This window comes from Chitinophaga japonensis (genome assembly GCF_007830125.1).
GTDB classification, from domain to species: domain Bacteria; phylum Bacteroidota; class Bacteroidia; order Chitinophagales; family Chitinophagaceae; genus Chitinophaga; species Chitinophaga japonensis.
In genome coordinates this window covers 369,999-427,669 of record NZ_VLLG01000002.1, presented here as the reverse complement: position 1 = coordinate 427,669, position 57,671 = coordinate 369,999, and the positions used below count along the sequence as shown (strand labels likewise).

General features: G+C 54.7%; 42 protein-coding genes (1 of these 42 only partly in view). 30 read left to right on the top strand and 12 right to left on the bottom strand.

Features of this window, described 5'->3' with window-relative positions:
* Positions 1–85: 85 nt before the first annotated feature.
* Positions 86–8,995, top strand: coding sequence for an Ig-like domain-containing protein (locus LX66_RS01630; RefSeq protein ID WP_158642501.1), 8,910 nt, complete (start codon positions 86–88; stop codon positions 8,993–8,995).
* An 18-nt stretch (positions 8,996–9,013) separates the two neighbouring features.
* Entirely contained in the window at positions 9,014–11,815 is a 2,802-nt protein-coding gene (locus LX66_RS01625) for a PKD domain-containing protein (protein WP_145710149.1), read from the top strand.
* Positions 11,816–12,460: 645 nt separating this feature from the next.
* Here the strand turns inward: LX66_RS01625 and LX66_RS01620 are convergent.
* Genes LX66_RS01620 through LX66_RS01610 form a run of 3 tightly spaced genes read right to left on the bottom strand, consistent with a single transcriptional unit; the run spans position 12,461 to position 17,376 of the window.
* Positions 12,461–13,027, bottom strand: coding sequence for a hypothetical protein (locus tag LX66_RS01620; protein WP_145710148.1), 567 nt, complete (start codon positions 13,025–13,027; stop codon positions 12,461–12,463).
* A gap of 5 nt (positions 13,028–13,032) precedes the next feature.
* Positions 13,033–15,594 (bottom strand): right-handed parallel beta-helix repeat-containing protein, encoded by a 2,562-nt coding sequence (locus tag LX66_RS01615; protein ID WP_145710147.1) that lies wholly within the window; start codon positions 15,592–15,594, stop codon positions 13,033–13,035.
* Positions 15,595–15,654: 60 nt separating this feature from the next.
* The gene (locus LX66_RS01610; RefSeq protein ID WP_145710146.1) at positions 15,655–17,376 is read right to left on the bottom strand and encodes a T9SS type A sorting domain-containing protein; all 1,722 of its coding nucleotides are present in this window, start codon (positions 17,374–17,376) and stop codon (positions 15,655–15,657) included.
* Between the two features lie 368 nt (positions 17,377–17,744).
* On the opposite strand from LX66_RS01610, the gene LX66_RS01605 reads away from it, so the two are divergent.
* Positions 17,745–18,311, top strand: coding sequence for a dihydrofolate reductase family protein (locus LX66_RS01605; RefSeq protein ID WP_145710145.1), 567 nt, complete (start codon positions 17,745–17,747; stop codon positions 18,309–18,311).
* Positions 18,312–18,313: 2 nt separating this feature from the next.
* On the opposite strand, the gene LX66_RS01600 is transcribed toward LX66_RS01605, so the two are convergent.
* Entirely contained in the window at positions 18,314–19,810 is a 1,497-nt protein-coding gene (locus tag LX66_RS01600) for an MFS transporter (protein WP_145710144.1), read from the bottom strand.
* 122 nt (positions 19,811–19,932) lie between these two features.
* On the opposite strand from LX66_RS01600, the gene LX66_RS01595 reads away from it, so the two are divergent.
* Genes LX66_RS01595 through LX66_RS01575 form a run of 5 tightly spaced genes read left to right on the top strand, consistent with a single transcriptional unit; the run spans position 19,933 to position 24,644 of the window.
* The gene (locus LX66_RS01595; RefSeq protein ID WP_145710143.1) at positions 19,933–21,000 is read left to right on the top strand and encodes a respiratory nitrate reductase subunit gamma; all 1,068 of its coding nucleotides are present in this window, start codon (positions 19,933–19,935) and stop codon (positions 20,998–21,000) included.
* Positions 21,001–21,023: 23 nt separating this feature from the next.
* Positions 21,024–23,237, top strand: coding sequence for a molybdopterin oxidoreductase family protein (locus LX66_RS01590; protein WP_145710142.1), 2,214 nt, complete (start codon positions 21,024–21,026; stop codon positions 23,235–23,237).
* A 27-nt stretch (positions 23,238–23,264) separates the two neighbouring features.
* On the top strand, positions 23,265–23,840 hold the full coding sequence (locus tag LX66_RS01585) for a 4Fe-4S dicluster domain-containing protein (protein ID WP_145710141.1): 576 nt from the start codon (positions 23,265–23,267) through the stop codon (positions 23,838–23,840).
* Positions 23,841–23,855: 15 nt separating this feature from the next.
* Positions 23,856–24,368 (top strand): Rieske (2Fe-2S) protein, encoded by a 513-nt coding sequence (locus LX66_RS01580; RefSeq protein WP_145710140.1) that lies wholly within the window; start codon positions 23,856–23,858, stop codon positions 24,366–24,368.
* A gap of 12 nt (positions 24,369–24,380) precedes the next feature.
* Entirely contained in the window at positions 24,381–24,644 is a 264-nt protein-coding gene (locus LX66_RS01575; protein ID WP_145710139.1) for a DUF6755 family protein, read from the top strand.
* Between the two features lie 6 nt (positions 24,645–24,650).
* Here LX66_RS01575 and LX66_RS01570 read toward each other — a convergent pair whose 3' ends face one another.
* From LX66_RS01570 to LX66_RS01555, 4 genes are all read right to left on the bottom strand, one after another.
* Positions 24,651–25,622, bottom strand: a complete 972-nt coding sequence (locus LX66_RS01570) for an aldo/keto reductase (RefSeq protein ID WP_145710138.1) — start codon at positions 25,620–25,622, stop codon at positions 24,651–24,653.
* 26 nt (positions 25,623–25,648) lie between these two features.
* Positions 25,649–26,059: a hypothetical protein gene (locus tag LX66_RS01565; protein ID WP_145710137.1), complete on the bottom strand. Its 411-nt coding sequence runs from the start codon at positions 26,057–26,059 to the stop codon at positions 25,649–25,651.
* A gap of 131 nt (positions 26,060–26,190) precedes the next feature.
* Complete coding sequence (locus LX66_RS01560) at positions 26,191–27,312, bottom strand: GNAT family N-acetyltransferase (protein WP_145710136.1); 1,122 nt, start codon at positions 27,310–27,312, stop codon at positions 26,191–26,193.
* A 95-nt stretch (positions 27,313–27,407) separates the two neighbouring features.
* Entirely contained in the window at positions 27,408–28,172 is a 765-nt protein-coding gene (locus LX66_RS01555) for a DeoR/GlpR family DNA-binding transcription regulator (RefSeq protein WP_145710135.1), read from the bottom strand.
* Between the two features lie 405 nt (positions 28,173–28,577).
* Between LX66_RS01555 and LX66_RS01550 the strand changes: the two genes are divergently transcribed.
* From LX66_RS01550 to LX66_RS01510, 9 genes are all read left to right on the top strand, one after another.
* Positions 28,578–31,808 (top strand): SusC/RagA family TonB-linked outer membrane protein, encoded by a 3,231-nt coding sequence (locus LX66_RS01550; protein WP_145710134.1) that lies wholly within the window; start codon positions 28,578–28,580, stop codon positions 31,806–31,808.
* Positions 31,809–31,816: 8 nt separating this feature from the next.
* The gene (locus LX66_RS01545; protein WP_145710133.1) at positions 31,817–33,559 is read left to right on the top strand and encodes a RagB/SusD family nutrient uptake outer membrane protein; all 1,743 of its coding nucleotides are present in this window, start codon (positions 31,817–31,819) and stop codon (positions 33,557–33,559) included.
* Between the two features lie 107 nt (positions 33,560–33,666).
* Positions 33,667–34,956 carry an MFS transporter gene (locus tag LX66_RS01540; protein WP_211365927.1) on the top strand — a complete coding sequence of 430 codons (1,290 nt, stop codon included), beginning with the start codon at positions 33,667–33,669 and terminating at the stop codon, positions 34,954–34,956.
* Positions 34,957–35,053: 97 nt separating this feature from the next.
* A complete protein-coding gene (locus LX66_RS01535; protein ID WP_145710132.1) occupies positions 35,054–36,058 on the top strand; it encodes an NAD(P)-dependent oxidoreductase in 1,005 nt (334 codons plus the stop codon).
* Positions 36,055–37,500, top strand: coding sequence for an FGGY-family carbohydrate kinase (locus LX66_RS01530; protein WP_145710131.1), 1,446 nt, complete (start codon positions 36,055–36,057; stop codon positions 37,498–37,500). Before LX66_RS01535 ends, LX66_RS01530 begins: the two co-directional genes overlap by 4 nt.
* Positions 37,501–37,519: 19 nt before the next feature.
* Positions 37,520–38,983: an FGGY-family carbohydrate kinase gene (locus tag LX66_RS01525; protein WP_145710130.1), complete on the top strand. Its 1,464-nt coding sequence runs from the start codon at positions 37,520–37,522 to the stop codon at positions 38,981–38,983.
* Positions 38,976–39,572, top strand: coding sequence for a histidine phosphatase family protein (locus tag LX66_RS01520; protein WP_145710129.1), 597 nt, complete (start codon positions 38,976–38,978; stop codon positions 39,570–39,572). The genes LX66_RS01525 and LX66_RS01520 overlap by 8 nt, the downstream gene beginning before the upstream one ends.
* Before the next feature lies 1 nt (position 39,573).
* Entirely contained in the window at positions 39,574–40,500 is a 927-nt protein-coding gene (locus tag LX66_RS01515) for a glycerophosphodiester phosphodiesterase family protein (RefSeq protein ID WP_145710128.1), read from the top strand.
* 59 nt (positions 40,501–40,559) lie between these two features.
* Positions 40,560–41,129 carry an RNA polymerase sigma factor gene (locus LX66_RS01510; protein WP_145710127.1) on the top strand — a complete coding sequence of 190 codons (570 nt, stop codon included), beginning with the start codon at positions 40,560–40,562 and terminating at the stop codon, positions 41,127–41,129.
* Between the two features lie 99 nt (positions 41,130–41,228).
* Here the strand turns inward: LX66_RS01510 and LX66_RS01505 are convergent, their stop codons facing one another.
* The 4 genes from LX66_RS01505 to LX66_RS01490 are packed head-to-tail and all read right to left on the bottom strand — an operon-like array spanning position 41,229 to position 42,926.
* Positions 41,229–41,612, bottom strand: coding sequence for a type II toxin-antitoxin system VapC family toxin (locus tag LX66_RS01505; protein WP_145710126.1), 384 nt, complete (start codon positions 41,610–41,612; stop codon positions 41,229–41,231).
* Complete coding sequence (locus LX66_RS01500; RefSeq protein WP_145710125.1) at positions 41,594–41,830, bottom strand: hypothetical protein; 237 nt, start codon at positions 41,828–41,830, stop codon at positions 41,594–41,596. Before LX66_RS01500 ends, LX66_RS01505 begins: the two co-directional genes overlap by 19 nt.
* A 58-nt stretch (positions 41,831–41,888) precedes the next feature.
* Entirely contained in the window at positions 41,889–42,293 is a 405-nt protein-coding gene (locus tag LX66_RS01495) for a VOC family protein (protein WP_145710124.1), read from the bottom strand.
* Positions 42,294–42,326: 33 nt separating this feature from the next.
* Entirely contained in the window at positions 42,327–42,926 is a 600-nt protein-coding gene (locus LX66_RS01490; protein ID WP_145710123.1) for a class I SAM-dependent methyltransferase, read from the bottom strand.
* A 200-nt stretch (positions 42,927–43,126) separates the two neighbouring features.
* Here LX66_RS01490 and LX66_RS01485 point away from each other — a divergent pair, with 200 nt between their 5' ends.
* From LX66_RS01485 to LX66_RS01425, 13 genes are all read left to right on the top strand, one after another.
* A complete protein-coding gene (locus LX66_RS01485; protein ID WP_145710122.1) occupies positions 43,127–44,101 on the top strand; it encodes a FecR family protein in 975 nt (324 codons plus the stop codon).
* 191 nt (positions 44,102–44,292) lie between these two features.
* Positions 44,293–47,763: a SusC/RagA family TonB-linked outer membrane protein gene (locus LX66_RS01480; protein WP_211365923.1), complete on the top strand. Its 3,471-nt coding sequence runs from the start codon at positions 44,293–44,295 to the stop codon at positions 47,761–47,763.
* Between the two features lie 11 nt (positions 47,764–47,774).
* Complete coding sequence (locus tag LX66_RS01475) at positions 47,775–49,310, top strand: SusD/RagB family nutrient-binding outer membrane lipoprotein (RefSeq protein WP_145710121.1); 1,536 nt, start codon at positions 47,775–47,777, stop codon at positions 49,308–49,310.
* Positions 49,311–49,328: 18 nt separating this feature from the next.
* Entirely contained in the window at positions 49,329–50,849 is a 1,521-nt protein-coding gene (locus LX66_RS01470) for a DUF5689 domain-containing protein (protein ID WP_145710120.1), read from the top strand.
* A gap of 10 nt (positions 50,850–50,859) precedes the next feature.
* Complete coding sequence (locus tag LX66_RS01465) at positions 50,860–52,353, top strand: calcineurin-like phosphoesterase C-terminal domain-containing protein (RefSeq protein WP_145710119.1); 1,494 nt, start codon at positions 50,860–50,862, stop codon at positions 52,351–52,353.
* A 157-nt stretch (positions 52,354–52,510) separates the two neighbouring features.
* Positions 52,511–52,990 (top strand): DoxX family protein, encoded by a 480-nt coding sequence (locus LX66_RS01460; RefSeq protein WP_145710118.1) that lies wholly within the window; start codon positions 52,511–52,513, stop codon positions 52,988–52,990.
* A gap of 125 nt (positions 52,991–53,115) precedes the next feature.
* Positions 53,116–53,640, top strand: coding sequence for a hypothetical protein (locus tag LX66_RS01455; protein ID WP_145710117.1), 525 nt, complete (start codon positions 53,116–53,118; stop codon positions 53,638–53,640).
* A 53-nt stretch (positions 53,641–53,693) separates the two neighbouring features.
* Positions 53,694–54,032, top strand: coding sequence for a hypothetical protein (locus LX66_RS01450; protein ID WP_145710116.1), 339 nt, complete (start codon positions 53,694–53,696; stop codon positions 54,030–54,032).
* A gap of 14 nt (positions 54,033–54,046) precedes the next feature.
* Positions 54,047–54,898, top strand: coding sequence for a hypothetical protein (locus LX66_RS01445; protein ID WP_145710115.1), 852 nt, complete (start codon positions 54,047–54,049; stop codon positions 54,896–54,898).
* Positions 54,899–54,902: 4 nt separating this feature from the next.
* Positions 54,903–55,580 (top strand): response regulator transcription factor, encoded by a 678-nt coding sequence (locus tag LX66_RS01440; protein WP_145710114.1) that lies wholly within the window; start codon positions 54,903–54,905, stop codon positions 55,578–55,580.
* 2 nt (positions 55,581–55,582) lie between these two features.
* Entirely contained in the window at positions 55,583–56,989 is a 1,407-nt protein-coding gene (locus LX66_RS01435; protein ID WP_145710113.1) for a sensor histidine kinase, read from the top strand.
* A 129-nt stretch (positions 56,990–57,118) separates the two neighbouring features.
* Complete coding sequence (locus tag LX66_RS01430) at positions 57,119–57,505, top strand: SPW repeat domain-containing protein (protein WP_145710112.1); 387 nt, start codon at positions 57,119–57,121, stop codon at positions 57,503–57,505.
* Between the two features lie 108 nt (positions 57,506–57,613).
* Positions 57,614–57,671, top strand: partial view of a spore photoproduct lyase family protein gene (locus LX66_RS01425; RefSeq protein ID WP_145710111.1) — the 5' portion only. Its footprint extends 1,019 nt past the window's final position; 58 of the gene's 1,077 nt are visible here — the first part of the coding sequence; its start codon is at positions 57,614–57,616; the stop codon falls past the right edge of the window.

The following is a 57,671-nucleotide window of genomic DNA, read 5'->3' as shown; positions in this document are numbered from 1 at the left end:
GCTAATTTCACCGAGTTATTTAACAGATGAAACACGGTTGCTTATGCCTCATTTTTACCGCCACTTTTCCTTTAATTGTATTGTATTGCTAACACTGTTGCTGTCAGCTAACACCTATGCCCAAACGGACATTGCCATAGGTAACGGCGCCACCGGCAATACAGACTGGGTATATCCCTGCCCGTTGGCAGACAGCTATGATGCTACCCGCATGCAGTTCCTGTACCTGGCCTCCGAACTGGCAACTGCCGGCATGGCGGCAGGCAATATCAACGCCATCCGGTTCAGGGTAACGGACCTGGGCATGTATGTAGGCGCCAATTCAGCGGTGGACAATATGACCGTCAAAATAGGCACTACCGCTTCCGGTTCGCTCAATGCTACTTCCTGGGAGCCGGGCGCCACAGTGGTGTACGGCCCCGCCAATCATTTGCCGGTGATGGGCAATAACTCCTTTCCTTTCGCCATCCCCTTTTTCTGGAACGGAACAGATAACATTGTGATCGAGATATGCACGGACGCGGGCGCTACAGACAGCCGCATGGCCAATCCCTACGTGACCTGGACCACCGGCCTGTCCTTCAACGGCTCCCATACCATCGGTGAGAATTTTAACGGTAATCTTTGTGATGCGGCCAGTGGCAGCAGCCAGGGCGACCCAACCACCCGGCCGGATATTATTTTTAACTGGACGGCGGCAGGCCCTTGTAACAGCACCACCCTTACGGCCGGCACGGCGGTAGCCAGCGTGCCCCGGGCCTGTGGCGCGGAGTCTTTCATGCTCACGCTGAGCGGCGCATCGCTGGCTACCGGGCTGAGTTATCAATGGCAGTCCTCTACGGATAATGTGAGCTGGAGCAATATTCCCGGTGCTACCGCAGCGGCGCATAAAGCCAGCCAGGCCGCCAGCACCTATTACCGGGCGATAGTGACCTGCGCTTCCGGCGGCAGCGCTACTTCCACAGCCGTGCAGGTGACCACCCCGCTGCCGGTGTCCGGTACATTTACCATTGACAAGACCCAGCCCGCGGGCAGCGGCAATTTTCAAAGTTTCAATGATGCCTGGAACTATGTTAGATGCGGCGTTAATGGCCCGGTGGTGTTCAATGTAGCCGCCAGCAGCGGTACCTATAATGAACAGCTTGTCCTGTACCAGGTGCCCGGCAGCTCTGCCACCAATACCATCACCTTCAATGGCGCGGCCGGTGCGGGCATTACCTATACGGCTACCGGCACCAACGACCGGGCCGTTATCAAGCTGGACGGCGGGGATCACTACATTTTTAATGACCTGGCCGTTACCGCCGCAGGTAACGGTTCTTCCCAATATGGTTACGGGTTTCATTTGCTGAATAATGCCGATTCCAACAGGATCAGTCATTGTAATATCAGTACGGCCACCGTACTGTCCGGCGATAAATATGCGGGTATCGTGGTGAGCAGCTCGCACAGCTCCGCCATTAGTGAAGGTGTAGCGGAATGCGATGCCAATGTATTTGCCGACAACATCATTACCGGCGGCCGGTACGGCATTACGCTGGCGGGCAGCAGCGCTGTTGCCAACGGCAACAACCGCATTACCGGCAATACCCTGCTGGACTTTTCGGAAACAGGTATTTACATTGCCTGCTCTTTCAATACGGTAGTGGATAGCAACTACCTGTCACGCCCTGCTGCGCCACCCGCAGCGGGAACAGTGAACGGCATTTACGTGACCAACCTGAACTCCCGGCTCACGCTTTCGCGGAACACCATCACCAATATGTTCGGCGGAGCAGTTTCCTCCGCTACCTTTTACGGTATCTGTTTTATGTCCGCAGCAGGACTGGGTGGCGGCCTGGAAAACAAAGTGTACAACAACCTGTTGTATAACATCAACGGCGGCGCTAATGTGTATGGCCTGTACAACAGCGCTTCCCACAACACGCTCTACTACCACAATACCATTTCCCTGGACGGTACTGGCAGCGGCACCACGGCAGATCATTTTGCCAGGGGTTTTTACCAGGAGGACGCTACCGGCATCCGCCTGCAGAATAATAACATCGTGGTGAGCCGCAGCGGCCCCGGGGAGCATACCGCTATCTGGTTCAATACCTACAGCAGCGATATTGTATCCGACCATAATAACCTGTATGTGCCGGCGGGTGTTGGTATCCGGCAAACCGGGTATATCCATGATACCGGGCGCACATCCCTGTACGACTGGCAAACGGCCGCCGGCCTGGATGCGGCTTCCGCATCTGCCAATCCCTTGTTTGTGGACCTCGCCGGGGGCGACCTGCATCCGCAGGACGCGGCGCTGGACAATACCGGCGCAAATGCAGGTATTGCCACAGACATTACCGGTGCGGCGCGCAGCGCGGCCACGCCGGATATAGGCGCCTATGAATTTGCCGCGCCTCCCTGCGTAGTGCCGCCGCTGGGTGGCAGCGCCACCCTGAGCCAGAGCGATGTATGTATAGGCGCTTCCGTTACCCTGTCGCTGAGCGGGCACTCCTCCGGCGCAGGACAAACGTACCAGTTGGAATCCTCCACTGCGCAAACCGGGCCATTCCAGCCGGTGGGCGCTGCCACGGTTTCGCCTGAATTCGGCTTTACCGCCAATACCACCCTGTATTACCGGGTAACGGTGAGCTGCGGCGGCAGCAGCGCTAGCTCCGGTGCGGTGCTGCTCACCGTCCACCAGGCTTTCCCCTCCGGTACTTATACCATCAACAAAAATGCGCCTTCCGGCAGCGGCAACTTTACCAGTTTCAACGCCGCTTATGGCGCGCTGTCCTGCGGTATTGACGGGCCGGTGGTGTTCAACGTGGTACCGGGCAGCGGCCCCTATAACGAGCAATTGATCATGAAAGCCGTGCGCGGCGCATCCGGGGTGAACACCATTACGTTTAACGGCAACGGCAATGTGTTGCAGTACAGCGGGGATGATACCGATCAGCGGGCGGTGATCAAACTGGATGGCGGCGGTCATTTCATTATTGACAGCCTGATCATTGACGCTACCGGCTCCGGTAACTACGGTTACGGCGTGCAATTGCTGAACAATGCGGACAGTAATATTGTGAAGAGCTGTGTAATAAAAAGCAGCATGGCTCCTGCTTCCACCAACGCTTTTGCCGGTATTGTGATCAGCGCAGCCCATGATGATCCCACCGCCACCGGCGATACCTGGTGCGACGACAACCTGTTTGAAAGCAACACCATCACCGGTGGGCATTACGGCATTGCCATTGCCGGCGACCCGGTATATTTTGCCTGGTCCTCCAACTTCATCAAAGGCAACCGGGTGATCAATAATACCGTCTCCGACTTTTATGAAAGAGGCATTTACGTGATCGGCACGGAAGCTACTTTGATCGAACAGAATATCATTAGCCGCCCGTCGCGCGCCGGGGTGGGGGATTTTTACGGAATGTACCTGGACCAGACCAATGCGGCGCTATCCGTCCGCCGCAACCGGATCACTAACCCCTTTGGTGGTGATCCTGCTTCCACGGCCAGTTTTTACGGGATGTACCTGGACTACTCCGGGCATGAAATCCCGGCCAATATCATCAATAACCTGGTATATAACATTAACGGTGCGGGTGAGGAATACGGCATCTATTCCAATGGCGGCCGCTTCCTGAATATTTTGCATAATACCATTTCCCTGGACAATACGCAATTAGCCGGCAATAATACCGCCGCTACCAACGGCTTTTACATTTCCTTCGCCGGCGACAGCGTAGTGTTCCGCAACAATATTGTGACCATCACCCGCGGCGGCAGCGGCATGAAGCATGGTTTTAACGTAGCCATTGGCGATGTGATACCGCTGGTGCTGGACAAGAACGATTACTATATCAACGGCGCGGGTGGCAACAACTACATCGGCTACCGTAATGCGTCCCGGGCCACCCTGGATGAATGGCGGCTGATCACCAAACGCGACCTGCATTCCATCAGCGAAGACCCCGTGTACGCGGACGAGCCTTCCGGCGACCTGACGCCCACCGTGGCGCCCCTGGATAATACCGGCGATCCGCTGGGCGTTTTGGGCGATATCCTGGGTGCAGACCGGAGCACGACCACGCCGGACATTGGCGCGTATGAATTTTCACCCGCACCTTGCATAAGCGGTGTTATTGCCGGTACAGCCGCCGCCACGCCGGACTCCGGCATGTGTATGGGCAGTATCATCACCCTTTCCCTGACCGGTAATACAGTGAGCGGTTACCAGACCTATCGCTGGCAGCGTGCCGCTACGCTCAGCGGTCCCTGGGAAGATATCAGCGATACCTTGTATGTACCTACATTCAAGACCGAAGCGTTAGCCAACGGCTATTACCGTTGTGTGGTGAGCTGCACGGGCATCAGCGATACGTCCGCTACCGCGCAGGTGCAGTTGAACGCGCCTTTGCCCGGCGGTGTATACACTATCAATCCCGATGGCAGCGGAGATTACCCCTCTTTCAATGCAGCGGTGGCTGCCATGGCCTGCGGCATTGGCGGTGCGGTAACCTTTGATGTAGCGCCCGGCACCTATACGGAACAGGTATACATGCGCCGCATAGCCGGCGCATCGGATACCAGCCGCGTGACCTTCCGCGCGGCCAATGGCGACGCTACCGCTGTAACGCTTACTGCGGACGGCACCACTGCCGCCAACTATGTATTGAAGCTGGACAGCGCCAGCTATATTACCTGTAAAAACATATCCATCACCGCTACCTCCGGCGTATATGGCCGCGTAGTGGAACTGGCCGGAACATCGTCTTATGACAGCCTGCTGAACAACATCATTACCACCGGCGCTACCACTGCTACAGGCACTGCCAGGGCGGCCATTTACGGCGCGCCGCTGAAGGGCAAGGGGGTAGTGATCCAGGGCAATACCATCAGCAACGGCTCCAGCGGCATTTACATAGCCGGTACCTCCATTAACCGCAGCAACAACCTGCGCATTACATCCAACACTTTGAGCGGGTTTTACCAATACGGCATTTATGCCGCGCAAAGCAACGGCACTGCCATTACCGACAATGCCATTACCATGGCCGCACCGCTCAGCAACACGGCCTACGGCATCTATACCGCCGATGGCGACAGCGCTTACCAGGTAAGCGGCAACCTGCTGGGCATCAGCAATGCCACTACTACGGTATACGGCATTTCCGTGCAGCGCAGCCAGGCATTCCAGGCAGATCCCGGTAATATAAGGGGCAACAGGATAGCCGCCATTGACGCCAACGCCGGCAACCTCTACGGCCTGCATGTATCCGGCACTGCCAATGCGCGCATCATCAACAACGTGATTAGCATCGGCACCAGCGGCAATAATTCCTATGGATTATACGGCACCAGCAATATCAACGCCGCCTGTTACAACAACACGGTGTACAGTACCGCTACATCCGCTAACAACAATATCGCCGCCTACTTTACGGATGGCTATGACGATCAGCATTACGTGGACATCCGTAACAATATCTTTGCACATGAAGGCGGCGGCAAGGCGCTGTACCTGGGCAATCTCCAGCGCTTCTACAGCGACTATAATCTCCTGTATACCACCGGCGGCACCCTGGTGCAGCAAGGCTTTTCAGATGAATATGCCACGCTGGCGGACTGGCGTGCCGGCGGCGACCTGGATGTGCATTCCATCGTGTACCAGCCGGCCTTTGTGAACAATATTAACCTGGAGCCGGCAATCAGCAGCCCGGACGTATGGGCGATGCACGGCCGCGGTATACAGTTGAACGGCAATGATGAGGACATTCACCACCAACCCCGCCCGGCAACGCTGAAAGCCGGCGTACCGGACCTGGGCGCTTATGAATTTGTGCCTACGTCCGTACCGGTGGCATCCGTGCCTGTGCCGTCCGCCCCCGCGCCCAATACCACCCAGCACTTTATGCTGGGCACGGATACCGTATATACGATACAGTGGGGCGCTACCGTGCCATCCAGCATAACAGTAAGAAGGTACTCCGGCGTAATGCCGCCGGGGCTGGCCCCCGGTACGGACTACATGTACTTTTACGTGGATACGGATGTAACGCCCGTGGCGCCGCTCCATTATACCGTGCGCCAGCATTACCTGGACCCCTGGCGGGGATTTATTGACAGCGAAGCCCGCATCCGTCTCGGCAGAACGGACGATGCCGGCGCCTGGACCGTGGATACGGCCAGCAGCGTAAATACTACGGAAAACATAATCACCCGGGCGAACCTGGACTATATCGATAAATTAACCGGCCTCACAAATCCCGGTATAGCATACCCGCCCACCGACAGCAGCGCGGCAGATACCTCCAACCTGGGCACCCGCTTCTGGGTAGGATACGGACATAATAACAATGTGACCAGCCTCGTTGTAAAAGTGGGCGGCGGCGACCACGATGCCAATGTAACCGTGAAGGTGAACGGTACCTCCTGGGTACGGCAATACCATGTGCCGGCCCATACCTTTGTGACCAGCGATCCTATTCCCCGCACCGGCGTATCCGGCGCGGTACTGCTTACAGAAGGCCTGTCGGACCGGGGCATTCTAATAGAGAGCGATGAACCGGTAGCAGCTTATGCACAGGCGGACGGCATCCTGGCGGTGACAGGTTCCACGCAACTATTGCCGGTTGGCGCTTATGGATATGAGTATTATGCACTCACCTGGGAACAGCGCAACTATGATATCAATGTGCATTCCTGGTTCTATGTGATCGCGGATCATGACAGCACGATGGTGGAGATCACGCCTTCCAGTCCTACGCTGGGCGGACGGCAGCCTGGCGAGCCCTTTGTGGTGACGCTGCAAAAGGGTGAAGTGTACCAGGTGCTGGCTGCGGTGAAATCGGAGAATGAAGGCTATGACCTGAGCGGCAGCAAGATCAGGGCCATCAGCAACGCCTCCGGCAAATGCTATCCCATCGCCGTGTTCTCTGGTAACAGCCGCGGGTTCATTGACTGTGCGGAAAGCTTCGTGCCTTTTGGCAATTACCTCATACAACAGAACCTGCCGGCGCAGCAATGGGGTACGGCATTCCTTACCGCCCCCACCTCCAGGGCAGGTACGCCTGAAATACCGCAAACCAACTATTACCGCGTGCTGGTAAAAGACCCCGCTACGGTGGTGACCCTGAATGGTGCGCCTTTAACCGGCCTGGTGAATAATTTCTATCAATACGAAAGCGCCGATGCAGATTATATCGAAGCAGACAAGCCGGTAATGGTGGCGCAATTCATACCTGGCGCCAGTGTAGCCTGTGATTTCGGGCAAACAGCGCCCGAAATGTTTTACCTGCCTGATGTAGGACATGGCATCCGTAGGGCAGATTTCTACCGTTCAGCAGCAGCGACGGGCGATGATAACTACCTGACGCTGGTTATTCCCACGGCCGGCCTTCCCTCCCTGCGCATTGACGGCGGCAATATTTTTGATTCTACCTATTCCCATCCTAACAAGGCGGGATACACCGTGGTAGTAAAGCGGTGGGAACCAGCCAATACTACGGGCACCGTGTACAGCGACTCTGCCTTTACGGCCATTGCTTACGGGTTGGGCGGCAGTAACAGCTACGGTTTTGTACTGGGCCGCTCCATCAGCCAGCTCACCGGCTTGCCGGGCATTACCAACGTATATGATTCCAGTGGTAATTACAGCCGCTTTACCTGCGTGGGCACGCCTTTCCGCTACAGCATACTGTTGCCGGTACAGCCCACCCGCATTGTATGGCAGTTCAGTAAGGCCACCAGCAATATGGTGCCGGATGCGGACAGCATACAGCTAAACCCGGTGCCGGTAGATACCGTGTGGATACACGGCCGGTCCTATTACCGCTTTGAGTTGCAGGCAGAATATGAATTCACTGCCACCGGGCAATATACCGTGCCGGTAGCCTTTACGCACCCGGTGATTGAGAATTGCGCCAGTACGGTGGAAGTGGAGCTGACCGTGAACGTGGTAGGATCGCCGGTAGCGGATTTTGATATCGCTTACTCCGGTTGCATGAATGATGTAGCGCAGTTCACCCCCGATGTATCGGCAGAGAACGGGGATGTGGTGAATCGCTTCTTGTGGAACTTCGGTGACAGCACTACTTCCATTGAGCAGGCGCCCGTAAAGGAATACACCGCACCCGGAAATTACACCGTCACGCTGCGGGCCATTACGCAGGAAGGCTGTGTGGCGGATACCGCCAAACCGCTGGAAGCAAAAGAAGTGGCGGTGTTCAGCTTTGTGCAGGATACGGTGATTGCCTGCCCGGGTACAGGCGTAACGCTGGCCGTAGCTGACCCCGCGACCGGCGTGGTGTACAACTGGTACGACGCCCTTAGCGGCGGCGACCTGGTGCACACCGGAAGCAGCCTGACCATTGCCCCGCTCACGGCTACGCAAACCTATTATGTGTCTGCAGACCTGAACGGGTGTGTTTCCAGGCCCCGTCAGGCGGTTACCGGCCTGCTGGCCCCGGCAATAGCCGTGCCGGTGCTGCGCGTGGATTCGCTGCGCCCTGACAGGGTGCGCTTTGCCTGGGATGCAGTGCCGGGTGCGGACAGCTACCAGGTATCCACCAATAACGGCACTACCTGGATCACGCCCTCCTCCGGGCCGCAGGGCCTGTTCCATATTATTGCCGGTTTGCAGGGCGGCACCGCCGTATCGCTGATGGTGAAGGCCATTGACCCGAATGGCTGCGGGGATGGTATTTCCGAAGCCCTGCTCACGCATACCCTGCCGGGACAGCTATTCATTCCCAATGCCTTTACGCCGAACGGCGACGGTCTTAACGACCTCTTCAAAGTAGAAGGATATGTGCGCAGCGTGCAGTTGCAGGTGTTCAACCAGTGGGGAGAAAAGGTGTTTGAGTCCGCGGACCAGGCCAGGGGATGGGACGACAGCTACAAAGGCACGCTGCAGCCGTCCGGCGTATACATCTATGTATGCAGCATCATCCTGGATGATGGCAGCAAGGTGCTGAAGAAAGGCGCCATTCACCTGATACGCTAGTTACTATTATAGTATTTTATGAAGCCATTCCTACTGATCATATTTTTACTGGCCGCTGCCGCCGCTTCGGCGCAGCAGTTTTCCAACCGGGGAAGGGAGTTCTGGACCGGCTACGGCCTGCACTACTTCATGGAGCCGGGGCAAAACAACAGCCAGGAGATGGTGCTGTACTTCAGTGCAGAGGCGGCGGCGAATGTAACGGTCACTACACGGGGGGCCACGGCCAATACGGTAAAGCAGTATGCGGTGCCGGCCAACAGCGTGATCGCCTCCGACCCCATGCCCAAATCGGGCGCGGAAGACTGCAGGTTATTTGATTATCCAATTTCCTATGGAGGACAGGGCTCGGACAGGCTTTTTGACAGGTCCATACATATAGAAAGTGATGTGCCGATCGTAGCCTATGCCCACATCAGCGGCGCCGGTTCTTCCGGCGCCACTATGCTGATGCCCGTGGAATCCTGGGGATATGATTACCGTTCCGTGAACAGCCAGCAGGTGATACGGGGCGTTACTACCGGGGAAGGTTGTTTTTCCTGGTTGTTCATTGTGGCCCACCAGGATAATACCGTAGTGGAGATCACGCCATCCGTACCCTTACGGAACGGCGCAGCGGCGGGGCTGCCCTTTACCGCCACGCTGCAGCGCGGTCAGGTATACCAGGTAGTAGGCGCCGCCATCAGCAATATTGCCGGGCATGACCTTACCGGCACCAAAGTAAAGTCCATCAGCAATGTGGCCGGGGACTGCTATCCCGTAGCGGTATTTGCCGGCAGCAGTTCTACCGCCATTACCTGCAATGGCACTAACTCCGGGTTTGCCGACAATCTCATCCAGCAGATCTTCCCCGTGCAGGCCTGGGGAAAGACCTACCTCACCGCGCCTTTTTCCGCCAGTGATAATGCCGGCGTGCTGAATACCGGCATTTTCCGCATTGCCGTGAAAGACCCTGCTACGGTGGTCAAACGGAATGGCGCAGTGCTCACAGGGCTGATCAATAATTTTTACTACGAATATCAGAGCGCTACGGCAGACTATATTGAAGCCGACAAACCCATACTGGTCACGCAGTACATGCCCTCCATGAACGATAATATTTCTGACGGCGGCTGTGGCTTTACCGGCCTGGGCGACCCGGAAATGATATATCTCAGCCCGGTGGAGCAATCCATAAAAAGAGTGGGCTTTTACCGCAATACCGCGGCCGTGGTGGAAGTGAATTACCTGACGCTGATCATTCCCACCAACGGCCTGGGCTCCCTGACCATAGACGGCAATAATGCTTTCAGCCATACCTATCCCCATCCTAACCGGCCCGGGTATACGGTGGTGGTGCAGCGCTGGCCGGCGGCCAAAGCCCAGTGCATTGTGCAGAGCGATTCTGCCTTTACCGCCGTCACCTATGGCATGGGTAAGTATGACAGCTACGGTTATAATGCCGGCACCATGATCAACAACCTGAACGGCCTGCTGCACCTGCACAATACGGAAGGGGAAACCGGCGCAGTACATCCCTTTACCTGCCGTAATACGCCGGTGGAGATATCGGTGCTGATGGCCTACCCGCCCAACCGGCTGGTATGGCATTTGAGCCAGTTGCAATACGCCAGTCCCAATACAGACATCACACAAAACAATCCCGTGCCCGTGGATACGGTGCTCCTGGACGGCCGTACTTACTTCAAATACACCGCGCCAGGTATTTACACGTTCAGCGAAGCCGGTAGCTTCCGCTTCGAGATCAGCAGCACGCATCCTTCCATTGAGAACTGCAACAATACAGAAAGGCTGCCGCTGGATATTGAAGTACGGGATATCAGCAATGCCGCTGTAATTGCCTACACGCCCACCGGCTGCTTGCCGGACCTGGTGAAATTCCGCTGGGACGGTACTAACGCCGGCGATTATACTTTCAATCGCTGGCTTTGGACCTTCCCGGACAATACCACCGCCAATACGGATACCACCAGCAAGCTGTTTACCACGCCGGGCAACAAACCCGTGCGCCTGCAGGTGATCTCCGAAGAAGGTTGCATAGACGATACCACGGTGACGGTGCCGGTAGTGGCCGCGCAGCCGGAAGCCCGTTTTGAGATAACGCCTGCCATCATTTGCCAGGGCAGTGAAGTACAGTTCAGGGATCAAAGCATTTCCCCCGGTGGGCCAGTAACAGTATGGAACTGGGATTTTGGGGACGGCACCACAGCCACAGAACAGCATCCTGTAAAACGTTACGATCATCCCGGCAATTATACCGCCCGTCTGAGTGTGGCTACGGTGGCCGGCTGCAGCTCCGCGCCCCTTGAGCAGGAGCTGACAGTATATGTGCAGCCCGTGGTAGATGCCGGTCCAACTGTTTCCGTAGAGCAGGGCACGGCGGTTACCCTGGGCGCTACCGTGAATGATCCTTCCCTGCTGCTGCAATGGGCGCCGGCCGCGGAGTTGAGTGATCCTGCCGCATTAAGGCCGGTATACATCGCTCAGCATGACCAGGTGTTTACCCTGACCGCTACGGACCGTGAGGGGCATTGCTCCGCTACGGACCAGGCGGAAGTGAAAATACTGGTGCCGGTAAAAGTGCCGAACGCTTTTTCCCCTAACGGGGATGGTATTAACGATACCTGGAGCATCACTAATTTGGCAGCTTACCAGCGCAGTTTGGTGGAGGTATTTAACCGTTATGGCAAGCGGGTGTTCTATTCCCGCGGCTATGCTACGCCCTGGGATGGTGGCGGTTTACCGGTGGGTGTATACTACTACGTGATAGACCTGGGGAACGGCTCGGAGAAGATAGCGGGATATGTGACGATATTGAAGTGAGCAGGCGGTATATAATAAAGCTGATGCTTTTTGCTCCCAGGTTTTTTCCATAGTTTCATCCAGTTACATAAGCGTTACATAATAATAATGTTGATAATCAATATTTTGTGAGCGTATAAAATTGATTTGATTAAGTTCAGTTACATAGTACTATAAATACTCGTCCAGTCCGTTATACATCATGTAACAATACGTAACCAGGTATATGCATGTACTAGTGGTTGTTTACAATGGTTTATCCGGTAAAAAATCTCTTGGAGAAGACTTGAAACCCGGAAATTGCTATCTGGGAACAGCAATTTCCTGTTCCGGGCGCCGTCAATGGGGTATAGCAGGAGCAATTTGCTCCTATACAACAGCAATTTGCTGTTCCGAACCCCATTAATGGAGTGTGTTGCCGACAAATTGCTATGCTTCAATAGCAATTTGTCATGTCATTCCCCCAATTTGCTATGCTGATCCCCTTAAATGGGGTAGGACAACAGGAAATTGCGGTTAGGGAACCCCAATTTGCTCATGCGGAACCGCAATTTTCTCCCCGGTAACCGCAATTTCCTATAAAGGAACAGCAAATTGCTGTAACCCTACCCCATTCACGGGGATCGGAACTGCAATTTGCTGTTGCCTCACTACGTGGAGGGGGTGTTAATCCCCGTTCTCCGTGCCCGGAGCCGCTCTTCTGATGCTCCGCCCCGGAAAGCGCTGCTTCAGATCATTCACGATGGTCTGCGTACCCTGTACGCCGGCATCGGCTGCCCGCTTTACGGAGTTGTAAAATACCAGGGCGGCGCTGTAGCCTTCGTGGCCGGCCACCATCATGGTATCATCAATGGCTTCCACCAGGCTTTCCAAAGGCCGCATTACCTCCGTAAGGGCCTTTACCAGCTCCATGTCCTTTTGAAATTCCGCTACCTCCAGGTAAGGAGGTATCAGTTGGGGGTTGGTGGTGGCGTAGCCCAGGGCCTTTTCTACAAAAGGCACGGTTTTGTCCCCCATCCGGGCATACGCCCGCCGTTCATCGGGGCTTAACTTCAGCAGGAACGGCAATTGGGTCTTGATCGTGGAAAGGGCCTGTTGAATGGACTCCATGGCTGCCGGCTCTATGGCAGCAGATAGCAGGTTGTCATTTGGCATGACGTGGTTGGTTTTAAAATAAACAATGGTATTATCAGGATGAAAATAATGGATGTGTTCGGATTGGCGTCTGTTCATTTTGTTCAGTTTACCTTAATTCCCCCATGCCCCACCATACTGATCCCGCCCGGTACAAACAGCATACACCCGTACTTCTCCTGCAGGTAGGCTTCTACCTGGTTGCACTCAGTGGCAGACAGCACCCGGTTGTAAATAATGATCTCCGGCACATCGCCCTGTAAAGTGGCGGCGCTGGTGGCGCCCAGCAGGAAACCCGTCCAGTCCGCAGGGGACTGCGACAGCACGCCCGATGCTACTTCCGTACCATTCTTATACAGCTTTGATGTTGCACCGGTGCCGGGATAGGTATAGGTATACATCTGCGCTTCCGCGTCCGTTAGGGTGCCGGCTGGCGCCGTGAGCCGCCCGGGCACGCCGGTACCGCAATAAATGCTGCCGTTGGCGGAGCCGTGGAACAGGAACTGGCCCCAGCCGCCCAGCGCGCCCAGGCTCTGGTTATAGTCCGCCAGCCCGTTGGGCCGTATCACCATGATGAAGGTAAATGCCGGCCAGCTACCCGCCATGGAGAGAATGTCCATGCGGTCGTCTGCACCGTCAAAGCGCAGCGTGGGCTGCCCGTTCACGGCATTGGCCACATACAGGGGCTGGTATGTCTGTATGGTTTGAATGGCGGTGTTCGTATACCCGGAGCCGTCGCCCCAGGTGTTCACCCGGTTATTGATATCCTTTACGATCACGCCGGCCGGGGCATCCGCCCGCAGCCACAGGCGCAGGCCGCTGCCGGGGATGGGCGGTGTGGGCGGTGTAGGAGGCGGGGGCATGGGATCAGTGAGCTTAATATCCTGGTAGGCCGTTTGAATGCCCGCATTGGCAATAATGCCGGCATCATGGGGAGGATTGGCGCCTAAGGTGTTGTAAGATGCCGTGCCGTTAAAGTTTACCTCCCATTTGGGAATGGTGTTCACCACGCAGTTCTGGTCAATGGTAAAGCCGGCGCTGCCCTGGTCCAGGTAGATGGAAGCCACCGGGTAGGTGGGCGTGTATTGCGTAGTGGCCCATACGCTGCGCACCGTGTTGTGAATATAATTGTATTGTATGGTAGATGCCGGCCCCTGGTTGCTGAGCGTATAAATGCCGCCGCCATCGCAGAGCAGGCGCATCACATTGTAAATATGGTTGTACTCAATATGGTTGTTGCGCATGGCATTGGTGCTGAAGGTCCACCCCCACCCGCTGTTGATGCCGCTGTAAGGCAGGTCCGTTACTTCATTGTGAATAATGCTGGTATTGCGGATGTAGCCGGCCGCTATGCCGTTGGCGCAGTAGTAGTCCGTGCCGCAGGTGTACACGTAGTTGTTGGCCACCACGTGATCCTCGCAGTATTCTTTCACGTTGGACGGGTTGTATACCGTGGCAATGGGCACATCCGGTTCGGAGAATTTCCCGATCTGCATGCCGTTGCCGGAAATGTCGTGGAAAACATTGCCTTCCGTAATAATGTTGTTGGTACTGATGTAAATGTCCAGTCCCGTGGAGCCGCAGTTACGGAACACGTTGCGGGTAAGGCGCATATGGTGGGCGTTGGCAATGTAGAAAGCGGCATCGGGCCGGTCGCTGCGGTCGTTGCCCACGCTGAACTGCTGCGATTGCAGGCCGATGTTGCCCTGTTCGGAAGGGCGCGTCCAGTTGGCATGTTCAAACGTAATGCCTTCAAATATGAGGTGGTGGGCATGATGGTCAAAGTCCGCGCCCTTTACCTGCACCAGCCGGTCAATATTGGGCGCTACCACGGTAGCGGTAGCCATGTTTTCACCCGGGCGCGGTTTATAGTAAAGATAGTGGGGCGATGTGTTGTCATCCAGGTACCACTCGCCGGGCTGGTCCAGGAAATCCAGGCTGTTCTCCAGGTGGTAGGCCTGGTCCGGCGATTTTTGCGGCCAGTCGCGGTTGAACACGATGTTCCGCTCCGTGCTGTGGACCGTAATGTTTTTATAAGCGCCATTGGCCGCTACGGATGCAATGCGCATAATGCTTTCCGCCCAGTACTGCTGCACGATCATTTCCACCTTGCCATTGGACAGGTTCTGCACATTGCCCAGCTCACCGGCGATAATGCTGATGGTCTGCCCGGAAGTATTCCAGGATACCAGCCGGTTAAAAGTGCCGGCATTGGGCGTACGGGCCCGGAGGGCCTTTTTACCGTTCACGTACAACTGCCGGAAGCTCATGGCGCTGCAGGGGGCGCGGTAAATACCATTGCCGTGGGCCTGCCAGCCGGATAGTACAGTACCGCCGCTGATGATGGGCCGCTCCCCGGTATAGGCCTGGTAAGCCACGTAATGGCCGTCTTTCCCGGCATCTGCTTCCGTAAAGGTCAGGGTACTGTTCAGCGTATAGGTGCCGCCGCGCAGCCAGATGTAAATATCGCCGGTCCAGGCGCCTGTTCTGGCGCGTACTACATCCCGTGCCTTTTGGATGCTGCGGAAGGGCTGTGCTTCGGTGCCGGGATTATTGTCATGCCCGGTCGGCGATACGTAATAGCTGGCCATGATCTGCGCCTGCAGGGCGGCGGGCAGCAGGAGTGCAGCGGGCAGCCATACCTTCAGTATATTTTTCAGTAACATGGTTATACGGGTTGAAAGACCTGGCAGGTTTTCAAAAGCCTGCCAGGTCTGCAATAAACATTACTTAACAATGATCCTTTTAGTGGCAATGTATGCATCGCCCTCCGCGATCCTTACCAGGTAAGCGCCGGGCGCCAGGCCATCCAGCGGGATGGTCACCTTGCTGCCGCCTTTTAATTCCTTTACCGGCCTGCCCTGCATATCGTACACCACGAAGCGGTAACCCAGCTTGTTGTGCCTGGGCATCTGCACGGTTACGTAGTCGCCGGCAGGGTTGGGGAATACGGTAATATCGTGTTCCGCGCTTTTCAATGCGCTGGCCGTGGTAATAGGATCTACCTGTATGTTCCTGGTAGCGCCGTTGCCGATACTGGTTTCCACGTACACCACCGTATAGTCGCCAAACTGGTGGCTGTAGGTAGCCAGGTTGGCGTTGGTGGCCAGGTCCGTTGCCTGGTAGGCAGCATGCGCATTGGACAGTTTGAACTTGAGCCTTACAAAGGGCAGGCTGTAGCCGCTGCAGGTAACGGTGGCCTTGCCCTGCGTAAGCGTGGGGCCGTTGGCGGTATAGTTAATATTCAGGTTCAGGTTGTCCGCCAGCATGTGCTGCTGCGTAATGTTGCCATTGCTCACATGCACCAGCGAAAAGCCGGGGTTGCCGCCATGCGCGGTACCGTTGGCGTCGCCGGTGATGAGGTAGGGGATCTGGGAAGGCCCGTCCGTACCGGTAGCGTAAATGTGCTGGTGCCCTACGATCATGTAATCTACATTACCGTTCTGGTACAGGGTGCGCGCATTGGCTACGGTGTTATGATCATTGATGAACATATTGAAGCCGTGGTGCGTCACGGAAATGCGGGCGGCTGCGCCGGAAGCAGCCGCCAGGTCGCTTTGTGAAAAGTTGTAAATAGCCACGCCCACGGAATCGTTATTGTCAAAGCGCAGGTAGCCGTTGGGCGTGCAGCCGCCGAAGTAAGTGCGTGCATTCCAGTTAGGCATGTCGTAATAAAAGCGGTTGACCAGGAAATGGATGCCGCCGCCGGAATAGGTAGGATGCACGGTAAAGCTGTATTCCGTAGGCCCCAGGTATTTGCGCCACAATCTTTCACCCGCGCCGTAGTTGGAATCGTCCAGCGCTACCCATCCGCCGCGGGTAATGTCATGGTTGCCCAGCGCTTCAAATACAGGCGTGGGATAGTTGGTGAACAATTGCAGGTAGTTCTGGAAGATCTGGTCCGTTACTACATCGGGCCGTCCGCCGCCGCCTATGCAGCCGCCGTCGTCGCCATGCTGCACGCAGTCGCCCGCCGCTACGGACAGCACAGGATTAATGAGCGTCGCCTTGGCCAGCAGGCGCTGAAAATCCAGTGGTTTGTGCTGGCTGTCGCCCCAGACAATAAAGTAAAAATCCCAGGGCGTCAGGTACCAGGGATTGATCCACACGGTTTGCGTAGCGCCCGCTGCAATGTTCCAGGTAAAGGTGAGGGAGTTGGCGCCTTTGGCCGTGGTAGTACCTTCGCTCAGCGTTATAAAGTCCGGGTCTACGTTCTTGAGCACCACCGTATAGGTTTTGGCACTGCCGCCGGTATTGGTGGCGCGGATGGAAGCATGCAGGCCCGCCATTCTTACATGCAGCAGGTTGCCGGCATGGTTGGTGCCGTATACTTCGGCGCACTGGTAATAATTAAAGGTCTGCGAAAAGCTGCGGGCGGTTGTAAGCAGGCTGATCGCCATGGTACAAAGCAGTAGCTGTACCAGCCTTGGAGTGGTAAAGGTTTTCATCTGTTAATATTTAAATTGTTCTGGTCAGATGGAACCTCTCCGCCGGTTGACGGATCGGTTTCATAAAATGCTACATTTTTTGACGAGGATGAATAATATAGGTTCGCCGTAAACGCCGTACGCGCACGTGGAATTTAAGAACGCTTACAACGAGCTAGATTAATTGCCTTAAAATGGATTGATTACTGTGATTTTTTCTTTCTAAATTTTACATGGGAAAAAATTTGGCATTTGGATAAATCAATAGCGCGTATGTTTTCTATCTACAGTGTAAAGATGATGGTTACCTGGTACAGGCGTATGCGGTATGATGAACAGAACAGTGTTCCTAAAGTAGTGAAATTTGTATTAACAATCAAATTTAATATATGAGAAAGCTTGTATTATTTATGCACACTTCCCTGGATGGTTTTGTAGCAGGGCCCAACGGGGAAATGGCCTGGATCAACGTAGCAGATGAAATTTTTGATTATGCCGGCGCTCGTACCGATGAGGCGGATACCGCGCTGTACGGGCGCGTTACCTTCCAGATGATGGACAGCTACTGGCCCACCGCTGCAGACCAGCCCTCCGCCAGTAAACATGACATTGAACATTCCAGGTGGTACAACAGCGTGGAGAAAGTAGTGCTGTCCACAACCATGGAGGGGGACCCCGCAAAGAATACCCGCGTGATCGGCAACGATCTGCCCGCGCAGATCAATGCATTGAAACAACAACCGGGCAGGAACATCCTGATGTTTGGCAGCCCCTCCGCCGCGCATGCGCTCATGCAGCACAACCTGATAGATGATTACTGGCTGTTTGTAAACCCGGTGGTGCTGGGGCAGGGCATTCCCCTGTTCCGGGACGTGCCCGGGCCAATGCAGCTAAAGCTGGAGACCAGCGTTACCTTTTCTTCCGGGGTGGTGTGCCTGCATTATGAGCGGCAGTAACCTCACTGATCCGGCCGCTCAAATTTATCTGCCAGGTGCGGCGCGCCCTGCTTCATCATGCGCGTGATCACGCGGTGCATCCACAGCAGGCAAAGCGCGGAAAGCAGGCATACAAAGAACCACGAGCTGGTCCACAGGCCGCTGAGGTTCAGCAGGTAGCCGAAAAGAATGGGGCCTACAAAACCGCCCAGTCCACCGATCAGGCCTACCATGCCGCCAACGATGCCTACCTCCTGCGGGAAGTACACGGGAATATGCTTGAACACCGCTGCCGTGCCAATGCCCCAGGAAATACCGGTGAGCAGGATCAATACCAGGAACACCCAGACGTTGGCCTGAAAATAAATGCGGGTAACGCCCTGCGCCAGCATCTGTTTTTTCTTTACCACGTCGCCGGTTTGTACGGCCGCTTCCTGCCAGCTTTCTTTGGTGGGGAAAATAAGCTGCTGCCGGTCCGTATGCGCGGGGCGCGGTTGCCGGGCTTTTAAGGGATAGGTCTTATCATCCACCGTAATAGCGTCTGCGCTTACCTGCGTAACGGTGCCGGCCTGCGTGGCCATCAGCCCCGCGCCGGGGGAGTATATTTCCATTCTCGGGATCAGCAGCAGGAAGGTGAGTATCACGGAGTTGCCCAGCACCCAGTACATCACCTGCCGCGCCCCGGACCTGTCGGACAGCCAGCCGCCCACGGCGCGGAACAGGCCGGCCGGCAGGCTGAAACAGGCGGCAAACATGCCCGCCATTACCAGCGTGGTATTGTATACATTCAGGAAATAGGATACCAGCCATTGGGAAAAAGTAACAAAGCACCCGAAAACAAGAAAATAGTACAGCCCGAAGCGCCATACCCGGACGCTCTTCAGCGGCCTTAGCATCAGCGCCAGCGATTTGCCGGAGCTGGCGGGCCGCTTGTTGCGGGTGAACAATGCAAACAATACCGCCATCACCACCAGTGCCATGGCGTAAATGACCGGCAGCATTCTCCAGCCTTCGGGATTGGTGCCATCGCCCGTAAGGCGGATCAGCAGGGAAGGAGCCACCATGGTCGTAATGGCCGACCCTACATTGCCCATGCCGAAGATGCCCAGCGCGCGGCCCTGCCACTCCGGCGGGAACCACAGCGAGGTAAAGCCGACGCCTACAGCAAAGCTGGCGCCTAAAAGGCCGAATAAAAAGCTCAGCACAAGAAACAGCGTATAGTGGGTGGTGGTAGACAGCAGGAACAAGGGAATGGCGCAGAGCAGCATGAGCCCGCTGAATACCCAGCGCCCGCCGATCCGGTCCGTCAGCAGGCCCAGCGGCAGGCGCATCACGGAGCCGGTGAGCACCGGTATGCCCAGCAGCCAGCCGGCCTGCACCAGGTTCCAGTTTACAATACCGTTGTCGATCAGGAAGGCCACGAGTACCCCGTTGAGCACCCAGCCGGCAAAACAAACCGTAAAAGCAAGCGTGTTGAAGAATAATATGCGATAAGCAATACCGGAAGGACGTTGCTGCATAACATGGCAGTTTTGGAGTGATGAAATGGGTATGTGCTTTTTATTTATTAAATTACTTAAACATTAGGAAAATAGCGTTGTTAAGCATTTTAATGATAGTATAAACAAGAGAAGCGTATCGTATGTTTAGTTATCATCTTAACAAAAAAGCGTTCTGGATAGCTGCACTGGCTACCTTGTTACTGTTAGCGCTCGTGTTTATCGGCTCCCGTAATCTCCAGAATTTTGATGCCGCCTTAATAGCTTACCTGTTCGGAACCGTGTTTGCCACTTTCGGGATCGTATACCGTTATGCGGTATGGCTGCAGCGGCCGCCTACCTGGCTCTATTTTAAACGTACCTGGCAGATACTGTTCAGCGGGCGCTTCCTCCCTTATCTCTGGTTATTCCTGCGTAAATCCGTGCGCAATATCGGCTTTCAATACTTTATCCGCCCCCGTGGCGGCAGGCGCTGGTGGGGCCATTTCCTGCTGGCTACCGGCTGCATGCTGGCCTTTGCCGTCACCATCCCGCTCACATTGGGATGGATACACTTCACGATGAACCCGGCCACCAGTATGGACCCTGCCGTAAGCAAGCTGTATGAAGCGCACCTGTTCGGGTTCAAGGTGTTCGAGTTCCGGCTGGGCTCCATCATTGCCTCACTGGTGTTCAATGTGCTGAGCTGGAGCTCCTGGCTGGTGATCATCGGCGTGGGGCTGTTCATCTACCGCCGTTTTACCAATGGCGGGCTGATCGCCACGCAGAGCTTTGAAGGCGACTGGCTGCCGCTGGTATTGCTGGTAGCCATTGCCGTTACGGGCCTGGGCCTGTCCTACGATTATGCGTTCCTGGGAGGCACCACCTACGAGTTCATGGCGGTGACCCATGCCGTTACCGTGATCGTGTTCCTGGTATGGATACCCTTCGGGAAATTCTTTCATATTATCCAGCGCCCCGCGCAGATCGGCGTATATCTCTACCATACGGAGGGGAACCGGAAGGGCATGGCCGTATGTCCGCATACCGGTAAGGAATTTACCTCGCAGCAGCATGTGGATGACCTGAAAGCCCTGACACATGAGCTGGGCATTGATTTTACGATAAACGGGCAACGCTCTCACCTGGATTACAGCCCGGAAGGCAAGCGGTCCATGCTGGCGCAGGCGCATTTAAAAGCCAGGCAGGAAAGCGGCCGCTATTTTGGTTAATTGCTACATTCCACAGATACAATATGTCAAAGCTACCAGTAGACCCTCAAACGCTTATCGCGGAATTTGGCCCGCACTTGAACTACCCGCCCAGGGAAGGCTATGCCGGCAGGGATGAACCAGACAAAGTGGTGGAAACGCATTGCTGCTTCTGCGGTATGCAATGCGGCATCAAGCTGCTGGTAAAAGAGAACCAGGTGGTGGGCTTTGAACCCTGGATGGAATTTCCTTTTAATGAAGGCCGGCTCTGCCCCAAAGGCGTGCAGCGCTATTTGCAGAACAATCACCCGGACCGTCTCCTGTCTCCCCTGCAAAGGGTGGAAGGCAAAGGCTTTGCACCGCTAGGCTGGGACAGCGCCCTGGACCGGACGGTAGCGGCTATCCGCAGTATACAGGAGCGGTATGGCAACGATGCTTTTGCCGTGCTCTCCGGCGTATCGCTCACCAACGAGAAATCTTACCTGATGGGCAAGTTTGCCAGGGTGGCCCTCAAAACAAAGAACCTGGATTATAACGGCCGCCTCTGCATGGTAAGCGCGGGGGCCGGCAATAAAAAGGCATTCGGGCTGGACCGCGGATCGAATAATTATTCCGATCTCAAAGGCGCAGAAGTGATCATGATATGCGGCGCCAATGTAAGCGAAACATTTCCCACGCTTACCTACTGGGTATGGCAGGCCCGCGACCTGGGCGCAAAGCTGATCGTGGTAGACCCGCGGCTGATACCGCTGGCCCGCACGGCAGACCTGCACCTGGATATCCGCCCCGGTACCGACTCTGCACTCTATGGAGCCATGCTGAAATACATCGTGGACAATAACCTGGTAGACCACGATTTTATCCGGGAGCATACCAGCGGCTTTGATGCCGCCGTGGAAGCTGTAAAAGATTACACGCTGGAATGGGCCGAAGCGGTGACGGGCATCGACCGGGAAAAGATCAGCCAGGCTGCGCAATGGTGGGGCCAGGCCAATACCAGCTTCCTGCTGCACGCCCGCGGCATTGAGCACCATTCCAAAGGGGTGGACAATGTGCTGGCCTGCATTAACCTGGTGCTGGCCAGCGGCCGTATCGGCAAGCCTTATTGCGGCTATGCCACCATTACCGGCCAGGGCAACGGGCAGGGCGGCCGTGAGCATGGCCATAAATGCGACCAGTTGCCCGGCAACCGCGACATCAATAACCCGGCGCACCGTCAATACATTGCCGGCGTATGGGGCATTGAGGAAGCGGAGCTGCCCGGCCAGGGCTATACGGCGTATGAGCTGATCGAAGCTATCCACCGCGGGGAAGTAAAAGGATTATTGTCCATCTGCTTTAACCCCCTGGTATCCCTGCCCAACAGCAACTATGTAAGGGAGGCCCTGGAAAAGCTGGAGTTCTATGTAGCCATCGATTTTTTCCTGAATGAAACGGCGCGCTATGCGGATATTGTACTGGCAGGCTCCCTGCATGAAGAGGAGGAGGGCACGGTAACCACTGCGGAAGGCCGCGTTACCCGCATCCGGCAGGCCGTTACGCCGCCCGGCGATGCGCGCACGGATACGGCCATTATCCTGGAGCTGGCCGCCCGCCTGGGCGCAAAGGATAAATTCAGCTTCCGGTCCAGCGAGGATATTTTCAACGAGCTGCGCATAGCATCCAAAGGCGGTACGGCAGACTATTACGGCATTACCTACGAAAAGATCGAAAAGCAGATGGGCGTTTTCTGGCCCTGTCCTTCACTGGAGCACCCCGGTACGCCGCGCCTCTGGGAGGACCGCAAGTTTGCTACGCCCGACGGGAAAGCGCATTTCAACCCGGTGCCTTACCGCGAGCCGGGAGAGGTAACGGACGATGCGTATCCCGTGGTGCTCACCACCGGCAGGGTGGTGTCCCAGTACCTCAGCGGTACGCAAACCCGGCGCATCGGCAAGCTGGTGGATCAGTACCCGGAGCCCCTGCTGGAAATACATCCGCAACTGGCGGCAAAATACGGCATTCGCCAAAGGGAAATTGTAAAGGTCTCCACGCGGAGAGGGGACGCGGAGTTCCCGGCCAACATCGTGGAAACTATCCGCAAGGATACGGTGTTCATCCCCTATCACTGGCCGGGCAAAAAATCCGCCAACCAGCTTACACCCGGCACCCTGGACCCGGTATCCAAAATACCGGAGTTCAAGGTATGCGCCTGCCGCCTGGAGCCTTCCGGCCGGATAGCGCCTGCCGGGCCGGCAGCGGCTTATAACAGCATCTGAATCGTTCACCATTCATACCAGTAGCATATGGAAACAGCCAATTACTACAAAACGGACATGGAATTCTTTATTGACATGCAGCGCTGCATCGGCTGCCAGGCCTGCGTGGTGGCCTGCGCAGAGTGTGAGACCAACGGGCATGAGTCCATGATCCATGTGAATTACGTGGACCGTGCGCATACGATCCAGACCACCGTGCAGGTGTGCATGCACTGTGAAGACCCGGTATGCGCCAGGGTATGCCCGGCAGACGCCATCAGCAAGGATGAATTTGGCGTGGTGCATACGGCCAACACGGCGCGCTGCATCGGCTGTTCCAACTGCGTGATGGCCTGCCCCTTTGGCGTGCCTTTCAAGCAGGAGCAGTATGACCTGATGATGAAATGCAACCTTTGCTACGACCGCACCAGCGCAGGCAAGAAGCCAATGTGCGCTACCGTATGTCCCAGCGGCGCGCTGTACTACGGCACCCGCGAGGAAATGCGCCGGATGCGGCCGCAAAGCAGCCCGGTCAATCATTTCCTGTTCGGCAGGGAGGAAGTGACCACCAAAGTGAATGTAATGATGCCCGCAGATGCCACCGTGCTGCGGGTATACGAATAATTAAAAGTTGGGTATATGGCAACCGACCAGGAACAAATGATGCCGGACTGGCAACGCGATTTTCCTTACCGCCAGGACCAGGCCCGGCTGGTGACCCGGCGGGAGTTTTCCCGCATGCTGTGCCTGATCTCTGCCGCCATGGTCACCGGCAGCGCCTACGTAGTGGCAAAAGCCTACTGGCCCCGTACGGGCGTGCCCGCAGGCCGGTACCGGGTGTGTGGCAAAGATGAATTGCCGGCAGGCGGCACGCGCAGCTTCCAGCTGCCGGGCAGCAGCGTGCCCTACATCCTGCTGCACCTGGAAGATGGCACCTTCAAAGCATATGAGCAGAAATGCACGCACCTTTCCTGTGCGGTATTCTATAAAACAGGTACCGGCAAAATTGAATGCCCCTGCCATAACGGCTGGTTTGATGCCGCCACCGGCGAAGTGATCCAGGGGCCGCCGCCCCGGCCTTTGCCCGCCTTACAGGTGGTGGAGGAAGGAAATGATGTTTTTGTAATGGGGCCGGGCACAAAAGCCGGTTAAATCTCTTACGTCATGAGCACTTTCAGGAACGCGCAGGAACAGGCGCATCCCAATAAGAACAGCACGCTTACACTGGCCATTATCGTGGTGCAGTTGCTGCTGGTCAGCATACAAATATGGCTGTTATACAGCGGCCTGAATAATGCGCTGGAGCATAACAAAGGCATCGCCATACCGGCGCTGGTAGCTTCCTTTATTTTATTCCTGGTTTGTTGTAGCCTGCTGTATTTTTTACCCGGCAGGGGCGCCGGCAAAAAATACAACAGGCGTTCCTGAGGGATATCATTGGGACCATTCCGTAGGCTCGCGGTCCCAGCGATGCTGCCTGAGCTGCTGCAGCAGGTCCGCCGGCAGGCCGTTGCCATCGCTGCAGGCCATGTTGGCTTCCACGTTCTTTATTTTCCGCATGCCGGGAATGGTGGTGGAAATATCCCGGTTGCAGAGAATAAAGCGCAGGGCCATTTCCGCCATGGTCATGTCCGCGGGAATAAGGGGTTTCAGCGCATCCGCATGCTCCACGCTGGAGTGCAGGTTTTCCGGCACAAAATAGCTGGCCCGCCAGTCGCCCTTGGGAAAAGTGGTTTCCTTCGTGAAGGTGCCGGTGAGCGTGCCTTCATCAAACGGCACCCTTGCGATCACGCCTATATTTTTTTCACGGCACAGGGGAAAGAGACGGTCTTCCGGCGCCTGGTCAAAGATGTTGTAGATCACCTGCACCGCGTCTATGAGACCGGTCCGGATCGTTTCCAGGCAGTTGTCCGGCTCCCAGCGGTTCACGCTCAGGCCCCAGGCTTTTACCTTGCCCTGCTGCGTTAATTTGGTAGTGGCTGTTTTCCATTCTTCCAGTTGCGCCCAGTTATCTTCCCATACATGGAATTGCTGCAGGTCAATGCTTTCCACGCCCAGGTTTTTCAGGCTCTTTTCCGTGTATTCGATAATGTAATCCGCCGGGAATACATCCTGCAATGCAAAATGCGGTTTGGAAGGCCATTTCCTGTTTTTGGGCGGGATCTTGGTGGCTACGTACAGCTTTTTGCCGGGATGCCGTTTCAGTGTTTTGTTCAGTATCTCTTCGCTCAGCCCGTCGGCATAAGCCCAGGCGGTGTCAAAGAAATTACAGCCCAGCTCAATGGCGCGGTCCAGTGCGGCGTTCACTTCCTTTTCCTCGGAGCCGGTCCAGCCCGCCATGCCCCACATGCCGTACCCTACCTCGCTGATGTTCCACCCGGTTCTTCCAAATGTTCTGTATTGCATACGTTTCGTTTTTTTGGTTGCACAATTTACCCAATAAAAATATCTTCCCGCGTCAGGTCATAGAACAGGTTTTGCAACTGGTGCAGGTGCAGGATGGGCCGCCCGTAGGGCGCCAGTCCGCCGGGCGCCTCTGTCAGCGGCTGAAAGCTGCCGGACATATCCTTTATATAAATGCTGCTGCGGTGGTTGTACTTATAGGAATAGGTATGGATATCCTCGCCATATTCCTTTTCGCCGGGCAGGAAACCGAACTGCAGCAAATGATCCGCTTCCAGGACAATGGGATGCACCTTTTCCAGCGGCAACCTGCTTTTAGGCAGGCCGGAATTGTAGATATAGCCGTCCAGTATCCCTTCCACCCGGAATTCGGTTTCGATCATATTATAATCGTAATACCATACCATATTGCCAATGCGCACGTCGGTTGCCTCTATCATAATTCGAGGGATTATACTGCAAGATTACATAATTATTACGTGTGCTCCGCAGACCCGGCAGGTTCCAAAACCTCGCCTGTTGAAGCAGAACGGGACAACGGAAGATATTTTTGAGGAAACGATGTAATGCATTAAAAAACACACCGGTAGGTCCGGTGTATCTTGTCCTGCCGTGCGCCGGTAGCTTTGTGCAATGCCAGCATTTTATCATTGAAATCGCCTACCCAGGCCAGCTCCACGCCCTTGATCACGTTACGGGGCAGTACTTCGTTCTGCAGGCAACGGATCAGCGCGGATTCAATACCGTGGTGCTGGAATTTTTTCTTGCAGCCCATTACAATGATCCGCAGGCGGTCTATGGTAGTGGTTTTGGAGTACCAGAGGAACTTCAGTTTTCCCCATAGGTTCAGTTGGCCGTTTACATGCTTCAGCAACTGGTTGGCGTCCGGCAGGCACAGCACCACGGCAATCGGCTCGTCATCATGGTAGGCAAACCAGATGATCTTTTCATCCATGATGGCTTTCATCTGCCGGAAAGATTCCCGGATGGTGCTGGTCTCAATAGGCGTAAAATTCTCAAAATCGCTCCAGGCGTCATTATAGATCTCCCGGAAATCTGCTGCAAATTGGTCGAACTGTTTTATGTTGAAATGGCGGAAAGTATAGCCCGGGTTTTTCAGCACCCGGTCGGCAATCCGGGTAAAGCGCTCCGGCAGGGGCACCGTAGCATCCAGGAAATTGGTGAACTGGTCATATAGTTTACGGAAGCCATAGGATTCAAACAGGGCGGCATAGTAGGGCGGGTTGTAGTTCATGCCCAGGCTGGGCGGTTTAAAGCCGTCTATCAGCAGTCCCCAGAACTTGTCGTTCTCGCCAAAGTTCACGGGCCCGTCCATGGCCTGCATGCCTTTTTCCTGCAGCCAGGCTTTGGCGGTATCAAACAGCAAATGCGCCGCCTGCGGGTCGTTGACGCATTCAAAGAAGCCTACCCCACCCGTGGGTTGCGGGTTTTTACCGGCCTTCTCATAGTTAATAAATGCGGCTATCCTTCCTGCAAGTTGGCCTTTGTCATCCCGTAGCAGCCAGCGGGTACATACCCCGTGGGAGAAGAAAGTATTCCGGGATGGGTCAAACACGGCTTCCACATCACTATCAAGCGGGCAGATCCAGTTCGGATCGTTTTTATATAACTGTTTGGGCAGGTCGATGAAATTCCGGGCTTGCTGTCTGTTCGTTATCGCTATCAGGTCCATTTTAAGATCGCTGTCGGTCCGGGGACGAACTTAGGAATAATTCCCAAGTTATGCTCATCCGGGTTGACTTTTTCCGCAATACTTAACATGGACCGCTATTCCGCGATGATCACTTTTACGCCCCGTTCCGTTACCATCCTGACCGTATCCGGCGATACCAGCCTGTCTGTAATAATGTAATCCACCTGCTCCAGGCTGCAGATGCGGCCGATGCCCCGGCGGTCAAATTTGGAGCTGTCCGCCATTACCACCACGGTTTGCGCCAGGTGGATCATTTTCATGATGAGGCTGGCCTCCGCCAGGTTGGTGATGGACAGGCCGAATTCAGGATCAATGCCGTCCACGCCTACAAACATCATCCCGCAGGAAATGTCGTCCAGCAGCCGTTCCGCAAAGGAGCCGGCGGCGGAGGAGGAGCTGGGATGTATGAGCCCGCCTATCTGCAGCACATCCACAAATGGGCGGTTGCACAGCTCCAGCGCTACTTTTAGCGCCGGGGTGATCACGGTGAGGTGCTTGGCCGGGTGAATGAGGTGCGTAAGCTCAAATACGGTGGTGCCGGAGCCGAGGATAATGGAGTCGTTCATCCCGATCAGGTCCACGGCCGCTTTGGCGATCTTCTTTTTCTCCTCTGTTTTGATGAACTCTTTTTCATTGATGGGTTTTTCAATGGTGTACGGGTTCTGGGTAGAGCCGCCGCCCTTGGTGCGGTACAGCAGTTTCTTCTCTTCCAGCAGTTTGAGGTCCTTGCGGATGGTTACCCCGGATACCTGCAGGGCGTCGCTCAGCTCCTGGATGTCCACTTTCCCGTTTTCCTGCAATTGCTGTAAGATGAACTGGTGCCGGTCTGTAATATTCATGAGGACAATGTTCTTATTTATGTTAAAATATCTTTCATCAAATATAAAATTTTACGCGCAGAAAGCGGGCATAATCTGTTCGGTCCTTTTCTGGGCGGGCTTGCGGATACCAGGAAGGGGAAGATGCCACCGGGAAAGGGAGGCTTCCCGGAAAGCGTAAAAAATGTTTAAAAAACTTTATTTTGTGTTTAATAATTCCTTAACTTTAATTTAATTTACTTTAATTAGGTTTAATTTCTACTTTCGCAATGACGCTTTAAAGTAGTTCAAACAGTATACGAATTCCACGACTGATACGCTATCAGCCCGCACACCTGCTGTACACGGGCGCCGACTGATGCTATCATACCTACGAACCAATAATTGATAATTGAACTAAACTAAACAACAACAAACATCACATCTATGAACATGCACAACTGCACTAACATGTGCCTGCGGTACATGCTGGGGATCATGCTGCTTGTACTGCCGGCCGTACTGTACGGTCAAACGCAGCGAAGGGTGCGGGGACTGGTCACCAATGACAGGGGGGAAGCGCTCATTGGCGTGAATGTAAGGGTAAAGGGAGGCCATACCGGCGCTATCACCGGCGAGCATGGACGCTACCAGCTCATGGTGCCCGGCGACGACGCCACCCTCGTATTTTCTTTCGTAGGCTTTGCGCCGCAGGAGGTACCTGTTGGCAACCGTAATACTATAAACATTCAACTGCAATCCACTGCAAAAGACCTGGAAGGGCTGGTAGTAGTGGGATACGGCACCCAGAAAAAGATCAACCTCACCGGCGCGGTAGACCAGGTGGGCAGCGAAGTGTTTGAGAACCGGCCGCTGACCAACGTTACCCGCGGCCTGCAGGGCGTAATACCCAACCTCAACATCCGCATGACGGACGGCAAGCCTACCCGCAGCGCGGACTATAACGTGCGCGGTACTACGTCCATCGGCGCAGGCGGCAGCGCGCTCATATTAATAGATGGCGTGCCCGGTGATCCGAACCTGGTGAACCCGAACGACATTGCCAGCGTAACCGTGCTGAAAGACGCCGCTGCGGCGGCTATCTACGGGGCCAGGGGCACCTTCGGCGTGATCCTCATCACCACCAAAAGCCCGGCAAAGGACAAGACCGTGGTCAACTATACCGGCAATTTCTCCATGAACGAGCGCACCATCAAGCCCAAATTTGTGACCAATGGTTACCAGTGGGCCAAAACCTTTGATGAAGCCTATTCTTCCTGGAACGATTACGCTGCTCACGCGCAGAAGGTAAACTCCGTGTTCCCCTTCTCGTTAGATTACCTGGACGAGCTGAAACGCCGGAACGATGATCCTTCCCTGCCCAAGGTAGACATCAATCCTGCCAACGGCGAATATGTATATTATGGCAACACGGACTGGATGAAAGAGCTGTATGCTGATTTCAATCCATCTATGGAGCACAACCTGAGCGTATCCGGCAGCAGCAAGAATGTAGGCTACTACCTGTCCGGCCGCTATATGTCGCAGAAAGGTATCTTCCGTTACAATCCTGATAACTTTAAAACCTATAACCTCCGGGCGCGCGGTTCCGTACAGGCGTTTCCCTGGTTGAAAATAGAAAATGACCTGAGCTTTACACAAGCCGATTATTTCTATCCCATCCTGAACCATCCCAACAATACGCCGGTATGGAGAAGGGTGTCCGATGAAGCATTTCCCATTGCCATGCTGCGCAACCCGGACGGCACGCTTACACAGAATGCCTCCATCGTGTTCGGCAGCTTTATTTCCGGCAACAACCAGTCAGAGCTGAACCGTATCCAGGTGCGCAACACCTCCCGCTTCCGCGCCAGCCTGCTCCGGAACAAGGTGCACCTGAACGGCGATTTCACCTTCTGGAAGCTCAATGATGTGGAAACCCGCATCTATACCCCGGTGCCTTACAGCAAGCAGCCCGGCGTAATGCTGGAGCGCGGCGAAAGCAAGCTGAATGAGAACGACGACAAGACCACCTACCTGGCCGCCAACCTGTATGCAGAGTATGAGCATACCTACCGCAAACATTTCTTCAAGGCCATGGCCGGTTATAACTATGAGAACTCCCTGCTGAAAAGCAGGTATGTGCAGCGCGACGGTATCATCAATACTGCCCTGCCGGATTTCTCGCTCACTAACGGTTTGAACTATACGTTGCGTGGTGGCGGCAACGAGTGGCGGACCATCGGCGGTTTCTTCCGCCTGAACTATAACTATGATGAACGTTATTTGCTGGAGGTGAACGGCCGTTATGACGGTACCTCCAAGTTCCCGCAAACCCAGCAGTGGGGCTTCTTTCCCTCTGCTTCCGCCGGCTGGCGCGTATCCCGGGAAAAGTTCTGGAACATATCGCCCAAAGCCGTTTCCGACGTGAAGCTGCGCGCCTCCTATGGTACCCTGGGCAACGGGAACGTACAGCCGTACCAGTTCCTGGAGACCATGAGCGTAAACCAGTTGGCCCGCGTGATCAACGGCATACGCCCCGACTATACGCAGCAGCCCAATGTGATCCCCAACGGGCTTACCTGGGAAAAGGCCACCACGCTGAACCTGGGTACGGACCTGGCTTTCCTGGACAACCGGCTCACGGCTACCTTTGACTGGTACATACGCCGCACTAAGGACATGTTTACCGACGGCCTGCCCCTGCCTTCCGTATTCGGCGCTACCGAGCCCAAAGGCAACTACGCCGACCTGGAAACCAAGGGCTGGGAGCTGTCCATCGGCTGGCGCAACCGTGGCAAGGGCCGCAATGCCTTTGGCTATGATGTGCGCCTGGTGCTGTCAGACAACCAGAGCGTGATCACCCGCTTCAATAATCCGCTGGGCCTGATCGATACCTATTATGAAGGTATGAAGGTGGGCGATGTATGGGGCTTTGTGACCGAAGGCTATTATAAAGACCAGCATGAAGTGGATACCCGCGGCATTGACCAGAGCTTTATCCGCGTATCCGCCGCCAACAAGCCGCTGCCCGGCGACATCAAGTTCAAAGACCTGGACGGTGATAAAAAGATCACCGAAGGCGCCGGCTCGCTTTCCGATCCCGGCGACCGTACCGTGATCGGCAACACTACGCCGCGCTACCAGTTTGGCCTGTCCTCCAATATGGACTGGAAAGGCTTCTTCCTGTCAGTGTTCTTCCAGGGTGTAGGCAAGCGGGATTTCTGGCCGGGCACGGACAACTCCCTGTTCTGGGGCCCGTATAACCGTCCCTATAGCTGGCAGCCCGTGGATGTGGTGGAAAATATGTGGTCCGAAGAGAACCCGGACGCCTACTTCCCGCGCCTGCGCGGCTATACGGCGCTGAACTCCCGCGCGGAGCTGCGGGTAGTGCAAAGCAAGTACCTGCAGAACGTGGCATATGTCCGCCTCAAGAACCTGAGCATCGGCTACAACCTGCCGGCTTCGCTTATCTCCCGTGCCGGTATGTCCAATGTGCGCGTGTACCTCACCGGTCAGAACCTGTGGACCTGGACTCCGATGTACAAACACGTAAAAACAATGGACCCGGAAGTGATAGAAGGAGCCGACCCGGAACTGGCCGCCGGTGCGGGTAACGGTATGAGCTACCCGATGCTGAAAACGTACACCTTTGGGATCAATGTCACTTTTAAATAACAATGATCATGCAAAAACATCTTTTATATATACTGGTGGCAATGGTGCTGTTCACGGCCTGTGATCATGACCTGGACCTGAAACCATTCGATAAGCTGTCACCTGAGAACGCCTTCAATACGGAAAAGGACCTGCAACTGTACGCCAACTCCTTTTACCTGATATTGCCCGATGGCAGCGATATTGTACGGGGAGACGCACTGAGCGACTACCTGGTGGGCAGAACGCCTTCCAACTATATTTACGGCAGCTTTGGCCCTACGCAGGCCAGCGGCTGGAGCTGGAGCGACCTGCGCAAGGTGAACTATTTCCTGGAGCATGCCGGGCAGGCGCAGATACCTACGGAAGCCCTGGAGCATTACCTGGGCCTGGGCCGCTTTTTCCGCGCCTGGTTCTATTTTGACAAAGTGAAGCAGTTTGGCGACGTGCCCTGGTACGGCAAAGCGCTGGACGTGAACGACCCGGACCTTTACAAGCCCCGCGACCCGCGCACGCTGGTAATGGACAGCGTGCTGGCCGACCTGGATTATGCCTGCGCCCACCTGCGCGATGCAAAGGACAACAGCGCATCCCAGGTGACCCGCTGGGTGGCCCTGGCCTTTAAGTCACGGGTATGCCTGTTTGAAGGCACCTTCCGTAAATACCAGCCGCAACTGGGCCTGGCCGGTACGGCAAACCAGTGGCTGGATGAGGCCATTGCCGCAGCAGACGAGCTGATACAGGGCAACAAATACCAGTTGCTGACCAGCGGGGATGCCGGTGAGAACTACCGCAACCTGTTCAGGAATGAAACGCCCAACAGCACCGAAGTGTTGCTGGCCGCTGTGAACAGCAAAAGCCTGCGCGTGTTCAACGATGCCAACTGGTACTGGACCAGCGCCACCTATGGCGGGCGTTTCAGCTTTATCAAGAAATTCATCAATACCTACCTGAAAACAGACGGCACGCCCTTTACCGCGCAGGCCGGCTACAACAGCATTCCCTTTGTGGAAGAAGTGAAGGACCGCGACCTGCGCCTGCAGCAGTCCATCCGCATGGGCGACTACACCCGGGATGGCGCCATTGCTCCCCCGGACTTTACGTATACCTATACCGGTTATATGCCCATCAAGCTCACCCTGGACTCCAGGGCGACCGACGGTGTGGCGGAGAACTACAATTCCCTGCCGCTGGTCCGCTATGCGGAAGTGCTGCTGAACTATGCGGAGGCCAAAGCGGAAAGAGGTACTTTCACAACTGCGGACTGGGACGCCACCATTGCCAGGCTGCGCCAGCGGGCCGGTATCAGCAGCGCGCCTTTCCCCGCCACGGCAGATACTTACCTGCAGCAAAATTATTTCCCGGGCATAACAGACCCGGTATTGCTGGAGATCCGCCGGGAGCGCGGCATAGAGCTGGCCCTGGAAGGCTTCCGCTACGACGACCTGAAACGCTGGCGCGCCGGCAAGCTGCTGGAGAACCAGTATGACGGCATGTATGTGCCTGCGCTCAATACGCTGATGGACCTGAACGAGGACGGCAAGATGGATGTATCTTTCGTGGAAAGCATTCCTGCCCAGAAAGTGCCGGGCGTGTATTATTTCCTGGTAGACAATGTGCAGTTCAAGCTCACCGGCGGCAGCAGCGGCAACCTGGTGCTGTTTGACAACCTGCAGCGGAAGTACGAGGACTATAAATATTTTTACCCGATCCCGTACAACGAGATCGTACTGAACGGCAACCTGGAGCAGAATCCCGGCTGGACGAATTAAGGGGAAAGGGAGAAGGGGCAAGGGAGAAAGCTGCGAAATAAGGAATAGGCTCGCTCCCCTTTTCCTTTCTCCCTTGTCCCTTCTCCTTTCACAAAAACAACGCATTTATGACGTTCAACAACCATTCCACGTTACCGCCCTCGCTTTTCGATAAAGCGGGCATTCCACGACAACTGCTATGGGGCTACGTCGGCATCATGATCTTCATGATGGGCGACGGCATTGAACAGGGCTGGCTGAGCCCTTACCTGATAGACCGCGGTATGTCAGTACAGCAATCCGCCACCCTGTTCACTGCCTATGGCATTACCATTGCCATCTCCGCCTGGTTTTCCGGTGTGCTGGCGGAAGGCTACGGCGTAAAGCGCACCATGCTGGCCGGCCTGCTGCTGTACATGGCCGGCACAGTAGGCTTTGTAGGCTACGGCCTGCCGGGGCTCAACTATCCCGCCATGCTGCTTACCTACGCCCTGCGCGGCTTCGGGTACCCGCTTTTTGCCTACTCTTTCCTGGTGTGGATCGCGTACAGCAGTCCCCGCCAGCAACTGGGGCGTGCCGTGGGATGGTTTTGGTTTGTATTTACCGGCGGGCTCAATGTGCTGGGCGCTTATTATTCCAGTTGGGCCATAGAGCGCTTTGGCCACCTCAATACGCTGTGGACCTCCCTGTGCTGGTCTTTGCTGGGCGCTTTCTTTGCCTTGGTGCTCAACAGGGGGCGTATCAGCCGGCAGGCCGGCGGCGAATCCAAAACCAAAGAGCTGGTCAAGGGGCTCACCATTGTAAAAGAAGAACCGAAGGTATTGCTGGGCGGCATTGTGCGTATTATCAACACCACCGCGCAGTTTGCCTTTCCCGTGTTCCTGCCCATGTACATGGCGCGGCACGGCTTTTCCACTACCCAATGGCTGCAGATATGGGGCACCATCTTTACGGCCAATATCGTGTTCAACCTCATCTTCGGGTTTGTAGGCGACCGGCTGGGCTGGCGCAATACCGTGATGTGGTTTGGCGGTATGGGATGCGCCGTGTCCACCCTGTTGTTCTATTACGCGCCGCAGCTATGGGGCGGCAATTTCTGGATGGTGATGGCCGCCGGCGTGCTCTGGGGCGCTTTCCTGGCAGGCTATGTGCCTTTGTCCGCCCTGGTGCCTTCCCTGGTAAAGAAAGATAAGGGAGCCGCCATGGCCATCCTCAATTTAGGCGCGGGGCTGCCCGTGTTTGTAGGCCCCGCCATTGTAGGGTTGTTCATCGGCAGCCTGGGCGAGGCCGGCGTGATCTGGATACTGGCCATCCTATATGTTGTCAGCGCCGTGCTGACCCGGTTCATCACGCTGCCGGATAATGCAAAGACCCTTTTATATGAAGAGGATTTACAATTGCAGAAAGCCGAAAGCTGAAAGCAAAAAGCTGGTTGCCGCGGATATCTGCGAGTTAATCGGCTTTTTGCTTTCAGCTTTTGGCTCAATTAACATAGCCAAAAACAAACGTTAAAAGATGAGAATATTGATCACAGCGCCTTATCATGAAAGCGGCCTGAAAGCATTGGAACAACAATTCGGGGAAGTGGTATACCGGTCCTGGAAGCCTAACGGCAGAGCCTACAATGAAACCGAGATAGGGGAGCTGCTCCTGTCCACCGGGGCGGAAGCGCTGATCACGGAACATGACCATGTAACGGAGCAGGTGATCCGCTCCGTACCTAAATTACAATTCATCGGCGTATGCCGTGGTACGCCCTCCAATGTAGCGGTAGCCACGGCTACGGAGCTGGGCATCCCGGTGTTCTACACTCCCGCCCGCAATGCGCAGGCCGTAGCGGAAATGTTCATTTCCAACGTCACCATGCTGCTGCGCAATACCCTGCCCGGCATAGACTGGCTGAAGGGCCGCCAGTGGCAGGAAGGCGCGCACGATTCCTACCTGCATTTCAAAGGCAACGAGCTGGCCGGCAAAACCATCGGCATGGTAGGCTTTGGCGCTATCGGGCAGTTGATAGCCCGGCTGCTGCAGCCATACCCCTGCCCGGTGCTGTTCTTTGACCCGTATGTGAAGCACTACGATAAGCACTGCCGTTCCTGCAGCCTGGAGGAAGTATTTTCCACGGCTGACATCGTATCCGTGCACCTGCCCGTCACCGCGGAGACCCGCGATATGATAGACGGGCGCCTGTTGAAAATGATGAAAAAAGATGCCATTTTTGTCAACACCGCCCGCGCCGCCGTAGTAAAGCGGCAGGACCTGCTGGAGGTGCTGGAAGCAAAGGCCATCCGCGGCGCCGTGCTGGACGTGTTCGACAACGAGCCGCCGGACGCGCTGGATTACCGGATCATTGATCTCCCCCACGTTATTGCCACACCGCATATTGCCGGCGCTACCTTCGAGGTAGAGGACCATCACGTGGAGATCATGAACAGGGTATTGTTACAGTGGTATGCCGGCGGTAACAAACAGGTAGCTGAGCTGGCCAATAAAGAACTGCTAAAAGTCCATTTCCAATGACCATACAGGGTGCATATATCATTGTAGACATCGGCACAGGCAATGTGCGCGTGGCCGCCGCCTCTCCGGAAGGGAAGGTGCTGGGCGTGGCCCGCGAAGATATACAGTATGAGAAAGATCCGTTGTATCCCGATGCCCTGCAGTTTAACCCGGACCAGCTCTGGCAGCAGGTGCTGCGCCTGGCCGCACAGGTGCTGGAGCAGGTACCGGGAGCCGCGGTAAAGGCCATTACAGCTACGAGCCAGCGTGAAGGCATTGTGCTGCTTTCCGCAGATGGACGCTCGCTGGCCGGCCTGCCGAACATCGACCACCGGGGCCGGGAATGGGAAAGTATGATCCCGGATAAAAGCGAAGTATACCGCATGACCGGGCGCTATCCTACCTCGCTGTTCTCCGCCCTGAAGCTGGTGGGCATCCGCGAACGGAAACCGGGCTTGTGGCAAAATTGTTCCACTTTTCTCAGCATCAGCAACTGGGTAGAATACAAGTTCAGCGGCCTGGCCCGCTACGAGCATTCCCAGGCATCGGAAACACTGCTGTACGATGTAGCGCAGCGGCAATGGTCGCCCGCGCTGTGCCGGGTGTTTGGCCTGGACCCGGCCCTGCTGCCGGAGCTGGCGGCATCGGCCACGGTGCTGGGCAATATACTGCCGGAAGTAGCGCAGCAACTGGGCGTGCCGGCAGGGGTGAAGATAGTGGTGGGCGGCGGCGATACGCAACTGGCCATCAAAAGTACCCGCCCGGCCGTAGAGGATATGGTGATCGTATCCGGCACCACTACGCCCATTGTAAAGCTTACCGGCGATTACACGCTGGATGAGGAGGAACGTACCTGGACCAGCCGCGATATAGAGAACGGTCGTTTCATCTTTGAGGCCAATGCCGGCGTAACGGGCCTGAACTACCAGCGCCTGAAAGAGATCTTTTACCCGAACGAGGACTATGCCGTGATAGAAAAAGAGCTGGCGGAAAATACGCACACCTTCTGCATGGCCTCGCTGGGCTCCCTGCTGGCGGATGAAGAAGTATCGCTCACCCGCGGAGGCTTTATCTTCCCGGCCCCGGTATCGCACCTGCTCACCCGCGGCTCCTTTGTATGGGCCACCATGCTGGACATTGCCTGCTCCATTGTGAAGAACTACCGCATACTGGCGGAAGTGGCCGGCCACCGGCCGGACTATATCTGGGGCTGCGGCGGCGGCTTGCAGAGCAGGACGCTGCGCCAGCTCATCGCCAACCTGACCGGCAAAAAGGTGCAACTGCGCAGCGGCTACCAGCAGTCCTCCGCTATTGGCGGCGCGCTGATCTGCAATGAAGCCCTGCAGGTGGAGGCGCAAATGGACGATCGCATAGAAGCGGTATGCCCGCAGGAAACGGCGCATTACGCCGGCCTGTACGCCGAGTGGGAAAAGACCCGCAGCTATTTCAGGAACATGAATTAGGTATTTACAAATCAAATTTATGCACGACGATCACGCCTGTTTTATAGGGATAGATGTAGGCACGCAGGGCGCGCGGGTGGTATTGGCGGATGCCCGGGGCCAACTGTTGGGCAGCCGGGAGGAAAGTTTCCCGCTCAGCGCGCAGTCGCGGGAAGAGCAGTCGCCGCCGGACTGGTGGGCTGCCTGCCTGCGCTCGCTGCAGCAGCTATTGAAAGATGTGGCCCGGCATACGGACCTCCGGCATATCCGGGCGATGGCCGTTACCTCCACATCCGGCACCATCATTCCCATCGATCACGATCACCAGCCCCTGCATCCCGCTATTATGTACAGCGACGGGCGGCAGGTGGAAGAAGGCCGCATCTGCCGGGAGGCGGCCCTTGCATATAACCCGGAGGGGTATACGGCTTTTAATACTTCCAGCGGTCTGCCGAAAATGTTGTGGTTCATCAACAGGCACCCCGGGCAGGCCGGCCGCCTGTACAAGTTCATCCATGCAGCGGACTTCATTACCGGCAGGCTGTCCGGCCGCTATGATGTAACGGACCTTACCAACGCCCTGAAATCCGGCTATGATGTACAGCGCAAATGCTGGCCGGCTTACATCTGGCAGCAACTGCCTTTGCAGCAGCAATGGCTGCAGCAGGTAGTGCCCTCCGGTACGCCGGTAGGGGCGCTGGACCCGGCCCTGGCCGCCAGCCTGGGCCTCCCGGACGATGTGATGGTAGTGGCCGGCATGACGGATGGCTGCGCCTCGCAGATCGCCTCCGGCGCCGTTAAGCCCGGCGACTGGAACACCACCATTGGCACTACGCTGGTGGTAAAAGGCGTGACCACCGCTTTTATCCACGACCCGTCCGGCAGCCTGTACTGCCACCGCCACCCGGAAGGTTACTGGATGCCCGGCGGCGCCAGCAACACGGGCGCAGACTGGATCAGCCGCCAGTTCAGCGGAAACCTGGCGGCACTGGAAACAGCGGCCGCAGCGCTGATCCCCAGCGGGCATTTATCCTGGCCCCTGCTGCAGGAGGGCGAGCGTTTCCCCTTTGTAGCGCCGCAGGCGCGCGGGTTTGAAGCGCCGGGCCTTTCCACGGCCGAACGCTTGGCCGCCGGTATGGAAGGCGTGGCCTGTATTGAGCGCTATGCCTATGCCAGGATCCGGCAACTCAGCGGCGAAGCGGTGAAGGCCGTGTATACCGCGGGCGGCGCCAGCAACAGCGATGCCTGGCTGCGCATTCGCAGCAATGTGCTGAACCTGCCGCTGTATAAAATGAAGCACGTTACCGGCGCAATGGGTGCGGCTATCCTGGCTGCTTCCAAAACCTGCTTTTCCTCCATCATGGAAGCCGCTGCCGCCATGACGCAGGTGGAAAAGGAAGTGCGGCCGGAACCGGCGCTGGCAACGGATTACGAAGCGCATTACCAGGAATTTATACAAACGCTGCAACAAAAAGGATACATTCCGCATCACACATATGCTTAACATTTTTTTACTACGCCACGGGCAAACCGCCTGGAACGCAGACAACAACCGCTACTGCGGCCGTTCGGATATTTCCCTTACGGAAAAAGGCATCCGGCAGGCCGAAGCGGTGCGCGAACAGTTAAAGGATATTCCGTTTGAAGCCGTATATGCTTCCCCGCTGGAAAGGGCTTTTACCACTGCCTGCATCGCCGGCGGGCGGGAAGCCATCAAAGACCCCCGCCTGGTAGAAGCGGACTTTGGCGGCTGGGAACGGAAAACAAAGGAGGAGTTCATCGCGGAGAACCCGCAACTGTGGCATAACTGGATGAACAACCCCGCCATTCACCGCGCCGGCGGCACTGGGGAAACCGGTATGGAGATCGTAACCAGGGTAGACGATTTTTTCCGGGAGCTGCTGCAGCGGCATCCGGCCGGCAATGTGCTGGTAGCAGCGCATAACGGCGTGAACCGCCTGTACCTGGCCTACAAGCTGGGCATGCCGCTGAAGCATTACCGTATGCTGGTGCAGGACAACGCATCCATCACCGTATTTACCCTCAGCACCAATGGGGATTTTACCTTACAACACCTTAATTCAAAATTCTGACATGTATAAGAACTTACTGGCCCTCGTCATCATCATGGCCTGCAATGCCTGTACGCAGGCGCAACCCGGCCAACTGCACGTGCTTAATATCAAAAATGCAAAAGAGCTGCGCGCCTTCTTCAGATACACCGGGCATGACATCCCTTTCATCAGCGGGCACCGGGGCGGCGTGAACAAAGGATACCCCGAGAACAGCATCGAGGCCTTTGAGAACACCCTGCGTCATACGCCCGCTACTTTTGAGATAGACCCGCGCCTGACCAAAGACAGCGTGATCGTACTGATGCACGACGCCACCCTGGACCGTACCACCACCGGCACCGGTAAGGTAAGCGACTACACCCTGGCGGAGCTGAAACAGTTGCAGTTAAAGGATGTGGAAGGCAAGGTGACCTCTTACCGCATTCCCACCTTGGAAGAGGCCATCCGCTGGAGCAAGGGGAAAACCGTGCTGATACTCGACAAAAAAGATGTACCTTTTGAAATGACGGCCAAAATCATCAGGGATCATCATGCGGAAGGGCATATAATGGTAACAGTACATAACGCCGGGGAAGCGAAATTCTACCATGACCGTAACCCGGAAATTGTATTTGAAGCCTTTGTGAAAACACCAAAAGCCCTGCAGGAGTATGAAGCGCTGGGTATTCCCTGGACGCATATCATGGCCTATGTGGGGCCGCATAACAAGCCGGAGCTGCAGCCCCTGTATGAGCAGCTCCACCAGCGGGGCGTAATGTGCATGATCTCTGCCGCGCCCACGTATGACAAGCTGCCCGATGCTGCGGAGCGCGCCGCCGCTTACCAGGCCATTATCCGGGATGGCGCCAGCCTGATAGAGGCCGATCGTTCCATAGAGGCAGCGGAAGCAATACAGTCCCTGGTACCGTCCGGCAGCAGCAAGCAGCGGTTCTTTGGCCTGCGTTAAAGTTAATAATCGCTTAACATAGAAGTTTCCATGGCTTGGCCTACTTTTACTGCTTCAATATGAGCATCGCGGAATTAACTGATATGGAACTACTGCAGCGCATTCAGCAGGATGATGCCCTTGCTTTTGAAATGCTTTATCTCCGCCTGTGGGAGCAGTTGTTCGTATTTGCCATGAAGCGCCTGGGATCAGAAGAAGATGCAGCCGATGTGGTGCAGGAAGTATTCGCCAGCCTCTGGGCCCGGCGCCATTCCCTGGAGATCAGGGGAGACAATTTCAAGGCCTACCTTTTTTCCGCCGTCAAGTATAAGGTGATCAACCAGGTGGCCGCCATGCTGCAAAACCCGCAGAAGCTGGAACAGGTGCGGGAAACCCTGCTGCCCGCCGTAAACAATGCCTCGGAAGTGGTGATCACCAAAGAGCTGGAAACGATCCTGAAACAGGAGATACAATCCCTCCCCGGCAAAATGCGCGAAGTGTATCTGTTATATATTGAGCAGCACCGCACAGTAGCGGACATTGCCAAATCCCTTTCTCTTTCCGAGCAAACCGTGCGCAACCAGTTGGGCCTGGCCAGGAAAAGGCTGAAAAAATCCCTTCAGCACGCCATGTTGTTTTGTTTCTTTTGAGCTAAAGATCTGCACAGGTTACTAAAACGGGAAAAAGGCAGCGGGAATGTTACGGCAAATGATCGGATGAATGCTGTGGTGAATGGCCGGTAATATCCTTTAGGCTAGTTCATGCGGATTAACAATTTGTAAGCCCTGTATATTTTTAAAATCTGCGATATTGCGACTAATCAAGGTTAAATTCCAGACAACAGCGGTTGCTGCAATAATGGCGTCAGGGAGTTTTATGCGATACGTCTTCCTGAGCTCTATAGCCTTAACAATTACTGCTTCATCCAGTGTAAGTACATTGCATACGGTAATAAAAGCCTGGAGTACCTGTAGCTGTTGCTCATTTGCCTGGGGCCAGGCCAGTAGTTCCATACGGGTAATGACTGAGATCTGTGGAACCAGGTTTTCAACTAAAACGGCTGCTTTTTCCGGGAGCTTATTATCTAAGAAATCGATAACTGTATTGGTGTCAATCAAATAGCCCTGTTCCATTCGTTACGAATATCTTTTATGTGTTGCTGAAGATTGTTGTACTGATCATTGGTAAGTTTAAGCGCTCCCCTAAGTTTGGCTAACGTATTTTTAACGGGTGGCGCTTGTTGTAACTCATCAGTAGCATATAGCAACACTTCAATTTGCTTGCCTACATAGTCCTTAGGAATAGACAGGTGCAAATCTGTATTCTGCGGTGTGAGTGTTGTTCTGATCATACAGGCTTATTTTCCATAAAAATACTAAAAACATGTAACATTAACGGGTTTGGGCCGGCTATCCATCCAGCGTGCGCCCGAAGAACAATACATATCCGTCGGCGTCTTTAATTTCAAATCCCCGCAAACCATCATCACTGTCCATGAGTGGTTGAAAGAACCCGACATTGCGTGACGAGAATTCTGCCGCCAGCGCGTCAGGATCCGGGACATGAAGGTAAGCGTCCCAGCGGGCAATACCTTTTTTGATATCCCGTGTGTAGTTCGGTACGGGATCGACACCAATGTCTTTCAGCATGATCATTGCCGCACCCCGTTGGACAATGCCGAAGAAGATATCGTCTTCGCTGGGTCCCTGGAACGTGATGTCGAACCCGAGGCGGTCGCGATAAAACCTCAGCGCGGTGGGAACATGCTTTACGATAAAGAATGGCGCAATGCCGGAAATCGCTGTTTTAGCCATGTAAGGTGCCCTTGTAAGGTTAAATAATTGCTTTTACAATTGCGCCATCCAGACATTGGCGTTACCACACGCAGGATCGCCTTCCCTGTATAACAGTATGCGGAAACCATGGGCTTCAAGCAGTGACTGGTATTGATGGGTATCCAGCGAGCCGTGAAACAGGTTTATTCCCCCGTTCATTACCCAGGTCTCACCGTATGCGGTGCCTGAAGTGAACAATAACACGCCCTTGCTATTCAAATGGCTTTTAAATACCTGGAACATCGGAGGCTGATCTTCAGGGGGAAGGTGGAAGAGGCTGTGCCATGCAATAATGGCGTCAAATTTACGGCTTAATGAAAGTCGGCGCATATCTGCCTGTACAAAATCCGCGGATGGAAGATTTTTCTTTGCAATGTCCAGCATGCGGTAGCTGGCATCCACCCCCGTTACCTGCATTCCCTTGCTTAACAGGTATCTCATGATGGGCGCCCCGGTTCCGCAGCCAAGATCCAGCACGTCCGCTCCCTTGCCTGTGATCTCAACCAGGCTGTCAAGGTAGGCTTGCTCCATTACTCCCTGGTACCGGTTTTCAGAAAACCAGTCGGCGATGACATTGTATGCTTTAAAAGCGTTGTTTTTTTCGTTTTCCATATTGGCGGAATCCTCTAACAAATGTAGAGAAAATCTAAAGCTGTCTGACTGCCTCGCCGGGGTTGGGAGCCCCCATTTGCTGTTCCCCAACAGCAATTTCCTCTTGTCCTGCCGGCAGATCTGCATCACTTAATAATTGCTTAACATTCCCCTATGGTTAAAAAGCATTTTTACCGGACTTATATATAAAGACGCCCTGAATGGACATAAACGGATTTGAAAAGGTCATACAGCGCTACCTGAACGGTCAGGCCACCGATGAGGATCTGGCGCTGGTAGAGCAATGGTTCCGGCAAACGGAAAGCAATGATTACCAGTTGACGGAAGAGCGCAGAAGGATCATTGCCGCTAAATTGCTGCCCAGGCTGCAGGCCATCACCCGGCCGGAAGCCGCCGCACCGCCGACCGGCCGTGGCCTGCTCCGTAGCCTTTCCGGGCGTTTTGTGCGCGTAGCCGCCGCGCTCATCATCGTGGCCACCACCGGTGCGCTGGGATGGGTGTTCCGCTACCAACTGGCCGACAATATCGCCCCCGTAGCCCGCCGGATCGTCAAAGCCGGGCCCTATGAAATAAAAAGGGTGCAACTGCCGGACCAGACCCTGGTGATCCTGAACACCGGCGCCTCCATCAGCTACCCCGTGGCGTACCGGGGCGGCCAGCGCTCCGTGAACCTGGAAGGAAGCGCATTTTTTGAAGTAGCCAAAGACGGGGAGAAGCCCTTCATTGTACATACTGCTTCCCTGGACATTACCGTACTGGGCACCTCGTTCGTAGTGAATGAGCAGCCGGCCCAGGCCACCGTAAGCGTAGTGACGGGCAGGGTAAGGGTAGCCGCGGATGAGCAGCCCCTGGCGGAATTAAAGCCCGGCCTGCAGGTACTGTATAACAAGCAATCCCGGAAAGCCAGCCTGCAACCCGTAGACGCGCAGCAGGTAATGGCCTGGACACAGCATAGCCTGTCCTTTACGGAAGCGCCGCTGGAACAGGTGTTAAAAGTGATCGCACAAAAGTGGAATGTAGCGCTGGAACTGCCCGCCGGACCGTCCGGCAAACAGTTCTCCGGCGATTTTACCAATAACGACAGTTTGGACGATATGATGACAGCCCTGGCACTGACCACAGGGATACATTGGGAACGGACAGCAACAGGAGTTATTACTGTAGCCTATCCATAAGCAACAGCCGGAACCTTGCAAATATTCAGACAATCAATTTTTTCATTGGGATCAATGGGACAGGACATCGTATGCGCAAAAATGAACAAAGCATAAAACAACCAATCGCAAAACAACCAGATAACAAAAATATGTACCGGAAAAAAACACTTTTTACAAATGGGGGCAACAGCATACAACGGCGGGGAGGTATGCTGATAGCAGGCTTGGTGATATGCCTGCTCCCGCATTGGGTCTTTGCCCAGGTGGAAAACCTTACAGAGAAGAAAATATCTGTAACGCTGAGCAACGATGACCTGTTTGGCGCCGTGCAGAAAATAGAGGGCGCGCTCAATGCCCGTTTTATGTACGATGCGCTGGAACTGAGAAGGTCCCGCAAAAGAATTACCGCTACGTTCAGGGACAGAACAGTAGCTGCGGTGCTGACAAGGATACTGTCCGAAACCGGTTTTGGTTACCAGGTGCTGAAAGAAAAGATCGTGATCTACCGCCTCAGGGCCGGCAACAACAATGCCGGGCAACTGGCGGCTGCCGCCAGGGGCGATGAGCAGGTAGTGGTACGCGGTCGGGTGACCGATGAGAAGGGAGAGCCGCTGATCGGGGTAAATATCCGGTCCAGGGACGGGAAAACCGGGGCGGTGAGCAATGCCACCGGCGCTTATACCCTGGTCCTGCCTTCCGCCGGTACCACGCTGGTGTTCTCATTCTTAGGATACATCAACCGGGAGATCACCGTGGATAAAACACAAACGCTGGACCTGCAGATGCTGCCCGATCCGAAAGCGCTGGATGAAGTAGTGGTAACCGCCCTGAACATACCGCGCGAGGAAAAGACCCTGGGCTACGCCACCACCACCGTACAGGGAGAGGAGCTGACCAACGCGATGTCGGCCAACTGGACGGACGCCCTGTCCGGCAAGGTGGCCGGCCTGAACCTGGTCCGCTCCGGCGCCGGCCCTACCGGTTCCAACAAGATCATCCTGCGCGGGGAGAATAACCTGACCGGCGACAACGAAGCGCTGATCGTGGTAGACGGGGTGGTGATCAACCAGGGCAGCGCGCGCCGCTCTGCCGTAGACGGGGAATCCTCTTACGGTACCAGCAGCGATAACATGCCCGCGGATTACGGCAGCGGGCTGAATGACATCAACCCCGAGGACATCGAATCCGTGACCGTGCTGAAAGGTCCGGGCGCAGCGGCTTTGTACGGGCAGCGTGGCGCCAACGGCGCATTGATCATTACCACCAAATCCGGTAGTAAGAAAAGGAAAGGACTGGGCGTTACCTTCTCCTCCAATGCTGCCATGGAGCAGGTGAACCGCTGGCCCGACATGCAGTTTGAATACGGGCAGGGCCTGGATGGGGCAGACTATTATTCTTATGGCACTTACGTGGATGGGGCCAGCACCAGCGGCACCAGCTCCGCCTATGGCCCCAAATTCGACGGGCAGCTATTTTACCAGTATGACCCGGTAACGCAGGCCAGGGGAGAGGAAAGAACGCCCTGGGTAGCTTATCCCGGTAAGATCAACAAATTCTTCGAGACCGGGCAGACCTTCACCAACACCATCAGCGTGGATGGCGGCACGGACAAAACCTCCGCCCGTTTCTCGCTTACCAATGTGAACAACAAGTGGATCATTCCCAATACCGGCTACAGCCGGAATACCGTATCCATGTCCGTTAGCACCAAAGTGAATGACAAGCTCCGGATATCTTCCAAGGTGAACTATACCAACAAGTCAAGCGACAACTTACCCAGCTCCGGCTATGGCAACCAGTCCATCATGTACTGGTATATCTTCTGGCAGCCGAACGCGGACCTGGACTGGCTGCGCAATTACTGGGTGAATGGCCAGGAAGGCCGGAAAATTAAATATCCCTACAGCACTTACCCGGAGAATCCCTATGCCGTGGCCTATGAGTTCATCAACCGCTCCAACCGCCACGGGGTGACCGGGAACATCCAGGCCACCTACGATTTTACCAACAAGCTGAGCCTGATGCTGCGCACCTCCATGGACTTTGCCTATGAGCAGCGTGCGCAGGAGCGTCCCTACGATGCCGGCGCCAAGCTGCCCAAAGGCAGCTACCGCACGCAGAATATCTTTTCCATGGAGGCCAGCAGCGACTTCCTGTTAAAATACGCTACGGATATCAACAGCGATATAGATATTTCCGTTTCCCTGGGCGGCAGCTTGCTGCGGAACCGTTATAACAAGGATGAAACGCGGGCGGACTCACTGACCTACCCCGGCCTGTATACCATGGCCAATGCCGCCGGTCCCCTGGTAACCATGCCCTGGAAAAGCCGCTATGCCATCAACAGCTTTTACGGCCTGATCTCCATGGGATACAAGAATTATCTTTTTATGGACCTCACGGCCCGCCAGGACTGGAACAGCGTGCTGGCTACACCGGAGCGGACGGAAAATGCCGGGTTCTTCTACCCTTCCGCCAACCTGAGCTTCGTGGCGTCAGAAGCTTACAGGCTGCCCGGCTATATCAGCTTTGCCAAGCTGCGCTTCTCCGTATCTGGTGTGGGTAGTGGCGGCACCAAGCCTTACCTCACTGCGTACAACTATGCCACCGCCGGCAGCCTGTATAATGGCGGCCTGCAGAATCCTTCACTGCTGGCCAACCCGGATCTCCGGCCGCTCAGGACCATTTCTTATGAAGTGGGCACGAATGTAAAAATGTTCGGCAACCGCCTGGGCTTTGACCTGGCCCTGTATACCGGCACCACCAAAGACCAGATCCTGGAGCGGGTGATAGACCGTTCTTCCGGCTACGCCAAACAACTGATCAATGCCGGGCAGGTAAACAACAAAGGAATAGAGGTGGCAGTGAACGGCACGCCGGTGCGCACCAAAAAAGGCTTTACCTGGAACTCCAGCATCGTGTTCTCCGCCAACCGGAATAAAATAGTGGAGCTGGCCGACAGTTCCGTAGTGCTGCGTACCGGCCCCGTAGGCGGCGGACAGATCGTAGCCAGGGTAGGCGGCAGCATGGGCGACCTGTATGGAAGAGGCTATGTAAGGGGCCCGGACGGCCAGGTGGTGTACGATGCCAAAACAGGTTTTGCGCTGATCTCGCAGGACGTACAGTACCTGGGCAATACCATCCCGAAATGGAAACTGGGATTCATCAACGATTTCCAGTACAAGCAGTTCAGCCTGCACCTGCAGTTTGATGCGCAGTACGGCGCCGTAGCGCACTCGCTCATGCATTATAAAATGTCCGAACAGGGCAAGCTCACCAAAACCTTGCCGGGACGCTACAATGGCATTATCGGTAATGGCGTGGTGGCGGACGGCGACGGCAAGTACCGCCCGAACGACGTGATTGCAACGGATATTGACGAATACTACCGTTCTCACTATGGCGCAGACAATGCGGAGGGCAGCACCTTCCGTACCGACTTCGTGAAGTTCCGGGAGGCCCGCCTGGCTTATACCTTCAGCTCCGGCCTGACCAGGCGGATCGGCCTGCAGCGGCTCACCCTGGGCGTATATGGCCGCAACCTGTACATCTGGTCCAAATGGCCCATGTTTGACCCGGAATTCGGTACCCTGAGCGGAACGGACATTGTGCAGGGCTTTGAGATCGCGCAGTTCCCGTCTACCCGCACCTTTGGATTTAACCTGGTTGTTGGACTTTAACTTTTTGAGCAATGAACAAGATCATACATAAAATAACAGGTATCGTATTGACGGGCAGCATCCTGCTTTCCTCCTGTACAAAAGATTTCCAGGAGATCAATACCGATCCGAATAATACGCCGAGCGCGCAGCCCTCGCAATTGCTGGCGCCGGCCCTGGTGAGCACCCTCACCTATAACATGATCCGGAACCGCAACTTCAACAATGAGCTAATGCAGGTAACGGTAGACCCGAATGATGCGGAAGGAAGGGTGTTCCGCTACGATTTCCGCTCCAACTGGTCCGATTATTTATACAACGGCTGGTACTCCGAGCTGACCAATTTTAAGGACATCTACAAAATTGCCGGTGAGCAGCTCACTTTCAATGAGTCCTACCAGGGCATCTCCCTCATTTGCCAGTCATGGGTGTATTCCATGCTCACGGATACTTACGGGGATGTGCCTTATTTCCAGTCCAACCTGGCAAAGGACAGCACCATCCTGGAACCGGTTTTTGACAGGCAGCGGGACATCTACATGGATATATTTAAAAAGCTGGAAGCAGCCAATACCCTGCTGGCCAGGGGCACGGGCATCACGGCTTCCAGCGACCCGGTCTATTATGGTGATGTGGCCAAATGGCGCAGGTTCGGCAACTCCCTGTACCTGCGGCTGTTGTTGAGAATTTCCGGTAAAACGGAAGTAGCCGATACCTGTATTGCCAAGATCCGGGAAATAGTGGATGAAAAAGCGTCCACCTATCCCATCATCTCCAATAATGATGAATCGGCTATTTTAAGATGGACCGGCGTGGGGCCCTTTGTATCGCCTTACCTGTCTGTAAGGGAGCAGGACTTCCGCTCCCCGGGCATTGCCACCTTCTTTATTGAGCACCTGGTGAACTGGAATGATCCCCGCATTGACATTCCTACTTATGGAACCGGCACGCCCACCAAGATCAACCGCTGGGGCATCGCTCCTTACCAGGGCGCTTACCTGGGCATTCCCAGCGGCTATGCGCCCGGCGATAACCCGGTAAAGAAATCCTATTTCTATTCCACTTCCGCCAACAGCGGCGCCGGACCTACTTTACAGACCGATCCCCTGACCGGTATGATGATGAACTACGCGGAAGTACAGTTCATCCTGGCTGAAGCGGCCCTGAAAGGATGGATCAGCGGCGATGCCGGCGCTTATTATACCAATGGCGCCCTGAACAGCATTACACTCTGGTTGCCGCAATGGGACGTGCCTATTGAAGATTTCCTGGCCGCATCCGATATCCAATGGGTGGAAAGCATGACGCCGGAGGAGAAAATGGAGCGCATTCACCTGCAGAAATATTACGCCCTGTTCCTCACGGATATGCAGCAATGGTTTGAGTACCGCCGCACCGGCCATCCCATATTGCCCAAAGGTCCGGGGCTGCGGAACAACGGAGTAATGCCCGCCAGGATGACTTACCCGGTGTATGTGCAATCTACCAATCCCACCAACTATAAAGCTGCTGTAGCCGCCCAGGGACCGGATGTGATCTCTACCGAGGTATGGTGGCAGAAACCGTAACAAATAAAATCTCAAGGAATGAAACGCATTATATATTCGCTTTTGCTGTTGACAATGGCCTTTTTGTGGGGATGTAAGAAGGACAATTACCCGGGCGCCGCTATCAGCCCCTATATCGCCATATTTGATATCCGGAACCTGTACAAGGGGGAAGACCTGACGCTTACCACGGATAACATGTTCGGCTCTGAAAAGATCGCCGCCATGGTAGTATCCGACCACTCCGGCGGCAACCTGCCGGAGGGCCTGCTGGTAGTGCAGGACCGCCGCCGTTTGTCGCAGCTCCGCGGCATCTCCATTCCCCTTGGCGCGCAGGCTGCCGATTTTATGCCCGGCGATTCCGTGATCATTAACGTAAGCGGCGGTGTGCTGACAAAAGTGGACGGCGTGCTGCAGATCACCGGCATTACGCCCGGCGATATCACCAAAGTATCTTCCGGCAATGCCATTCCCCTCAACCGGGTAACCACCAGCCAGGTACTGGAAAGGCCCGACAGGTATGAAAGCACGCTCCTGGTAGTGGTAAAAGGCGGGTTTGATCCGCTGCCCGCACCTACAGATGTAATGTCCGGCGACAAGCTGCTGAATGACGGCTTCGGTGAGCTCACCCTGCACACGGAGCCTGGCGCCACCTTTGCAGATACTACCCTGAAAATAAATGCCAACTATTACGGCATCGTTTTTAATTTTAATGGCAAAGACGGTCAGCCGGCGCCGCAGCTCCGCCTGCGCACGGCAAGCGACCTGGCCGTGCTCAGCTCCACCGTGGAAATAACGCCGGTTATCATCACCGGTTTCATGAGCGACCTGAGCGGCGGTGATGGCAACTATGAATATATCCAGTTGATGGCTACCCGTGATATAGACTTTGCTGCTACACCTTTTTCCGTAGTAGTGACCAATAACGCGAATGCTTCTACGCCTACGGGCTACCCGGCTAATGGCTGGGCTACCGGCGACAGGCGTACCTTTAAGTTCAACCTTACTTCCGGTACGGCCGCCAAAGGCACCTTCTTTTACGTAGGCGGCGCCGGAAAGATGATCAACGGCTCCTCCTCCACCAGCATGAGCAGCCTTAACTGGATCCGGTCCTTTGACTATACCAAGATTGATGGTGATGGCTTTGGCACCAAGACCGGCGGCCTGTTTGCCAATAGCGGCAATGCTTCCGGCCTGGCCGTGTTTGAAGGCACCGATATTACCGTAGATTCCCGGCCGGTGGATGTGTTGTTTATAGCTACAGGCGGGAGCCTGTACACGCCCGGACCGCCTCCTGTGGGCTACCGGATCACCAACACGGATTTTTACGATGTGAAGAACCCGATTACGCTGGAAGATCAGCCCTTTTACCGGAGCGGCACCAATACCCTCAGCCTGGTGTATAACGGCGGCCAGGGATATTTTAACCTGCTGGGCGGCGAGTATAACCCGGCTACCGGCAGGTGGATAAAGGCCAGGAGCCAGACCGCGCTGCTGCTCACCAAACAATCGCTGATCACTGAAATTGAAGGGGAAGGATCAACAACGCTTAAACAATAATACAAGAGAGATGACGCTTAACAGGAGAAACTTCTTAAAAAACCTGGGCATTACCGGATCATTGCTCACCGTGCCATCCGCGCTGCTGCAGGCGAAGCCCCGCATTAAACGCGGCAATAAAGACCTTTCCGCCATCACCCTCAAAGGAAAGGTGCACAGCGGGGGGAAAGGCATTGCCGGCGTGGCCGTAACAGACGGGATCAATATTGTGCAGACGGATGCCAGGGGGCAGTACGAGCTGGCCAGCAACGCTACCGCGGAATTTGTGTACATCAGCGTACCGGCAGGATACGCCATCCCGGAAAATAAAAGCATTGCCGCCTTCTATCAACCGGTGGCCAGAACAGGCGGCGTGCAGCAAAATGATTTTGAGCTGGAGCAACTGGAGACGGATGACCGTAAGCATAATTTCGTGGTATGGGCGGATACGCAGATGCGCTCCCGGAAAGATGTGGAGCTGCTGAAAAGCCAGTCCGTACCGGATCTGCAGGCGCTGGTACAGTCCTATCCCAAAGGCGCCCTGTTCCACGGCATTGGCTGCGGCGACCTGGTATGGGATCGCTTTGAGCTGTTTGAAGGTTACCGGCAGGCCGTGGAGGCTTGCGGCATCCCGTTCTATAACGTGATCGGGAACCACGATATGGATATCGATGCGCGTACAGATGATCATTCGGCCAATACCTTTAAGCAGCAGTTCGGACCCACCTACTATTCCTTTAACCGGGGAGAGATACATTACATCGTGCTGGATGATGTGTTCTTTATAGGCGCCGCCAAAAAATACATCGGTTACCTCACGGAAAACCAGTTGCAGTGGCTGGAGCAGGACCTGGCGCTGGTAAAACCGGGTAGCACCATTGTGCTGAGCCTGCACATTCCTACCTATACCGGCGCCGGGCGCCGGAACAAAGGGGAAGACCCGATAGGCGGTACCGTCTCCAACCGGAAGCAGCTATACAAGCTGCTGGCGCCCTACAAGGTGCATATCATGAGCGGCCATACGCATTTTAATGATAACTGGGAGGAAGGGAACATTATGGAGCACAACCACGGCACGGTTTGCGGTGCCTGGTGGACCGGCCCGATTTGCGGCGACGGTACGCCCGGCGGCTACGGCGTGTATGAAGTGGACGGCACGGATATTAAATGGTACTACAAATCCACCGGCCTGCCAAAGGAACAGCAGTTACGGGTGTATGCCAAAGGCCGGCTGCAGGATGCGCCGGATGAAATTTCCGCCAATGTATGGAACTGGGATCATCAATGGAAAGTGGAGTGGTACGAGGATGGTGTGTTGAAAGGCCCGATGGAACGGCGGGTATCGCTGGACCCCTGGGCGGTGGAGCTGTATGCCGGCCCAGAGCTGCCTAAGAAGCACAAGTTCGTGGAACCCACTTTGACGGATCATATGTTCTTTGCAAAACCTTCCGCTGCTGCAAAGCAGATCACGGTAAAGGCAACGGACCGCTTCGGCAATGTATACGAAGATACCCTTATGATATAACCTGTAGCATCTCTTATTCACGCCAAAAGGCTTCAAATTCAATGATTTGAAGCCTTTTGGCATTTCCGGGAAAAATTTCCCCCTGCATGTCCAATTCCGGCCCGCTCAGTTCTTATTAGGGTGTATACAATCAATATTCACCATAAAAAACTGAGTTATGCAAACGAATAATATCACTACTGCGTCCCGCATCCGTACAATTGCCTATTGGATCGCCACCGCCATCGTGGTATGGGTAATGCTCTCCGGGGGCATCGCCAACCTGCTGCGCATGGAGGCTACCGTACAAGGCATACAGCAACTGGGCTACCCGGTGTATTTCCTCACCATTATCGGCATATGGAAGGTGTTGGGAGCCATTGCCTTGCTGGCGCCGCGTTTCCCGCGGCTGCAGGAATGGGCTTATGCCGGCATCTTCTTTGAGCTCACCGGCGCCACGGCCTCCCAGGCATTCACCGGCAACAGTGTGGCCCACATCATCACCCCGCTTGTTTTTGCCGGCCTGCTGCTGGTTTCCCGGGCGCTGCGTGCGCACCGCCGCCTGCAAAAGAAGCAGCAGGAAGGCTTGAAAGACGGAAATGCGCTGTGGCCTGACGCCGGGTGGGAAGTCAAAGGGATCAGGCCGGGAAGTGATTGATGGAACGGCCTGTATAGCTACCTGCTCTCAAAGTGCGGGATTTTTATTTTGAATTTTCATGTTCGCTTCATCTTGGGGGGATAGCTTTGTCCCATCAAGAAAATTATTAACCATAAATTGAAATTATGAAAGCGAACGGATTAATTCTTATTGCGTTGTTTATTGCTACTACTGCCTTCGCACAAAATGCTGCTACAAAGCACGACCTGCAGGCAAAAGCAAATGCCAGTGCCGGGGTAGATGCCGGGATGAACAACCAGGGCGGATCTGCCGGCGCCAACGTATCATCAGCAGCAGAGATGAGGTCAGCGGCCGGTGTTACACAGGAGCGCTTGCAAACCGGGCTGAATGCACAGGGGACTGCTGAATATAAGCAGGAAGGCGCTGTTGCCGGGAACCCTAAAACAGGCGTTGCTATAGGAGAAGAAGTAAAAGGCAGCGTGGAAAGTGGACTGCATACAGGGAGAGAAACAGGGAGCCACCTGCATGCGCAGGCAGTGAAAGAGGCAAAACAGGTGGGCCGGCAGATAAAGAATGTGGGTGCGGACGCAAGCATTAATGCGGCAGCGGGCAATTCACTGAAAATAAAGACAGTGCCTGTAAAAGTGAATACACTCACCACGGCAGGAGCAGGAGTCAGGATTCTTTAATTTTTCCGGATGCAGGTTTTTGCTGGCGGACAGCGGCAAAAACCTGTATTTTTATGCTGATGAAAAAATCGTTTGTATATCAGATCGCATTCCTGTTGGGGTTGGCGATTGTGGCGCCCCTTGCCTTACTTGGGCGGGAAACAGGCAACGTCTATGGCAGTGAACTGCCTGATATTCGCCTGATGTCCATGGCCAGGGATACGGTGCCTCCCGGGGTAACGCCAGGTGAGACACAGCAGGAGGTAAAACCGCCGGAAATTAAAGAAGTGCCGAAATCAAGAAGGAAGATAAAACCTGCGCCTGTTTCTGCTCCCATACCGGTCAAACCGGTGATCAGGCCGAAGGTGATCAAGCCAAAAGTTATCAGGCCCAAGGTAGGTTTGAGCCTCTAATAAAGTAATTAAGCATGAAGTATATTCTAACGTTTTTTTTGGCAGGCGTCAGTGCTCTTCCCGCATTTTCGCAATCGGACAGTACAACGGCTGATAAAAAGAAGACTACCTTTACGATAGGCGCCACTTATACCAATAATGCCAACTATTATGGACAGAAGGCTGCGGAGAGCATGCCTTACCTGGCAGCGAGCGCCGCGCTCCGGTTTCGCTCCGGAATTTATTTTACCGCTGCGGGCTACCGGCTGCTGAATGATTCCGGTACCTTTGCATCCGCCAGCAGCGCGGGCGCAGGTATAGTATTCAACCTGGGTAAAAAACTGACGGCGGATCTTGGTTACAGCCATACCTTTTATCCTTCCCATTCTCCTTTCCTGCAGGCTGCCAACCCCGATAACGCCAGCGCCTCCCTTAAATATGAGTACTGGATGAGCACAGCACTGGACGTAGACTATAATTTTGGCAGACAGCAGGATGTATTTGTGACGATCGGTACCGAGAAACTGATTAGCCTGGGTAGTATCTTTAAAGGAAAGGACATTGTCACGCTCACCCCATCAATAGCAGTAACAGGCGGTACCCAGCGTTTTTACCAGACCTACGTTACCGAAAAACTACTCCGGGACAGTATTCTTGGAGTCCCGTTGCCTGACATCGGGGGAATTGCGGGCATGGAGAATGGATCTGCCGCCAGCACTACAAAGTTTAACCTGCTTTCCTATAACCTCCGGGTACCTTTAGCCTACAACCGGGCGCATTATATGCTGGAAGCGGCATGCCAGCTTTCCCTGCTGGGACCCAGGGCGGAAACAGGAGCAGGGAAGTTAAATTCATTCCTTGATTTCAGTTTTTATTACCAGTTCTGATGATATGAAAGTCCTGATTGTAGAAGATGAAAAGGGAATGGCCTCTGAAATGGAGGCCTTTCTGAAAAAAACATTTTATTTATGCGACCTGGCTTACACTGCGAAACAGGGATTAGAAAAAATGGAAGAGAACCAGTACGATTTTATCCTGCTGGATCTCGGCCTGCCTGATAAGGACGGGTTGCTGCTGTTGCAGGAGGCTAAGAAGAACTGCCCGGATGCAGCTTATATAATACTGTCGGCCAGGGGACAGTTGGAGGATCGGATCAAAGGGCTGGACCTGGGGGCTGATGACTACCTGCCCAAACCCTTTTCTTTGCTGGAACTACAATCAAGAATGCAGGCAGTAGCCCGGCGAAAATTTGGTCTGCCGGATTCCATTGTTGTATTGGGTGATTTCAGGGTAGACCTGAACAAAAGACTGGTGCTTTATGCGGGTGAAACCGAAATAGAGCTCTCCCGGAAGGAGTTTGACCTGCTAAGCTACCTCTTGCTTCACAAAAACAGGCCGCTGACAAGAATGCAACTGAGCGAGCATATCTGGGGTAATTTTTCCGATGATGACTATGATTCCAACTATATCGATGTGCATATAAAAAACATCCGTAAAAAGTTGTCCGCCTACGCTTCGGTAGAATGGCTCCACACGGTTCGCAGTGTGGGTTATAAAGTTAAGATCTGAATATGAAGCTATTTACCAAACTGACACTGTTTATCACGCTCTCGAAACTGGCGATCGTGATACTTTTCGTGTGGCTGCTGCCTTTTCTGGTAAACAGGGTCGCCTATCAGTATAACGACTACTACCTGAACGAGCAAAAGAAAAAAGCGATGGAGGTGATCCGGCAGAACGGCATAGAAGCATATCTGCAGGGGGAACCGAGCTACGGCAGCTATACCATGCTGAAGGAAGAGTACATCTCCCTTGAGCCCGCGGGAAGGGTTATTGTGCCCGATACCATTGCTACCCTGCGCCGTGTGGTGGAAAAGGACACGCTGACCTACAGGGTGCTTAGCCACACCTTTAATTATAACAACAACAGGTACATGCTGGAAGTAGGTAAGACAACCGCTACTATCGGTCAGTATAACCAGCCGCTGCAAAGGGTGGCCCTGTATGTGCTGATCGGGTTGATTGTTAGCACCATTGTAATAGACCTGGTCTTTACCCGTTTGCTGCTGCGTCCCCTGGGCGTAATTATCAGGAACAGGCTTTTAAACACGCGCTTTCCCTTCAGGGAAACAATGCGGCCTGTTCAAACGTCTACCACCGACTTCAGGTACCTGGATGATTCCCTTACGGAATTGATGGGCAAAATAAGGGAGGCATTCGAGAAAGAAAGAGAGTTTACTTCCAATGCCTCGCATGAATTAATGACTCCCGTCAGCATCCTGCAGAGTAAGATGGAGAACCTGATGATGGAGGAAACGCTTCCCGAGGTATTACAGAAGAGGGTTATGGACATGATGAAAACACTTAACCGCCTTAAAAAGATTATACATTCACTGCTACTGATCTCACGCATAGAAAATGATCAGTTCCCCAAAGCGGACAGCTTTCCACTGCGGACCCTGCTGCAGGAAGTGGTAGACGAACTGGGGCATCGTCTGCAGGAGCAACGGCTGCATTTTAACCTCCAGCTTTCGGGAAATGTGATATTGCGCGGACTGAACCACGACCTGATCTTTCAACTGATCTATAATCTTCTCAATAATGCCATCCGGTATAACAAACCGGCAGGCAGCATTATCGTCTATGATCAGCTTATACCGGAAAAGCCATACCGGTTGCTAATAAAGGATACAGGCATCGGGATACCGGAAAATGAAATAGATGCTATCTTCAACCGGTTTAAAAAAGTGGAAAGAAAGGAGAATGAAGGGTATGGCCTGGGGCTTTGCATTGTGCGAACGATCGCCCGGTATCATGGCATAAAGATCGAAGTGGCCTCGAGCGTAGGGGTAGGTACGTTGTTTACCCTCATCTTCCCGGAAGGAATGGCAGCAGCAGGCCCTGATCCTGGTCAGGAAGCAAGCCTGTCTGAAGGAGACCGCGCCTTGGGTGCTTATAACGGATTCAGCAAGTTTTAAAGGGGACTGTTATTGCGCTAACCGTGTAGTGCGCTCTACACTCCTCCTGGCTGCCAGCCTTTTAGCAGTTTTCATCAATAGGTGGCACAACTTATGTAACGCTTATTTATTGTACCAAATCTTCCGGTTATGAAATTTATAGGAACCAGGGCTCATGGATATATAGATTATATCGTGGGCGTATTGCTGATTGCAGCACCATGGATATTGGGGTTTTACAGGGGTGGTGCCGAATCCTGGGTGCCGATAATATTAGGCGCCGTCATAATTTTGTACAGCCTGATGACTGATTATGAGCTTGGAATGGCGCGTATGATCTCTATGCGTACACACCTTACCTTGGATGTAATAGGTGGCCTCTTCCTGGCGGTTTCTCCCTGGCTGTTTAACTATGCGGACTATATATGGGAGCCGCATGTAATTGTAGGTATACTCGAAATAGGCGTAGCAATTATGACCAGGCGGGTACCCGCAACGGAAAGAGAAAGACGCACCGGTAAGGTCGCAACTTCTTAGGCAGGACAGCATGTAAAGGAACTTAAAAGGCATCATAAATGGGGATGCCTTTTATAATGTTATTGCCTGGAAGTTAAGGGCAGGAAATCCCGGAGTAAAGGTAACCTCATGTTCTATTCCAGAACAATTCATGATCTTGTCGATATAAAGGAAATCTGGCTGGAGC

What these genes read in the sequence shown, in the direction of transcription:
- LX66_RS01625 (WP_145710149.1), top strand. Translation starts at nt 9,014, where the DNA reads ATGAAGCCATTCCTACTGATCATATTTTTACTGGCCGCTGCCGCCGCT.
- LX66_RS01620 (WP_145710148.1), bottom strand. Translation starts at nt 13,027, where the DNA reads ATGAACAGACGCCAATCCGAACACATCCATTATTTTCATCCTGATAAT.
- LX66_RS01615 (WP_145710147.1), bottom strand. Translation starts at nt 15,594, where the DNA reads ATGTTACTGAAAAATATACTGAAGGTATGGCTGCCCGCTGCACTCCTG.
- LX66_RS01610 (WP_145710146.1), bottom strand. Translation starts at nt 17,376, where the DNA reads ATGAAAACCTTTACCACTCCAAGGCTGGTACAGCTACTGCTTTGTACC.
- LX66_RS01605 (WP_145710145.1), top strand. Translation starts at nt 17,745, where the DNA reads ATGAGAAAGCTTGTATTATTTATGCACACTTCCCTGGATGGTTTTGTA.
- LX66_RS01600 (WP_145710144.1), bottom strand. Translation starts at nt 19,810, where the DNA reads ATGCAGCAACGTCCTTCCGGTATTGCTTATCGCATATTATTCTTCAAC.
- LX66_RS01595 (WP_145710143.1), top strand. Translation starts at nt 19,933, where the DNA reads ATGTTTAGTTATCATCTTAACAAAAAAGCGTTCTGGATAGCTGCACTG.
- LX66_RS01590 (WP_145710142.1), top strand. Translation starts at nt 21,024, where the DNA reads ATGTCAAAGCTACCAGTAGACCCTCAAACGCTTATCGCGGAATTTGGC.
- LX66_RS01585 (WP_145710141.1), top strand. Translation starts at nt 23,265, where the DNA reads ATGGAAACAGCCAATTACTACAAAACGGACATGGAATTCTTTATTGAC.
- LX66_RS01580 (WP_145710140.1), top strand. Translation starts at nt 23,856, where the DNA reads ATGGCAACCGACCAGGAACAAATGATGCCGGACTGGCAACGCGATTTT.
- LX66_RS01575 (WP_145710139.1), top strand. Translation starts at nt 24,381, where the DNA reads ATGAGCACTTTCAGGAACGCGCAGGAACAGGCGCATCCCAATAAGAAC.
- LX66_RS01570 (WP_145710138.1), bottom strand. Translation starts at nt 25,622, where the DNA reads ATGCAATACAGAACATTTGGAAGAACCGGGTGGAACATCAGCGAGGTA.
- LX66_RS01565 (WP_145710137.1), bottom strand. Translation starts at nt 26,059, where the DNA reads ATGATAGAGGCAACCGACGTGCGCATTGGCAATATGGTATGGTATTAC.
- LX66_RS01560 (WP_145710136.1), bottom strand. Translation starts at nt 27,312, where the DNA reads ATGGACCTGATAGCGATAACGAACAGACAGCAAGCCCGGAATTTCATC.
- LX66_RS01555 (WP_145710135.1), bottom strand. Translation starts at nt 28,172, where the DNA reads ATGAATATTACAGACCGGCACCAGTTCATCTTACAGCAATTGCAGGAA.
- LX66_RS01550 (WP_145710134.1), top strand. Translation starts at nt 28,578, where the DNA reads ATGAACATGCACAACTGCACTAACATGTGCCTGCGGTACATGCTGGGG.
- LX66_RS01545 (WP_145710133.1), top strand. Translation starts at nt 31,817, where the DNA reads ATGCAAAAACATCTTTTATATATACTGGTGGCAATGGTGCTGTTCACG.
- LX66_RS01540 (WP_211365927.1), top strand. Translation starts at nt 33,667, where the DNA reads ATGACGTTCAACAACCATTCCACGTTACCGCCCTCGCTTTTCGATAAA.
- LX66_RS01535 (WP_145710132.1), top strand. Translation starts at nt 35,054, where the DNA reads ATGAGAATATTGATCACAGCGCCTTATCATGAAAGCGGCCTGAAAGCA.
- LX66_RS01530 (WP_145710131.1), top strand. Translation starts at nt 36,055, where the DNA reads ATGACCATACAGGGTGCATATATCATTGTAGACATCGGCACAGGCAAT.
- LX66_RS01525 (WP_145710130.1), top strand. Translation starts at nt 37,520, where the DNA reads ATGCACGACGATCACGCCTGTTTTATAGGGATAGATGTAGGCACGCAG.
- LX66_RS01520 (WP_145710129.1), top strand. Translation starts at nt 38,976, where the DNA reads ATGCTTAACATTTTTTTACTACGCCACGGGCAAACCGCCTGGAACGCA.
- LX66_RS01515 (WP_145710128.1), top strand. Translation starts at nt 39,574, where the DNA reads ATGTATAAGAACTTACTGGCCCTCGTCATCATCATGGCCTGCAATGCC.
- LX66_RS01510 (WP_145710127.1), top strand. Translation starts at nt 40,560, where the DNA reads ATGAGCATCGCGGAATTAACTGATATGGAACTACTGCAGCGCATTCAG.
- LX66_RS01505 (WP_145710126.1), bottom strand. Translation starts at nt 41,612, where the DNA reads ATGGAACAGGGCTATTTGATTGACACCAATACAGTTATCGATTTCTTA.
- LX66_RS01500 (WP_145710125.1), bottom strand. Translation starts at nt 41,830, where the DNA reads ATGATCAGAACAACACTCACACCGCAGAATACAGATTTGCACCTGTCT.
- LX66_RS01495 (WP_145710124.1), bottom strand. Translation starts at nt 42,293, where the DNA reads ATGGCTAAAACAGCGATTTCCGGCATTGCGCCATTCTTTATCGTAAAG.
- LX66_RS01490 (WP_145710123.1), bottom strand. Translation starts at nt 42,926, where the DNA reads ATGGAAAACGAAAAAAACAACGCTTTTAAAGCATACAATGTCATCGCC.
- LX66_RS01485 (WP_145710122.1), top strand. Translation starts at nt 43,127, where the DNA reads ATGGACATAAACGGATTTGAAAAGGTCATACAGCGCTACCTGAACGGT.
- LX66_RS01480 (WP_211365923.1), top strand. Translation starts at nt 44,293, where the DNA reads ATGCTGATAGCAGGCTTGGTGATATGCCTGCTCCCGCATTGGGTCTTT.
- LX66_RS01475 (WP_145710121.1), top strand. Translation starts at nt 47,775, where the DNA reads ATGAACAAGATCATACATAAAATAACAGGTATCGTATTGACGGGCAGC.
- LX66_RS01470 (WP_145710120.1), top strand. Translation starts at nt 49,329, where the DNA reads ATGAAACGCATTATATATTCGCTTTTGCTGTTGACAATGGCCTTTTTG.
- LX66_RS01465 (WP_145710119.1), top strand. Translation starts at nt 50,860, where the DNA reads ATGACGCTTAACAGGAGAAACTTCTTAAAAAACCTGGGCATTACCGGA.
- LX66_RS01460 (WP_145710118.1), top strand. Translation starts at nt 52,511, where the DNA reads ATGCAAACGAATAATATCACTACTGCGTCCCGCATCCGTACAATTGCC.
- LX66_RS01455 (WP_145710117.1), top strand. Translation starts at nt 53,116, where the DNA reads ATGAAAGCGAACGGATTAATTCTTATTGCGTTGTTTATTGCTACTACT.
- LX66_RS01450 (WP_145710116.1), top strand. Translation starts at nt 53,694, where the DNA reads ATGCTGATGAAAAAATCGTTTGTATATCAGATCGCATTCCTGTTGGGG.
- LX66_RS01445 (WP_145710115.1), top strand. Translation starts at nt 54,047, where the DNA reads ATGAAGTATATTCTAACGTTTTTTTTGGCAGGCGTCAGTGCTCTTCCC.
- LX66_RS01440 (WP_145710114.1), top strand. Translation starts at nt 54,903, where the DNA reads ATGAAAGTCCTGATTGTAGAAGATGAAAAGGGAATGGCCTCTGAAATG.
- LX66_RS01435 (WP_145710113.1), top strand. Translation starts at nt 55,583, where the DNA reads ATGAAGCTATTTACCAAACTGACACTGTTTATCACGCTCTCGAAACTG.
- LX66_RS01430 (WP_145710112.1), top strand. Translation starts at nt 57,119, where the DNA reads ATGAAATTTATAGGAACCAGGGCTCATGGATATATAGATTATATCGTG.